Raw genomic sequence first — 57671 nt, forward strand, 5'->3', positions numbered from 1 at the left:
TTGGTCTAGCACTTGGATTTGATTAAAGGTTTCAGTAGAAGTATCTTTTTGTAAATCTCGCTGCCAGCCTTTGTGCGCGTTAATTAGCTGAGATTTCCGAGATGTTGTTAATGGATCATACGTCGATGCGGACTCTGATAAGAACAGAGAATATAAGATTTTTTCGGCGATGGAAATTATTTGTCCAATGCCAGGTATAATTTCTAGGGCTGTTAAGATAGCATGGACAATGCGTCCATCTAAGTTCCCGGTCCAACATTTTTGATAGTGGCCCAGGCAGTTACCCCACAATAAAGCATTAGACCACGTATAATCTTCCGGATTTAAGGTGTAATCATTAAAACTCATAACAACCAAAAAAATAAAAAACTTATTATAATTAACTTACAAAAATAAAACAATAAGAATAAGATTCGATTAAAAAGACAGCATAGTTTTCACATAGTGAATAATCTCTAGATTAATTTTTCTATAGTATGTGGAATCAATATCCCATAAGTGCCAGTAAAGTGGTACAGACCAAAGCTTATCTTTTTCCAGATGTATTAATAGATTGTTTTTTAGCTCGCACTCTATATCAATCCTCGGAATAAGACCGTAGCCATAACCTTGCATAGAGTATTTTTTAAATCCTCTTACTGAAGGGACAACATTAAAACTTAATTCTGCTCCATTAATGCCAAAGAATTTTTCGAGATACCTTTCATGCATTTTATCATTGGAATCGAATTTGATTGCCGGAGCTGAAAGCAGGCTTTTTTGTATTGGATGATTAGAAAAATGTTTTTTTGCAAAGCCGGGTGAACAAACAAGAAAGTAGTCCATATGTCCCAAAAATACAGCTTTGGATCCTGGAAGTTCTTTAGATGATGTAGAAAGGCATGCGGAAACTATCCCCTTCTTAAAATAGTCTAAAGTAAGCTCTTGATCATCAGCAATAATTTCCAGCAATATATTTTCAAAGATATGTTTTTGATCTAAAAAGTCCTGAAACCAGGTTTCCAAGCTATCCCGATTGATTGCTATGGAAATGCGAGGTCTGACTTCTACTGGGTTAAGATCTTGCTGCAGGGTATCTTCTAAGAGCTGAAGCTGTTTAAAGTGACCAATGAGGCGTTCTCCGAGCGGTGTAGGTTTGTAAGGGAGGGTCCTAATTAGGGCAGGTTCTCCGTAGAAAGACTCCAGATTTTTTATGCGTTGAGATACTGCAGATTGAGTGATATGCAATTTTTTTGAGGCTGCTTCAAAACTTTGCAGTTCTTGAACGGTGTAAAGCGCTTCAATCCCTTTATAATCCAGCATAACTGCCTCATAAGTTTTTCTAATGATACATGATTTTTATTAATTTTACTTATGATTATTTATCACTTATTCTGATAGCTACTTTCAGAAGAGGTTTTGTATGGGGATTTTACTGGCATTGATAAAAGGCTTTAGCACTAGTTGCGGTCTAATTATAGCTATAGGAGCTCAAAATGCTTTTGTTATCAAGCAAGGCTTAAAAGGAGAGCACTTGCTACTTACAGCATTGTTGTGTTCAGTAATAGATGCTTTTTTAATCACTTTTGGAGTAGTGGGGTTTGGGCAATATATCCATGACTATCCCTTATTTCTCACTATGACCAAATATTTGGCTGTTGCCTTTCTTGTATTTTATGGGATCGCATCGATGAGATCCGCATTTAAAAAGCATTCACTAGCGTGCGGCTTAGAAGAACACATCCAATCCTCTGTTAAAAGGACTACGGTATCTTTATTGGCATTAAGTTTATTAAATCCGCATGTCTATTTAGACACTGTGATTTTGTTAGGAAGTATTGCCTCTCAGCAGCCCTTGGACGAACAGATATTCTTTGCCTTTGGAGCAATCAGTGCTTCCTTTGTTTGGTTTTTTACTATTACTTTTGGAGCAAGGCTGATTTCGCCCTTATTGCAAAAATCATCTGCTTGGAGGATTATTGATTCTGCAATAGCTTTTATGATGTGGGGAATTGCAGTGACCCTTTTAGTACATTAGACTTCTTTCGAAAGAAGTTTAATATTGCGCAGTAGGATGATTGCCTAAGTTATCGTTTACCTTTACAAAATAAAATCAAATCAATATAGCCAAGGTAAGGCTGCATTTGCACCTTACAACATCCTCGAGGTGAATTTTACAAATTTATCTCAGCACACGTATTTATTCCGCAAAACTCAATTTGGCATTGTAATTTCTCCTCTTCTCACTTTAGGAGGTTTTATGGCATCCAATAAAAAAACGAATAGTTCACAACAATCAAGAACGTCTTCCAGCAATAATACAGGACGTATGAGCAGAGAAGAAGCCGGACGTAAAGGTGCGGAAGCTCGCTGGGGTAAAAGCTATGAAAATCATGCACGTCAAAGCAGCAAATCACCACAAAGTGGAGATCGTTCGCTAGCAAGACGTAGCGAAACAAACACTCTCTGGGATAACTATGGAAACCAGGAGAGCTTTGGCAGAAGAGGTTCTCAAGATGACAGGTTTGCACCAAGAAGCAGAGAAGCACCTGATAGCTTAAGTCGTTACGAAGCTGGCCGTCGCGGAGCTGAGGCGCGCTTAGGCAGCAGGAGTTCACAAGATAATTTAAACCGTTCTGAAGAATATCGACGTGGAACGGAACCTCGTAGAGCACCCAACAAAGACTATAGTAGAGGCGGGCAAACTCCTGCAAGAAGCAATTCTAGACATCAAGAAGCAGAAAGACGTGGTCCGAGTGATCGTGGAAATAGCTATAACGAAAATTATGGCTATGAGCAATTTGGCCGTGAAAGCAATAGATCTTCGCATGTGCGCGGAAATCGTGAAGATATAAGCAGAGGCGCTGACTCACATCGAGGAAGCATTTACTATCCTTATGAAAAAGATCGTTATGACCGCCATGGCAACCATCCTTCCCATAGTCGTGGGCGTGAAGATGCTATGAGAGGAAGAGAATTAAATCGTTATCATCCCAATGATGATGTGAATGATCTTCCACACTATGAAAGCTATAGTGAAAGGTCTCATCCCGGACAAGGATATGGAGAGGCCGCAAAACGAGAGTATGAAGAGCGTTGGGGGATTGACTATGATAACCAACGTGAAATGAGAGGGCGTCCTTTTCATCCAGGCTATGAAATAGAGGATGAGTTTGAATTGGATGAGATAGAAGAAAGAAACGACCCTATCGAGTCTAGATATCATCATGAAGAAGACGATGAAGAAGACGTTGACCTCTATGAAGGATATTCTAGGAATGATGAAGAAGAGTCTGAATCCAGAAGATATTCTAGAAGCCGGCATTAATAGATCTATCACGATAGGGAATTGAACAATTCCCTATCCCTTTACTAAGCCTAATTCCGAGATATTGAATTTTGATGAAGCGACAAGCACCGGTCCATAGGTATATCGATGAACTGCTTTAACAAGAATGAAATTGAGACCGCGTATGCCAAAAAATACCAAACAGAAACCTTTAATCCATATTGGTACTTCGGGGTGGTCTTATGCTCATTGGAAGGAAATCTTTTTTCCTGAGGGTTTAAAGACTGGCGAATGGCTTAACTTTTATGCTGAAGCCTTTCCTACAGTGGAGATCAATTCGACTTTCTATAGGACTCCAAGCATTTCTACTTTTCATAATTGGTATGATCAGGTTCCCGATAACTTTCTTTTCTCGCTTAAAATAAACCGCTACATCACGCATTTGAAAAGGCTTAAAGACTGCAGAGAAAGTTTGGATTACTTTTATAAAAATGTGGAGGTGTTAAAGCCAAAGGTAGGCCCTATCCTTTTCCAATTACCCCCGACATTTCATAAAAATTCTGAGAGGTTTACTGAGTTTTTGAGTTGGCTCCACCCTGATTATAGGTATGTGTTTGAATTCAGGCATGAATCATGGTTTGTGGAAGAGGTGTATGAACTTTTAGCTCAAAAACAGATCGGATTATGCATTACGGATTTAACCGGAAGCTTAACTCCTGAAGTGCTTACTACAGATTTTACTTATTTACGATTGCACGGTCCAAAGAAAGCGTATCAAGGTTCTTATGGAAAAGAGGGCCTTAGGGAGTGGCAAAAAAGGATTATGAATTGGTCGAAAGAGGCATCGGTGTTTTGTTACTTTGATAATGATGAGAAGGGTTATGCCATTCAGGACGCTAGATCCTTAACGGACATGTTTCGTTCCAAATAAGCAAAAAAGTTCTTGAAATCCTTATCCCCAAAATATGTATATAGGTTGGAGATGCGCTTCTGTAGCTACAATTCAATTTATTATTATTTCAAATATTATTTATGTGACATATAATTTGCTTTGATTACAAATATTTAGTAGAATTTATTAATTCTGGACTATTTAAATGTTAAGTAGGAATTAATAATGAACTCTATATTACTTTCTGTTACAGCAGCAGGTTCAGCTTCCTTAGCTAACTTATCCTACCGTAAATATTCTACATCCAACGGGGATGCAACAAGCCCTAATGGATACCTATTGGTTTTTTATTTTTTCTCATTTCTAACCTCCTTAATTTTCTATCCTGAAGTTTTTACCCAGAAACCTAATTATATTGTTTTGGCTATTGGTGCTTTGGTAGGAGTCTTGAATGTCTCGCTCATGCTTTTGACATCCAAAGCACTTACCAAAGGCCCTTCAGGACTCACTTTTGCAATTCAAAATACGAGCGCGGTATTTCCCGGATTATTGTTATTTTTCTTTTTCGGATCGGATTTCGGTTTTTCTTTTTCGTTTATGCAGTGCGCCGGAGTTGCGCTGGTGCTTGCCGGACTTTTTCTAGGCGTACGCGGCGACAATAATGATCAGGAGAAAACTTCTAAAACATGGCTTATTTATGCTTTTGCATGCTTTTTCGTACAGATTGTCGCTTTGACACTGATTCAGGCGCGTTGCGTACTCTTTGAGTGCGAAGGTAAAGATGTCTTCTTCTCATTTTTATCCGTCAATAGAGCTGAGGATATTTGGTTTATGCCAGGATTATTTGGGATGGGTACCTTTTTACAGAGCATTTTCTTTGCTTGTGAGAAGAGAGGCTTTTCAAAAGCTGAGGTATCCTTTGGCCTCTTAGGCGGCCTATTCAATTTTGGATCAACCTGCCTATTGCTTTTAGCAACAAAGTTTGCTGTTCCGTCAGAAAAGGCCATTTTATTTCCTTGTTTTGCTGTATCTACTATTGTTTTTTGTAATGCCTGGGCGAACAGATTGTATCATGAAGATTTCAAGCTTGCATCCACAGCGTTATGCGGACTTGGCATTTTCATAGGGATATTAGCTTAGAAATTTTTCAGAACGGCTTGGGCGGCATGATAGCCGCACATGCCGTGCACTCCTCCACCTGGAGGGGTGGAAGAGGAACAAAGATACAGTCCTTTTACAGGAGTGGAATAGGGATTAAAATAGGAAGTCGGCCTTTTAAAAAGTTGATAGATATCCTGCACACCCCCGTTAATATCCCCCCCCACATAATTTGGATTATAATTTTCCATTTCGGATGCTTTTATCACGTGGCGTGCCAGGATACAGTCACGGAAACCGGGAGCAAACCTTTCGATCTGTCCTTCAATCTGCTGTGTCATATCCCTTTCTGAGCCACGCGGAACATGGCAATACCCCCAGGCGGTATGTTTTCCTTGTGGGGCCCGGGTTAAGTCAAAGAGGCTTTGTTGGGCGATGAGGACATAAGGTTTTTCTGGATGTTTTCCTTCCCAAACTTCCTTTTCAGAAAGGATAATCGATTCGGCTTCTCCCCCTAAATGGATGGTTCCGGCTTTTTGACATTCTTTGGACTTCCACGGAATAGGTGCGTTAAGCGCCCAATCTACTTTACAGACTCCGGGGCCATAGCGGTAGGCTTGAAGTTTCTGTTTATATTTTGAAGGCAGCCGATCTCCGGCAATATCCAGTAATTGTTTGGGGCTAATATCGCATAGAATGGTCTTTGAAGGCGGAAGCTCATCTAAAGATGTAATGAAATGCCCGGTAAAGATCTGCCCCCCCAGAAAGCTGTAGTATGCTGCCAAGGCATTGGCCAGTTTTTGGGATCCACCTTCAGGCGTGGGCCATCCGATGACATGACCCAGAGTTCCAAGGATAAAAGCAAAAGCGGCTGTTATGGATTTATCTAGAGGAAGATTGCAATGGGCGGCTAATCCGATGAAAAGTCCTCGCGCGTATTTAGCCTTGAAATTGCTGTTAATCGTTCCTTGTGCAGAACGAAGTGCTTGCAAGCCAAATTGCGCCAGGGCTATCGGATGTTGTGGAAAATGCAGCGGAGCCAAAAGATCGTTAACTAATATATCCCAATGGTCAATGAGTGGGCCCATGAGTTTTTGATATGCAGTTCCATCTATTCCCAGCGATTGGATGGTGGTTTCTAGAGACCGATCAAGTATTGCTGCTGTTCCGTCATCAAAGGGGTGGGCTAGAGGCGTGACGGGAAATTTCCAGGTAAGGCCGTATTTTTCCAAGGGTAGAGTGCGGAAAAAAGGAGAGCCGATCCCTAAAGGATGGATAGCTGAACAAATATCATGAGTAAATCCGGGCAAAGTCAATTCAGCTGAACGCATTCCTCCGCCGGGAGTGTCTTTTGCTTCAAAAATTGCAGTAGTAAGCCCTGCTTCAGCAAGAGTTATTCCTGCTGCGAGTCCGTTTGGTCCGGATCCAATAATGATGGCGTCATATTTTTTCATACTAGGGAGTTTCTCTTAGGTGAATTTTTTATATACAAAAGAAATTTTGAATTCATTTTTTATTTTGATAAGATGAGATTTATGACTACAAAGGAGTGGTTATGAAATCTATGCTCATCAAATTTTTCTCCGTGTTTTTCTGCATGTTTTCTTTGAGCCTATGTGCACAAGGGACTCTGACTGACTCAGCTACAGGCGAATCCTTCCCAAAGGATATCAGCATTAGCTATAACGGTAAGCAGTACGATTTGACTGCAACCGGAGTGGCAACTAGAAAAAAACTATTCATCAAGGTTTACAGCATAGCCAGCTATCTGCAAAAAGGTGCTGCTCAAACTAAAAGTGACACTCTCAAGGCTATTCTGAATGATAATAATGCTAAGCAAGTGACGATGAAATGGCAGCGCGAGGTGGGTGTGGATAAAATCCAGGAAACTTACCGCGAATCCCTACAAAAATCCTTACCCAATGCACAAGGACAGCTTAAAAATGATGTTGGCCAGTTTCTTTCTTTCTTCAATCAACCTGTAAGAAAGGGCGATACTACAATTATTAAATGGCTGCCCGGTGGATACATTGAAGTCGACTTCAACGGTACCAAAGTAGGCAGCGTTGTCAATAAAGATCTTGCAGCCGGTATATGGAATGTGTGGTTTGGGGAGAAAAGCCCTGTAAACCGCGACAATTTATTACAATAGAGCCGGTAAAATCTTGAAAGGACGAACCTAGGTTCGTCCTTTCACACAAACACTTATCTAAGACAGCTTAATTTGCAGTTGCAGCTTCGATATGTCTGCGGTTTTCTTCTATTGCAGCATTACTTGCATCCACAAGAGCAGCATTGCGATAGATAGCTTGAGTGCTTCTATCGATTGCATAGTTGCTTCTTTCAATAGCTTCTCTGTTTTGCTCGATAGATTCTGTACTTGAATTCACAAGGCAATTCATTTTGCTTACGATCTGACAACTTGAAAGACAGCAAATTGCAATCGGAATCAATAGTAAATATGATTTCATGGGTAATCCTCCAATGGTTAAGTTCTAAGTTGGTTCCTAGGACTCACCCACTTTTTTTAATTCATTATTGATTGCTTCTAACTGGCGTCGGTTTTCTTCAATCTTGACATTAGCAGCTTCAACTGCTTGGATGTTTTGCTCTATGGCTTGGATGTTTTGCTCAATCACCATTGTGCTATAGTCGATAGCTTGACGATTGGATTCCAATGCTCTGAATGTTTCATTGATACCGCTACAACCTGTTAGCGTTGTTCCTGCGAAAATAATAAGCAATAACCTGTACTTCATGGTTCACCTCTTTTCGTTCTATTTCCGCATAACAAAAATCATGAAAATATAAAATCATTTTTTTGAAGTGCTTTCATAGTTTTCGTTATTCATCTTGATGAAAACCTATAACAATGACTTGAAGCTAATTATGGAATATGGCACGAAAGTATTAAAAATAGTTGAATACATCATTTATCTATGAGAATTACATGACGAAAAAACTTAGCGGCAAAGTAGCGATTGTTACCGGAGCATCAAAAGGCATAGGAGCTGAAATTGCTTTACAATTAGCAGCTGAAGGCGCTTCTGTCATTGTTAACTATTCTTCGAGCAAAGAAGGTGCAGACAAGATAGTTAAAGAGATTGTTGGCAAAGGGGGCAAAGCAATTGCCGTACATGCAAATGTCAGTCAACAAAAAGATATTCTACGTCTCTTTAGCGAATCTACTAAAGCCTATGGAAAAGTGGATATTCTGGTGAATAATGCAGGGATATACGAATTTGCGATGCTAGAGGAAGTTACAGAAGATCATTTTTATAAGCTATTTGATTTGAATGTTTTAGGTCTAATACTTACCACTCAGGAAGCAGCCAAGCATTTTGGCGACAAAGGTGGAAGCATTATTAACATCGGTTCTCTAGCAGGTACATCGCCTATTCCGAGTTCCTTAGTCTATTCTGCTACAAAAGCTTCTGTCGATTGCATTACCAAGACCCTGGCGCTAGAGTTAGGCAGCCGAAAGATTCGTGTTAACTCGATAAATCCCGGTTTGGTGGAAACTGAAGGTGTGCACAAGATCGGGTTTACCGAAAGTGACGTGCGTAGGGAAGTTGAATCTAAAACACCGCTGGGTAGAATAGGTCAACCTAGTGATATCGCACCTGCTGTTGTGTTTTTAGCTTCAGACGACTCCACATGGATTACAGGTGAAACGTGGTTCATTTCGGGCGGGTTCAAATAATATTATTGAGATGTTTATGAAAATGTTCATGTCGATAATTCTATTTTGCGAAGCGAAACGTTCTCTAGTATTGGAGCACTGCGACTTGTCGCAGCTTTGTTAGTCCTCAACTTATCGAGGACCCATAGACTTGGTAATATACATTGTGTAAGATGCCCTCGAGTAATCGAGGGCTATGAAAGTGGCGACAAGTATCCGCACTCATATACTTGGGAATGTTTATCCATAATCGCTTAAAACAGCACACTCTCCTTGCTTAGCCGGTAGAACGCTTTGAAAGTATTGGAATACATTATCAGGTCCGAAGGGATAATTACCCTTCCTGTAAGTCCAAAGCATTTTTTCAGCAGTCAATTCTTCCATTTCAGCAGCTTTTTGCTCTGGTTAAGGATGTATATCTCTGATCTGGAGAGCCGGTATCGGACCCTCCATTTGAGTTGTTGGATTTTATCTGCAAAGCCAGTTTTTCATAACGTTTTAGTTATCCTTTGAGGTATCTTGCATCCCTACTTTATTTAAGCAGCGGAGGACTTCAGCTACGCTCCAAGCTTGGGCGAAGCATCCTCTAGCTTTGTAAGGAGCGTCCGCATCAAAGATCTCACCGATTGTGGACATGCAGTTGCTGTCGAGGTAATCCACAAGTCCTTTGAGGGCCTTCCTGGCACTTTCTAAATCATCAGGATTGACTTTGAGCATCACATCGATGTAAGGACCGATAAGCCATGGCCATACCGTTCCTTGGTGATAGGCGGCGTCACGGGCATAAAGATCTCCATCATAATCCCTTTTATAATCCGGGTGGGAGGGTGATAGAGTACGCAGGCCGAAAGGGGTATACAGATGCTCAGTGACAATGTTTAGAACTTGCTTCCATCTTTCTTGCTCCAAAATAGGATTTGAAAGGGAAATAGCAAAAAGCTGGTTGGGCCTTAAAGCGGAATCATTCCCATTTTCGCCTTCAATAACGTCATATAGATAGTTCCCTTCCCCGAACCAAAATTTGGTATTAAAGGATGCACGGCACTGTTCAGCAATATCTTGTTTTTTACCTGACCATTTCTCATACAATTTAAGGGCATTATACCATAAGGCATTGATTTCTACAGCTTTACCTCTACGTGGAGTAACCACCCAATCCCCTACTTTGGCATCCATCCAGGTGAGCTGCACACCTTTTTGGCCTTGGATGAGGAGTCCATCGGTATCCACTTTTATTCCAAAAAGTGTGCCGTTGATATGGTTTTGGATGATGTCTGAAAGTTTAGGCAGTAGAAACTCAAGAATATCTTCATCTTTGGTTATTTGAATATATCTGTCGATGGCATGAAAAAACCAGAGGGTAGCGTCTGCGGTATTATAAATCCCTTGGTTTTCTCCGTCAGGGAACATGTTAGGAATAAGGCCATTTCTAATATAATGGCCGAAAGTATGAAGAATCGAATAGGCTTCACGGCTTCTTCCTGTAGCTAAGGTGAGACCCTCTAGTGAAATCATCGTATCTCGTCCCCAATCTGTAAACCATGGGAATCCAGCTATGACGGTTTTTGACTCTTCCCCCAGTGCTTGCAAGCGTATCATATCCTCATAACGAGTTGTGGGAGTGATAATGAATTGGTCTGCAGCTAATACAAGCTTTGAGATGATAGGATTTTTAGATTCTCCGGACGTTTTTAGGAGGCTTTTCTTTCTAAGTTTTTCTGTCACCCATGCTTCACGCGAAGTCAGCGCAAAGATATTGTTCCACGATTCTGTAGAAACAATAATAGTTTCCCTGTTCTTCGGCTGGACATTTATCAGAAAGTAGCCGGGGCTTTTGAGATTCCCCAGAGACTCATATCCTCTTTGGGCTTCAATTTCATAGAAGACTTCGTCAAGAACTTGAGAATCAAGCGTAAAGGGGGCTTGCGAGCTATTATATATCCTTAAAGGAGGATAGTTGGGACATTCGATCTCGTATTGGAAATCTTTAGCATGGACGGTATAGGATTCATCCGGAATGACCGAGTTAACAGACTGTTCGTTAGTTCTGAAATGGAAATAGGGCTGCCATTTGATCTGAATGGGATCTGCATCTTCAGTGACAAGCTTATAGGAAATATGGAGTGTATTTTGACGGTGTATCAGCAGGAGGCTTTTTTCGATAATGACGCCCTTGCAGTCATATACCCACGTTGGAAGACCATTTTCGAAGCGGACTTCTTTTAAATGGCTTTCATTCAGGTCTTTATTGTCTTTGGTTCTTAGCTGAGTAAGCTGAATTTCCGTCTTATCAGCAAGGATGACAGCGTCAGCAACATAGTTCAGCATATTGGTGCGGCCATAGGGATTAGGCAAAGCTGCAATAAGAAGAGAATGATATTTGCGCATCGGAGCGCCTGAGAGAGAACCGCTAGCAAATCCACCTAGGCCATTGGTAATAAGCCATTCATCAAAGAGAACCTGCTCCGGGCGGCAACTATCTATTTTCGTAACGGCTATCTTCATATTTTACGTTTTCTCTTTCCAATAGGTTTAGTTGCAAGGACGATTGCAGAATGCCCTAGGATCTTCCAATAAGGAATGTTTATGGGAGGAGTTCCTTCGCCCCCATAGCACAAAGACTCGCTGGACCAAAGAACCTCAAATTCTTGTTCTAATCCTGGCACTAAGAGTGGTTCAGGAGAGGGATTTAGATAAAGGTCAGCGCCAAAATTTATGATAAGGACACGGTCTCCTTTTTCCTCTCCGAAATAGCGTATCAGAAAAGCATCAGTACCTAGGACAGCGCCATCTATAGAGAGGTTTTGCATGATACTAAAAATTGGATCCTTCTTTCGAAGCTGTATAAGGTCTTTATAGAGGTTTAATATTTTGGGGTCATTGTCTTTTTCATTGTGGTTGAGCTTGCTTTTAGTGAAGGTCAGAGGGTTGCCGGGATCCGGAAGGACTTTTCTTATTTCGGAGGTACCGAGGCGTGGAAATTGCGCTAAGTCATTTTTTCTTCCTGTCTTAACAAGGGGGCTGATATCCGGCGCATGGTCGGCAAAATAGTAGAAGGGCTGTGATGAATTAAATTCCTGCCCTTGGAAGATAAGTGGTGTGTTAGGACTCAGGAGAAGCAGTGTTGAAAGGGCTTTATAGATACCTGGATCCGCTTTCTGGTGTAGTCGTAAGCCATAACCAGAATTGGCTACCTGGTCATGGTTTTCCAAAAAAATCACCATCGAATGGCGCGGTATTTTCAAGTTGGGAGTTCCGCGCGGCTTTTTTTGCCAATCGTAGTATTGACCTTGGTAAAGAAATCCGTATTTTAGGGAGGAGATAAACTCCTGAGGGCTGCCTAAATAGTCCGTGTAATACGCCTCTCTTTTCCCCGTGAGCCTTACAACAGCGCTATGGTGAAAGTCATCATTCCACAACATATCAAAGCCGTAGCCTCCTTCCTCGTAAGGCTTTAACAGTCTTGTATCCTGCGGTTCATTTTCACCAATAGTAATCGTCTTCCTTTTGCCACCCGCTTTTTTCACTACGCGAGTCAGATCTTGCAATATATGCACAGGAGTAGAGCAAAAAAACCAGGGAGTTGCATCCACTCTTAAGCCATCAAAGTGATATTCTTGAATCCAATATTCGGCATTGGTGAGAAAATAATTACGTGACTCCTGAGAGTCAAAATTGATCGCCTTACCCCAGTCGGTAGAGAATTTATCACTTAGATACTCCTTAGCGAAGCTGATCATTTGGTTGCCTTCAGGGCCTAGATGATTGTAAACAACATCGAGCACAACCCCGATGCCCAGTTGATGGGCTCTATTGATAAAATTTTTTAAGTCTTTTGGTGTCCCATATTGATGTGAAGGAGCAAAGAGGTTGACGCCATCGTATCCCCATCCAAAGTGGCCGGGAAAATCATTTAGCGGCAGGACTTCAACCAAGGTGATCCCCAAGTTAGCAAGGGATGTAAGTTCTTTTGTTGCGGCTGCGAAAGTGCCTTCTTGCGTGAAGGTTCCGATGTGGAGTTCATAGACAATATGTCCCTGGGGGGCGACCCCTTTCCATTCATTATCTGTCCAATGGTAATGAGGATTGACCACACAAGAAAATCCATGCGGCCCTTGTGGTTGGCATCTTGAGGCAGGATCTGAAAAAAAAGTTTGCGAATCGGACAATCGAAAACGGTAATATGTGCCCTCTGCGGCCAGATCTGTGAGGAGATAAAAATATCCTTTTTTCTCTTTCTCCATAGGGAGATAGATGGGCTCGGCTTCAGGTTTCTCGATGACGAGGTCCACCTTCTTATGATCGGGCGCCCAAACTCTAAAGTGGACTCCCTCCGGAAAGATTTCTGCCCCGATAGGGTATTTTCTTTTTACAGTCATTATCCTACTTGTGTGTCAAGCGTCATAGATCCCACGTATAACAAAGAGATTGTTAAATAAATATTTTTAAATTATGCAGTAGCCAAAAGTGGTCATATGGGCCTTGAGCAATTACCATCCCAGATTTTTTATGTTAAAAATTGCTCCTTAGCTTCTATTGCTACAGGGGAACGAGCTAGTTCGCTTCAAGAATTACGTGACAAAATAGCAACAGTGGAGGAGGGCTGCTTATACCACCACTTTTGGGGCGACAGGATGAATACACAGTTTGTGCATACCCAGCATCACAATGACTTTGCGAGCTGGGTATACCATAGGCTGCATGATCAAATATTAGCAGAGAAACTAAGCATCATTGACCCTACGGAATTTGAAAACTTAGAGCTGTTAAGACAAGAATTATTAGAAACAATCGAACAGCGTTTAGACAATTATGAAATTGTATTGTGGACAAGGAAAGAAGATCAATTTCATTTTGTAGGTTCTACCATTGTGGTATTTGACAGCTCGTTAGAGATAAAGACACCCGAAGAATTAGTAAAGATTATTCCCCAACTGTCCCCTAATAGTATTTTCTATCATTTCATTGATTCTAGACTACGGACCGCGGAAAAAACAGACGATTTTACGTTATGGTTGAGGCAATTTGGAACTAAGTATGAGGGTCTTATTGAGGAAATTCAAGTTATTGATCCTTATTTCTTATCGTTGACTCAACTTAAAGATGAATTAGCACGCATTGCAAACGAATACTTCAAGGAGCCCCATGACTAATCTCTTAGATCAATACAGGGAAGTTGTGGGGGATGAGATCATCTCTGAACTTTTGCAGATGGGAGAAATATTAAAAGGGAAAAAAATCCTCCATGTGAATTCGACCAAATCCGGTGGAGGGGTTGCTGAGATTTTGATGACAATGACCCATTTGACTTCAGCTTTAGGCATAGAAACCCAATGGGAAGTCATTACAGGTAATGCGGATTTCTTTGAATGCACAAAACAATTTCATAATGCTATTCAAGGCTATAAGCAGATTATCCCCCATCCCCATTTGCTAAAAGTTTACAAAGAAATCAATGAGGAGAATGCTGAGCGCCTGCGCCCCCATCTTGAAAATGCTGATGTGGTGTTTATTCATGATCCACAACCTGCAGCACTTATTGAAGCATTTCCTAAAAGACAAAATAAATGGATCTGGCGCTGCCATATAGATGCATCCAATCCTAACCGGGCTATATGGAAATTTCTGCGGCAATTTGTAGTTCATTACGATGCCAGCATTTTCTCTTTAGTGGATTATGTACAGCCGCTCCCCCACCCTATTTATTTGATACCGCCGAGTATAGACCCCTTCAACGAGAAAAATATCCCTTTGAGCGAGGATAAGATCAAAGATATTTTCCCTAGATTTGGCATAGATCCTAATAGGAATATGATCTTGCAAGTCTCTCGCTTCGATTATTTCAAAGATCCCATCGGTGTAATAGAAGCTTACCGCCTAGCGAAGAAATTCAATCATGGCCTACAGTTAGTTCTCGCTGGAGGCGGCGCCCCTGATGATCCGGAGGGGGAAATGGTATTGAGGGAGGTTAAAGCAGCAGCTGAAAGCGATCCCGATATCCATATTCTCTATCTTCCCCCGGACTCACACCTCACCATCAATGCCTTGCAAAGGGCTGCCGATATTGTTATTCAAAAATCTGTTAAAGAAGGGTTTGGATTAACTGTCACAGAAGCACTCTGGAAAAATAAGCCGGTCATTGGCGGTAATTGCGGCGGTATTCGACTGCAGGTTCATAATTACCAAACGGGATTCCTGGTTAACACTCCTGAAGGTGCTGCTGAACGCATCCGCTATCTGTTGCAGAACCCCGCGCTAAGGGATGAAATGGGCCGCAAAGGCTACAAATTCGTGCATGATAATTTCCTTATCACAAGGCATCTTAGAGACTATCTCACACTAATACTTTCACTATTAAGACCCTCAAATAATCATAGGATAGAAGTCCATAAAATGGGTTTTCATGAAAGTATTAAACCCGGAATTTAACTTAGAATCCTTCCTTCAATATGAGGCCTTGCTCATCAATCCTTATGATGTGGAAGGTGTTGCTGAAACCATCTTTAAAGGTCTGATGCTACCTCCCGGCGAATGCAAAAAAAGAATGCGTAAGATGAGACGTAATGTACAGCATTATGATGTTTTCTGGTGGGTGCGCAGTTTTCTGCAATCAGCGATTTCAAAAAACTTAGAAGATTTTCCGGTGATCGAGGAGTTCACAACCAGTGAGATTGCCGATGATGAGTAATGCAACGTGGATTTCTAAAAGGAGGATCCGAAGACCCTCCCTTGAATCAATGCTTATGATCTAATCCAGCGATTCAGCCAAAACGGGTTGAACGAGGGTTTTATCTTTAGGTTCAGTAGCATATAGAATCATAAATCCAGCTGAAGCGAGTGCAACAGCGACGGGAATAACGGACACACCATAAGTCAATGCAAGGGAAACTGTTGGGCCACCCATCGCATTAATCACGCTTCCCATAGCTGTATGGAATGCATAACCGAAAATCATGATGATCATATTAGCTACGGCTGTTGTCAATCCTGCAACTCCTTCACGCACATATGTGGACGCTTTATAGATAGCGAGGATCTGATAAGCGCAGCAAACGCCGATGACAGCAAAGCTTATGCTGATAGCGCTAGGAGATACCTGCCAGTAGAGGAATGAAAAGAAGCTAGCGGCCATGACCACACCTGCTACAATGATAGTCATCAAATAGCTGCCGATCTTCTCCGCAATAAAGCTAAGAACCGGGGCTCCAAAGCACATTCCAATAAATATCATGGAAGGGAGGCTAGCGGCAACGGCACCATCGTACCCGTAAACCTGCTTTAAGAAAGCTGTACCCCAAACATCGGCAAACCCTTCTAAAGGGCCGACCATCATACCTGCTAATATACAGGACCAAACAACGCGTTTATTACTGATAACTTCTTTGATGTCGGACATCACAGTTGTTTGAGGAGCACTGGTGACGTTAGGGACAATCCAATACGTAACTGCAGCCAAGACTACACCCACTACGGCGAACAATTCTACGACTGAATGGTATCCGAAAACTTCGCGCATATAGCTAACAGGTCCGCCGCCATAGATTGCGCCGATCAGACCGATCATAACGGAAAAGCTCAACATACGGGGAAATCTTTCTTCACTAAAGGTCATGCGGATGATTTTGAAGACACCTAATATCGCAGCGGAAGAGCCCATTCCAATCATAAGTCTCCCTATGATGGGGTACATCCAATGTTCTGCAAAAATCAAGGGAAGTAAGCCCAAAACGGAGAGGAGGATACAGCCTGTCATGATTTTCTTAGGACCGTAACGGTCAAGCATAATCCCGATAGGTAAGTGCATAAGGGAGTAGCCGATATAATAAACGCCGGAAAATTGGCCGAATGCAGCTGCGCCAATATCGAATTGCAGCATGATGTCATCCAACATGATGTTGGGCATAACTCTTAATATATATTGGTAAGCATAAAATACCGAAGCGATAATCCAAACGGTCCAGGCGATTGCACGGGAATTTGAAAAAGACGAGGTCATTATTTTTTCCTTCTTAAACTAATTTTATTTTTTTCTGATCTATAGAGCTGTAGGAACAAAATATTATTACTGTGCCTTGGGGCACAGGAGGATAAGAGAAAGAAGCGCGGGGAAATAAGCAGGAGCTTTAGCTTCTGAATGGAAGCATTGAAAATTGCTTTTGGAGTTTATGGGGTGCGTTGGCTTTTTCATGCTTTTATTATAGCACGCTGAGGCTAAAGATGCAAGGAAAAAGTTAACACTTCGGGGCTTGACAAAGGACATCTCGCGAAAACCAAATTAAAATTTTTCTTCCACAAATATCTTTCCTTATGGTACGTATTTCTACTCTGTACACGATACTTTACACGTAAGGTAACATAATGCGATTTTTCTCTTTTTTTGCTTTACTCGTCACTGTGATGATGGGCTCACTACACGCGAATGACATGGGTTCTAACTGTCACTGCACAGCCGAAAGCCACTGCGGTTGCATGGACGGAAAACCTTGCAGCTGCAACGGACCTGCCACTGGTTCCAACCAATCTGCTAACTCTCAAATTGCTTGCTCCTCAGAAAGCTCGTACACGGTTGACTTAAGTAATTCCCCTTGCGATGCTTATCTTCCCCGGGGAGAGTATTTTCAAGGAGACAGCTATTATTCACAGGATGCAAACTGGTATTCTGAAGGTTATGACTGCTGCGACACACAATCCCGTTATTGCTGCCCAAACTTCTTATGGGTAGATGATACAGCTAACTGGCCTTGCTGCTTAACAGGCGGATGGATGCCGCAACGTCCTCCCCTTTTCAGACCATTGATCGCCGACCCCCGCCAAATTACTTATTCCGTAGGTTGGAGATATAATGACCAAGCTTTTACAAAAGATGTCATCGACGTTTCCTACTTTGATACCTTCCCTGTCTATGGCTGGTGCAATGCATGGCTATGCGGCGATAAATTACAGATAGATTTAGATGGCTGCTTATGGGCGGTATTTGATCCATGCACCTACTCTTCTCCTCTAATGAATGCCGACTATTATGTAGGTATCCATGTTAACTATGCTTTTGAGAATTGGTCAGCTAGAGGTAGAGTATTCCACATCTCCTCCCACGTGGGCGATGAATTCTTACTCAACCACCCACACTTCGTTCGACGTAACCCCAGCGCTGAATACCTTGACTTTTTCATCTCCTATCAGTGGTTCAACGACCTACGTTTATACGGAGGCTTAGGAGCAGTTTTGGAACAGGACAGCTCATTTGAGACTGGTAGATTCTATTCCGAATGCGGTTTTGAAGCACGTATCACCTCTCTAGGTATTCTTGACATATGTAATGACCTCTACCGCGTGCCTTTTGTTGCAGCGCACTTCAGATTCAATAAGGACTTCAAACGCCACTTTGACGCTACCTATGTGCTTGGTTATGAAATCGGTAAAACAAATTGTTTACAACCGCGTCTGAGATTCTTCTTAGAATATCATGACGGTTACTCTGTGGAAGGACAGTGGTCCTGCACACCGACGAATTATTTCTCCATTCGCGCATCTTACGGTTTCTAAAGGATTATTATGCCTGAGCAAGATGAGTTCGACCACAGACCTTCTCAAGGTGAATTCGACCGCAAACCTTCCTTAGATGAAAGTAAGTTCATTCGGGAGAGTTATAGCAGCGATCCATTTCCTCCTTGGATCTGGCTCGCTGTTATAGCGTGTATTGCAGCCGTTTTGTGGGGCTCAGCTAATTGGTTTCAGCAAGAAAGGACGGAATCTATTGAGAAAAGTCCATTCTTGCAGGTGACCAACCGTCAAATGTCGTTATTTTTATGGCAGTTCTCAGAGTACATGCGCCCCAATGTCCCCGTGAAAGAAGGATATATGCCCGGGTTTAACTATACTGAGGGCAAAGTATCCATTATACCGGGCGAAGCTGAAAACATTGTTGCAGCGCCTCCCGAAGTTATCTTTTTATACCACACTTGGGCTAGGCTCCTAAAACCTGAAACTATAGTACGTACAGTTACATTAGACACGTTTAAAGAATTTCTGCAGGTACTGCCTGAATGGCAGCCTGAAAACTGGAAAGATGCACCCCAAAGTTATAAAGATTTAGTTGCCAATTTGGATACTATTAAAGCAGATCAATTTGCTGCTAAATCCCGTTCACTCCCCTTAGAAGTTGAGATAGCCCTTATTGGCTGGCTTAACTATTTCAAAGAAGGCGGTCAAATTGATTCGACTGTTCCTACGTATGAGGAAATGGAAGATTTTCTTGAACGTCATCCTAATTACAACAGGAACTTTTGGCGCAACATCGTCTATAAGACCCATCCCGATTATCTGATCAAAATTGCGAATGGCAAGTTTGATCCAAAGGCAAAGGTCAATCCTAGGGAAATAGCAGGCTTTTTGCGTGTCGCGTTTTATAACGACAAGGTTGCTGAAAGCCAGAAGTAGTTTGTTCTGTAAGAGGCTATCAGTAGAACTTCTGTGTGCGTTCATAAAAACGCTACAAAAACTTCTCCACAGACAACTTCTTGCCTGCAAGCTTACTTGACGATAACGAAGCCGTCGTCTAGTACCGGACCGGTTTTTCCGATAGGCAGCTCGCCTTTAAAGAAATCTCTGTAAACACTTAAGCCTTGTTTAGCGTTCTGAATACAATAGAAACAATTGGAAAGCCACTCGGAACCTTTTATTGTTCCTGCCGCAAGATTGCACTTGTAGCGTGCTGTTATTTTCTCTTTCCAATACTCCGGAGAACCAAACAATAACACTGGTGTAGCTGCAGTGACGCCGATCTTACGCCTGACTTCTTCTAAGCTATATTCGAAATCGGTTCCAATTCCTCCCGTGAGGAAAATCGGAAAATCTAAATTAAATTCAGCTTGCCTTTCCACCAGCTTATCCAGCCGATAAGTCATTTTTGCATCGATATAGGCATTTTGTCTTTGCTCATTGACAACTGCTCCTGTCTTGACACGGAAGTCCACGATATTAGCACAGGATAAAATCCCGAGTTCTTTTGCGACGCGATTTCCCACTTCCATAGCGCCCGGTCCGCCACCTGTTACTAGCGATAAAGGGACGCCTGGATGTAACATGGGGTGGTTTACTTCATTGCGCATTTCCAATAATCCCTGCATCAGTTCACGTAATTCTTGCTCGAAAATATCTTCCAGAAGATTAGAACCATAAATTCCGAACACTGTGGACTTAATAAACATGTCTACTTGGTGGATAGGGACAAACAGTCCGGAGTCATAACCGGCTTTTTGGGTATATTGGAGGATATTTCTTGTGACGGGATCGACCCAGTAGGTTGGGATTGCGAATTTCTCAAGGTCATGGAGCAATGCCCTATCTTCAGCGGAGAAGAATCCTTCATATGACATCGACGGGTATTGGAAGTAAATTCCTTTCAGATGCCTTTGTACTTGATCGCCTAAAAGCATGCGCTTCATTAAGGGTGAAGGGAAGTATCTTGTAAGAAGGATTCCCTGGCTGGTGATAATGTTATCATCGATAGCTTTTAGAAATGGATAAGAAGGCTGTTGTTGAATATACCGTTCCACCATGAGTGCTTGCCGTGAGCCTTGTGCCAGGCCGGGAAAATCATGGAAGTGTGTTTCCCTAGTGACCCAATCTTCTGTTTTTAGGTTAAGCAGCTGGTCCCCTTTGACAATGAATACAGCTGATCTGGAGTCATGTTCTCCTGATGCAGTGCTGAAGGCAGTGAAGAGGACTTCAGGATCTTCCAATGAGGCTTGCAGTTGATCGCGATCGGAGAAGAAAACGTGTTCGCGGTAGGGTTCGAGCGTGTAAAATTCGAGGGGGATATCAGTGAGTTCTCTTTTCGATTGACCATAAAGTTCATAGATATCGCCTGAAGCCTTTGTGTCGGGCTGTAATATGGATGCTGAAGTATGGTGATAGCCGGGAGATAAATATTCGTCTATCACTCTGCCAAAAACAGTACGGATATGCAGGGGTAGGGTGCGTACAAGGAGTAGTTCGTTTTCCGATTCTATATTGCGGGCGTGAAGGGGTTTCCATTCTTGGTGGAGGCGAAGCAGGTCGCGGGTGGAGATGTTAGTGCTGAGAGCTAGACCGAGTGTAGGGAGAAATCCGCGTACGGTAGGTCCATATTCGACGCGACCATTTTGCAAGGAAAGATAAGCCACAGTCCTTCCATCGACTTTATCAAGGATTAGATCGGAGCTTCCTTGCAATCCCCCTAAGGATAGGAGCGGGGCGCCCCAACGGTCGGATCGTCCGAACATGCGGAAAAGATAGTCAGGATTTCGGACACGCCTTCTTTCATCGGCGGCGAAAAGCTTACCGATCTTAGCACCTACTTTAATATAAGGGAGCATTTCCTTAGCCAGCTCCCCTATCGCATTCAGGTTGACGTGCACTAGGGCAGTGCGGCTGGTTTTATCTAATTCAATATGGGTGCTGATTCCATCCACACCGACTTGTGCAAGTGTACTTTTGATATTAAAAAGGACACGCTGGATATCGATTTGAAAGCCCACAAACAAGGGGGAGATATCTTGAATGAGAATGATTGCTTGCGCATGTTTTTCATTGATAAAGGTGATTTCTTTAACCACACCATCAGGGGTGACGAGGTCGTAATGATAAGAAATCAAAGGATGGAAGGCGTTATTCATGGGAATTCTTCTTTAAAGGGTCTTGTTTTTTTAACTTAAAAGAGAATTTGCCGCAACACTGTACGCCTTTTGTTCAAACAATTTCCTAAATCACTGGAATTTAGCTCTGTTTCCGGTGGGAAAACCGTTGATAAATTGTTCATTTTTTTAATTGTTCACAACCCACAGACCTAACACGCTTAAGGCTTTAAGACAGACTGATATTTATATATATCTAAATATCAAAGACTTAAACTTCACACACTCCTAGCTTTAGTCATTATTTTTTCCCAAGTGCCTTAATCATAAGTGAATAATAAATTGTTCATAAATCGCTTCCTATTTGGGATTTATTAGGGGTTTCTGGCAATATAGACTGTTTTCTAGGGGTTTTGAGCAATGGCAGAATCTAAAATTATTTCACGTTCAGTAGGAACGCATGACGGCTCTTTTCATGCCGATGAGGTGACAGCATGCGCCCTGTTGGTACTTTTTGATTTAGTTGATCGTGAGCATATAGTACGGACGCGTGATCCACAATTACTTGCTTCATGCGATTATGTGTGTGATGTGGGAGGTTTTTATGACCCCAAAAAGCATCTTTTCGATCATCATCAAGCAGAATACCAAGGGCTGATGAGCAGTGCCGGAATGGTATTAGAATACCTTAATGAGACCGGCATTATTGCGAACGATTTATATAAGCACTTTAATAATGTATTGATCAGTGGAGTAGACGATCATGATAATGGCAGGGATCCGCAAATTCCCGGTGTCTGCACATATTCCAATATTATCACCAATTTCAATACCATCCATAATGATGCACCGCCGCTAGAGCAAAATGAAGCATTTTTTAATGCATTAGATTTTGCGTTAGGGCATCTAAAACGGCTTTATGACCGTTATTCCTACATTAAAGAATGTCGCAACCTTGTTGCTGAGTCAATGCACCAAAATGGTGACTTTTTAATTTTTGATAAAAGTATCCCCTGGATAGAGGCATTTTTTGATTTGGGCGGACTAAATCATAAAGCCAAGTTTGTGATTATGCCTGCAGGAGAACACTGGAAACTCCGAGGCATTCCTCCTACTTACCAAAGGAAGATGGAAGTGCGCATCCCCTTACCGAAAGAATGGGCTGGACTTTTAGAAGGTGATTTAAAGCGTGTCTCTAAAATTGAGGGTGCTGTTTTTTGTCATAAAGGACGCTTTATCTCTGTTTGGGAAACCCGTGAAGCAGCTTTTGAGGCGATGGAATATACATTAAAGAATGCGAAGGACTCATAATGTCGACAATATTTGGAAAGATTATCCGTGGAGAGATCCCGTCTGAAAAAGTATTTGAAAACGAACGTTTTATTGTCATCAAGGATCTTTATCCTGTAGCTCCGGTGCATTTATTGATTATACCGAAAAAAGAATTCTCTAATCTGCAGGCCTTGCCTAAAGAGGATCTTCCTCTGATTGCAGAAGCTGTTGAAATTGCGCAGGAAATGGCGCTTGCATTTGACATAGAAGATTCCTACCGTTTTCTTACAAATAATGGGTCTGACTCCGGCCAATCAATTTTCCATCTGCATTTTCATTTGATCGGGGGCCGTCCCTTAGGAGCATTAGGATGAAACAGCGCGTCTCATTTTTGGATAGGGCCCACACGGGCCTATTGGTTATTGACGTGCAGGATTGCTTGGTGGCTGCTGTAGATAGAGGCTGCGAAGTCGTACAAAATATAGCAACAGCCGTACGCGGATGCTCCCTATTGAAATTGCCAATTATCATTTCAGAGCAATACCCTAAAGGATTAGGACCGACGACATTGGGAGTAAAGATGGCTTTTGAAGAAGGTACAGATCTCCAAATCTTTACTAAAACAACTTTCTCGTGTTTGGGCGACTCTAAATTTCGTGAGTATATCCTGTCTTGTCCTGTTAAGCAGTGGATTCTTGTTGGAATGGAAGCGCATGTTTGCGTACTTCAAACGGCTAAAGATTTACTACGGGAGGGGTTGGAGGTCACTGTTTTGAACGACTCTATTACTAGTCGTTCTGTCTTTGATTTTTCCACCGCTATTGCCGAATTGAGAGACTGCGGTGCTAGAGTCACTTGCACTGAAGCTGCTCTATTTGAACTGCTCAAAGATTCGCAAGCGAGTGAATTCAAGGCTATAAGCCAATTGATACGGTAATGAGATCTACTTCTTTCAAGAAGCTGTTTGCTATTATCACGGCCATCCTATTTTGTGCGACAGGCACTATTCACGCCGGGAATAGCCTTATTGACTGGCAGCAGGTTGTGGACTGCCATCTTATTTTAAAAGACTATCAAGAAGCGTGTGAATGTATTGCTGAAGCTATTGCCGAACATCCACATGATCAAGGATTGAGGCGCACCCTCATATTGGTCTATGCTGAATGCGGATTAGAGAGCGAAATGCTAACATCTTTCAGACAATATTTTACATGCTACCCCAACGTGCAAGAAGATACTGCGTTATTAGAAGAAATAGCGTGGTGCATTCTGCAAAATGGCCTTTCCAATCCTGCTCCCGTTACACGCTTAGCATCGCTCGTTGCGGCGGGATCTGCTAGGGATGCGCGGGCTCATGCCTTTATCACTCAGGGCCTATCCGACACTTGCGGAGTGGTCAGAAGCACAGCGTGCAAAGTCGTTGGGCAGATTAGAGCCATAGAGTTCGCTCCTGTACTGGCTAAATTAGCCGTTTCAGATAAATCTATTTTAACCAGGCTGACAGCCCTAGAATCGTTAGTCAGTATGAAGCATCCGCAGGCTAAAGCACTTATCCTAGCCTATTCCACTCGTCCTGAAACGACAAGGGAAGAGCGCCATATTCTAGCCCGGTTTCTGGCTGTGGTCGATGAAGACAATCCTTACAAATGTTTTAAGCAGTTGGCAGAAGGAAAAGATCCTGCTTTAAGAGCTTTAGCGGTAGAATATGCTGTTTTTACCAGATTATTGGAAAGTATCCCTGCCTTATTTAAATTGGTTGATGATCCGCGTTGGGAAGTGCGTGCTGCGTCTTTGCAAGCTTTAGCGGTCTTTTGGCCCCAGTGGGAACCCAATGAAGAAATTATTGCAAATATAAGGACCTGCAGCGAATCCCACGAAGGCATACTTGCAGTGAGTGGAGCGTGGGTTTTGGCCCTTTGCAAACCCCAGGAAGGGATTAATAAGCTTAACTTATTGACTATACATCCGAATCAGAAAGTCAAAGTAGGCGCTGTGTCGGGTTTATGCGCTGTAGGGCTTAAAGCTGTTCCGTATTTGAGGTATTTAGCCTATGCTGAGCAAACAGATCCCTTTATTAAGTTGAATGCAGCTTTGGGATTGCTAAAGCTAAGGACGGAGGTGCTGCCTGCTAGCAGGGTTGTAGAAAAGCTATTGGATGGAAAAATTGAGCGTATGTCCCAAGCTAATTTCGGATTTCTTTCGGGTGTGGTAGCTGCGAAAGATGCTTCTGAAGGAGAGCTGCCACCTGAATTAATGGATATTGCTCAGAGGCTGGAGATTTTACAGTTGTTGGCCATCTTGAAAGTCCCTAGCGCGTATAGCATGTTGGAATCCTTTTTGAGTTCTCGTACATGGGGAGTTTCAGGTATGGCGTCTCTGATACTGCTTTCTGAAAAGAATGAAAGTGCAGTAGAACTTGTGGAGGAATTACTCCGTAAAGCGCGGTTTCCGCAGACGCGTCTGCAAGCGGCGTTAGTATTAGCTATGTGGGGAAGGAGCGATGCTGCTGTTGAGCCATTACATGCTGCTTATGCTGGAGCCGGGAAGGAAACCAAAGAAAGAATATTAAATGCTCTTTCTGAAATTGGCGCTATTGCTTCCATCCCATTTTTAATGGAGGCGATACAGGAGCCTTCATCCAGCATGCGGATCCAGGCGGCGTCGGCTTTATTAAAAGTTGTTTATAAGTAGCTTTATTAAAGGAATTTAAGTTGTTTTTTTGCCATCTTAATATTTCTTTAATATTTTTTGTATAAATTTGTAAAATCGAGCTAAAGATAGGTTTTCTATGAAGTGGATTCTTTTCACAACATTACTTGCTACCATTACCGGATTATTAGGATGGGGTGGGCATACAGGGTATATTAACGATACTGAAAACCGTATGCAGTCGCCGGGGAATGTTAAGTTGATAAAGAATATGGACAATTCCCGTAACCTTCCTCCGAGTTTCCGCCTAACCACTTCGGCCTATCAAAGACACATTGGTCCTACTCCTACACGAAAAGGATTAAATAAGCTGAACGCCTCAGCTAGCGGACAGTTTTCCAAACGTGGATTAAAATCTATTCTCAAATTGATCCCTGCGGATGATGTGATGATTTTAGACCTACGCAGGGAAACCCACGGCTTTCTGGATGGATCCGCTGTCAGCTGGTATGGTTACAGAAACTATGAGAATGTCAATAAGACGCCTTCAGAAATCGAAACTATCCAGAACGAGCGCTTAATCCAGGCTAAGACTGTAGGCAATGTCCGTATTTTTGATGATAAAATTGCTGCCAAGCCCCGCCCTCTCCATGTCAACAAGACCTTCTCGGAAAAAGATTTAGCTGACCACTATGACCTTAGATATGTCAGATTTTATGTCACCGATCACCATCGTCCTGATGATGCTACTGTAGACCAGTTTATAGAACTTGTGCGACAACTGCCCGAAGATATGTGGATACATTTCCATTGTGCTGGAGGTAAAGGAAGGGCGACCACCTTCATCACGATGTATGATATGATCCGTAATTCTCGCGATGTTAGCATAGAAGATATTATCCGCCGCCAGCATTTGCTAGGTGGATCAGACCTCTATCAAATCCGACGTGCGCTGATCTGGAAAAATGAGCCTGCGACGGAAAGGCTAGATTTTGTGAAGCGCTTCTATGAATACACTAAAGCTAATCCTAACTTAGAGATGTCCTGGAGTGAGTTCATTAAGCTTGAACTCCCCAAAACTCAGGCGAGTGTTACGCTCTAATAGAGCTGCTTTACATCTTGATAGAGTTTTTCTTGGATCTTACTATCGGTGTAGAACATATGTCCCCCTTCATAAAGTTGAAGTATGAAACGATTTTGAAGTTGTGCTTGGGATAGATTCAAGTGTGAGAAATCGTTCTGTATAACGCGATAAGGAGTTGCAAGGTCATATATGCCGCTGCCGACAAAGATTTTCATTTCAGGCAGCCGCTCCATCAAGGTACTGACTTTTTTATTCAGACATAAGAAATGTAGCCCATTATTGACATAATGCCAGGATGAGGCTTTCCCTAGAAAAAAGTATTCGGGGGTAGTGGGGACTTCAAAATGAAGTTCATTTTTTAAGTAGTCCTGAAACCCGGCGGCAATGGTGCCCATAACAATGTAGCTGGGATCGGCTTCAACCCCCGCAGTGCGGTTTACATCCGAGTCTATCCCCTTATAGCGTATGTCAAAACGTCCTATTGTCCGGTTCTCTTTTCGTAAAAGTTCTTTGATATAGTAATTAGTATCCAGGCGTAAATTGCGCAATTCAATAAGCTCTTTATCTATACCTACGATAGCACTCATCTCTTGGGCAATGACGGAACGTTCTTCTCTCGAAAGTGAATCTCCCTGCATCAATGCAGGCAAATATTTTTCAGCGGCCCACGCTGTTGCTTTATCCATCCACTCTTTTTCCGTGTAGTTACGTGAATCCCCTATGGAATGGTACCAGGAGGCTACTGCAAAAGTCGGGATAAGGAGCGGGTAAGGGGAATCGTTTTGTTGGTATGCTGCAGTAAGTGATTGGAAATTTAGAAGGGCTGACAGCATAATAAGGCCACTCACCTTATGATGATACGTATTAAGCAGTGCATCAGCGAGTCCAGCAACACGTAATGTACCGTAGCTGCAACCGAGTAGGTATAGGGGTACTTCTCCAAGGTTATGCGTTTGGATAAAAGAGTCGATGAAATTGGATAAGCAATCTATATCCGCGTTATAACTGAAGAAATCTGCAGCGGGCGTAGGGGGTTCCGGACGGCTGAAACCTGTATATACGGCATCGACAAAAACAAGATCTGTTACGGACAACAATGTAAACGGATTATCTGCAACCTGAATAGGAAGCCTAAAGTCCTGTAAAACGGGAGTCTTAACACTGCGCGGACCCACGCCGGCCATATGGATCCATACTGAAGCTGATCCGGGACCGCCATTGAAACAAAATGTGACAGGACGGGGTTTTACAGAGGGAACATGGTAGGCAACATAGAAGACTGCAGCTTTTTTAGAGGGATCTTTTAGATGTACAGGAAGCCAATCAGTCTCGACAATATATTTTAAAGTTCCATCTACATGCTGAATCTCTTTCTCACTTGCATGAAGACAACTTAAACAGAAAAGTAAGAACACCACACAGTTCAGACTTCTTTCGAAATTCCATTTGAATGTTAAAATTGCCATTTTTGGCATCTTTATCGACAATTTCCTCAACCAAAGCGAATTTCGAAAGAAGTCTATTCTATTCATTTGACCGGCTATTGTAAAACTGAATGAGGTCGCTTTTGAGTTGCTTCTGGGTGGAGGGATCTAAAGTCAGAATGTGCCCTGCAGGATAGGCTTTTTCGGTCACGCGCTTTTGCACTACAGGCTCTAGACCTAAATGTGAAAGGCAGTAATGGACCGCGTAATAAGGCGAGACAAGATCGTAGAAACCAGCGCCACTGAAAAGCTTAAGTTGAGTATTTTTATTCAATTCATATTTAAGTTTATCATAGATATTGGGGAACTGGTTCTTATTGTGTCCAAAAGACCAGGGACAAACTTTAGCATGTAATACATACTGTTTATCTGACGTGTATTGAAGGTCTTGGCTGAGATATGTATGGATAGCAGCATAAAAAGCGCCCATAAGATGTTCATAAGGTTCCGAGGGACAAGTAGGATCCGTCATTTCATTTGAGACCATAGACTCATTACGGGAATCGTAGAGGGAAAGGGATTTTTGTTTAGTACTCAATAGTTCGTTGCTGAAAGCAAGCGTCCCTATTTTCAGGTTCCCTTTAAGAATATATTCTTCATTTATTCCTGTGAGACTGGCGATCTCTTGCGCTGTCTTTTTGGCCTTATCTTTTTCCAGACTGTTTCCATGAAACAATGACTGGCTATAACTGTTTTCTGCGAAGGACTCTACCTGCTTTAAACCTTCTAAGGGATTGCTCTTCCCTGAATAATAACTCCATGCGGCAGCAAGGCTAGGCAGAGCTAAAGCATAAGGAAGGTCGTTGCCTTCTTCAGGATCGTAAATAGCCTGATAGTTAATTATAGAAGAAAGCAGTATTAGTCCATTTAGAAATATAAAATTTTCATCATGGAGATAGTAGGCTAGATCACAGATGCGAAACCCGCCAAAGCCCTGACCTAATAGATATTTGGGTACATCCCATAAGCCATTCTGGGTGAGATAAACACGAATAAAAGCTGCAAGTAATTTTGTGTCTTCCTTGGAGTTATAGTAGGATTTTGCTTCTATCCCTTGTGCAACGTTACTATAGCCCGTGGAAAGAGCGTCCACGAAAACGAGATCGGTGATATCTAGTAATGAATAGGGATTATCGGAATATGTGTAGGGCGGAACTGGTGTGCGGCCATCTTGTGGTAGATTCACTTTTTTTGGGCCGATGCCGCCCATATGAAGCCAAGCGGTAGCATTTCCCGTACCCCCCCCAAAGCAAAATGTGATAGGCCGCGCAGGGTCTTTGATATTTTGTTCTTTGTGGTAAGCGACATAAAATAATTCGGCAATAGGTTTGCCTTCATCATTATGCATCATCAGTGTGCCTGTTTTGGCTCTATAATGGAGTACCTTGCCCTCTAGGGTCATAGAGTGGCGAGTGACGCTTACGTGGGAGACGTCTTCAGCATTAAGTCCGGACAGAAGAAGGATAAAAACTAAAAGCACGCTGCTAAATAGGTCTTTCATTTGGCCTTAGAGATATGGATATGTAATTTTTCTTTTACCTCTTCTATCGACATTCCTTCAATACGAAGAACTTTTTCTTTAGAGGTTTCTCCCCGCACAAATGAAATCCGCGACTTAGGAAGGTCAAGTACTGAAGCTAGGAGTGCCATAATAGCAGCATTAGCTTTGCCTTTTTCGGGTACAACAGCAACACGGACGCGAAGGGTGTTTTCCTCCCATCGTACAATTTCACTGCGACTCGCATTAGGTATGACATGCAAACTGAGTTGACAATTCTTTACCGCCACAGGGATCCATTGGGCTTAATGGGCTGTAACACTAAGAGTCCAGACTCACGAAGGATTTCCATGGCGAAGGGGAAGGCATCCACAGCTAAGGCTGCATCTAAGTCTGACATGGGGTAATCGCCATGCGGAGCTCTGGCGTGCATTCCTGCCGGAGAGTTGGTAACTTTCTTTAGATAAGGCCCCATATGTCCTTGATACTGGTTCTCTAAACGTGCTTGGATATATTCGGCTAAGGAAAGATCTTCACTGCCATCCTGCGTTCCCGTGACAAGAAGTGTTACTTCTGCAGGTTCTAGGGCGTGAAGACGGGCGATTGTTGCTTCTGCAACGACAAAACTTGAGACCAGGATTTTCTCTGCATGAGCACACAGGAGTACGCCTTGTGTTCCGGAGGATGTGCGTTGGATAAGTATTTTGCCGTGGAGATCTACTCCGAAGAAAGACCAGGGGGAATTGTCGAATGTAAAGCCCGGAATATAACGTCCCCCTTCTTCTCCCATTGTTAAAGCATCTGGTATTGCTTTCGCAAGTGATTTAGCCTCATCGACTTTTGACACAATAATTACTTTATCTGCGCCGCTGGCAAAAGCATAAGCTGCCGTGGTAAATGCACGTAAAACGTCTATTACGACAACGACTCCCGTCGCATCGCAGCTTTGATCTCTACGCAAGATGTTAATTTTGGGAATTTTTCGATTTTCGATGAGCATTATTTCTCCAATTTAAGAATGGGCAATGCAAAAAACAACTACAGATTATCAAGCAAATTCTTTGACGTCAAACGCTCTATACAAAATTCCTATCTTCCCCTACGATTACCCAGATAGCTCTATAGAGGTTTAATAATGGATTTGCTTGCTGTTGGCCAAAAATACAAAGGATTTATCGTTACACGTTCAGTGCCGATTCCTGAATTACAGGTGACTTTGCTGGAGATAGAACATACTGCTTCCGGCGCACAAATTATGCATATCATTGCAGACGATGACGAAAATGCCTTTTCACTTTCCTTTCAGACCCGTCCTTCTAGTTCCAATGGCGTTGCGCATATTTTAGAACATACTGTCTTGTGCGGATCAGAAAAATACCCTGTAAGGGATCCATTCTTCTCCATGACCCGCAGGAGTTTGAACACCTATATGAATGCTTTAACCGGCAACGACTTCACCTGCTATCCTGCTGCATCGCAAGTAGAAAAAGATTTTTATAACCTTCTGGATATCTACATAGACGCTGTATTCCATCCCAAACTGCATGAATATAGCTTCAAACAAGAAGGTCACCGTTTAGAGCTTAATGATGAAGATAAACTGGAAGTTAAAGGCATCGTATATAATGAGATGAAAGGAAGCATGGCTTCCGCCAATGCACGCCTAGCGGAAAAAATCAACGAACTGCTTTATCCTGATGTAACTTATGGCAAGAATTCTGGCGGAACACCCCCTGAGATCCTTAATTTAACGCATGAAGAACTGCGTGCCTTTCATGATACATATTACCATCCTAGCCGCTGCCTATTTTATTTTTATGGCAATATCCCTACAGAAAAGCATTTGGACTTTATCGGTGAGGCTTTATTAGATAAAGTCACCAAGGTTGACCCACTGCCGCCTGTTCCTAAGCAGCCTCGCTTTACTAAGCCGGTACGTGCTGTAGACTATTTCCCTGCTGAAGCACGTGATACCCCTGAAAACAACTCCATTATCACCGTCGCCTGGTTGACTTGCGATGTACTGCATCAAGAAGATTTATTAGCTTTATGCTTGATCGACTCTTGCATGATGGACACGGATGCATCCCCGTTAAAAAGAGCTTTATTGGATTCTAAGCTTTGCAAACAAGTTTTCATGACTATAGATCCGGATAACGCAGAAGTTCCCATCGCAGTGTCTTTTAGAGGCTGCGACGCTAAAAATGCGGAGGCTCTAGAAAAGCTCCTCCTAGACCAGATCACATTAATATCCAAAGAGGGAATTGATCCTGAAAATCTTGAAAGTGCCTTGCACCAACTAGAGCTGCACCGATCAGAGATAACCGGTGATGGCTTCCCTTTCGGGCTTACGCTTTTCACGCGTGCAGCCTTGCTCAGACAGCACGGAGCATTACCTGAGAATGGATTGATGATCCATACACTCTTCGATGAGATACGCAAGAACATCGAGACCAATCCAAAATATCTTTCAGGCCTAATCGATAAGTACTTTGTTAACAACACCCACCGCGTGACATTGACAATGGCCCCGGACCATTCCCTTGCAGCGGATGAAAGTAAAAAAGAAGAAGAATATCTGAACAAGGTACAGGCTAATCTCAATGAGAAAGATAAAATCTTCTTAAGGGAAGAAGCTGCGAAACTGCAAGTCTTTCAAGAAAATTTGGAAGAGCAGGATGAGGATACATTGCCTATCGTCTCCATCCATGATATTCCAAAAAAGACTAAGGATATCCATCTAGATATTCTAGCTGACCGTAACTTACAAGTTTTTTTCCATGAAGGGTTTACAAACCAGATAGCCTATATTGACTATGCTGTCCCCCTCACTCATTTAGACGAGCAAGACTTGCCTTACATGAGGCTGTTGGTTTCTTTATTTGGACAGATGGGCTGCGGCGATCGCTCCTTTATGGATGTCCTTTCCTTTATGCATGCACATACAGGCGGTGCCGGTGCTTCTACGCCCCTTTATTATCATACGAGCAATCTAGACTCCCCTACATTACAATTTTGCGTCCGAGGCAAAGCCCTGAACCGCAACGTAGGTAAACTGTGCGAACTTTTGTATGACATGGCCCAAGGTGTTGACTTCAAGGACAAGGTACGCTTGAAAGAGATCATTTTGAAGCAGTGGACCTCTTTGCAAAGCTCGCTTACACAGAGCAGTATGCGCTATGCCAGCAACCTGGCTGCAAGCGGGCTGCATCCGGCCGGCAAGATAAGCTACGAATGGTATGGATTGGGGTATTACCACTTCATTAAAAACATTGCAGAGGACATAGATAAGCATTTAGATCTTGTCATCAGCAAGCTGGAGGAACTGCAAACCCACTTGCTGCACGGTAACTATGCCGATTTGACTGTCGCTTGCGATGACACAACTTTTAAAGAGCTGCAAGCCAACGACTACTTTGGGCTGAATTCTATGCCTAAAAGACCTTTTTATCCTTGGTTAAATAATGTAAAACCAACCAAGATCCCTTCCCAGGGCAGGGTCGTTGCCTCACCCGTCGCTTTCACATCTGTGGCATTGCCCAGCATTCCTTACGCACATCCGGACGCTCCTGCTTTACGCCTTGCAGCATATATCATGGACAACGTCCACTTGCACACCGCAATACGGGAGCAAGGGGGCGCTTACGGCGGAGGAGCCAACTGCAACACGATGGCAGGTATTTTTTCATTTTATGGATATCGCGATCCTAATATCCAAAACACCTTAAATGCATTTCAAACAGCCATCCATACCATTGCTGCCGGGGATTTCACTGATGACGATATCTTTGAAGCAAAACTGGAAATCATTCAGGGAATGGACTCCCCTATCGCTCCTGGCAGCCGTTCCGATGTAGCCTATACTTGGTGGAGAGAATCTAAAACCTATGCTATGCGGCAGAAGGTACGTGAAATCACGCTAGGCCTAAATAGAGAACAGATCGCCCTAGCAGTACAGCAGCATATAGTTCCAGGTTTTGATGTGGCAACAACTGTTGTGTTTGCAAATAATGAGCTGCTTGAAAGTGAAAATGCCCTTTTAAAGGCGCAAGGAAAAGCTGAATTGAAAATTTTGCCGGTTTAGGACATGCATAAAATTCATTTTTACAAACAAGGTCTATAGGGCAGAATGAAGTATTCCATTCCTTTATTACCCCTTTCAATCGAGATTGAGACTAGGAGTGTCTTAAAAAAACTAACTAAGGCGCATCAAGCTCTTGCGGAATTGAAAGGCGTAAGTGGAATTTTTCCTAACCAAAGTATTTTAATTAACACTCTTTCGCTGCAAGAGGCTAAGGATAGTTCTGCTATTGAAAATATCATCACTACACATGATGAGTTATTTCAAAGCGACATCATAAAAAAAGATTTCACTAGCTATGCCGCTAAAGAAGTTTATAGCTACGCTTCTGCATTAAAAAACGGCTATGAAAAGGTAAAGAAAACGGGATTGCTCATTAATAACAATATTTTGGAGATTCATGAGACATTAGAAGCTAGCAGTATTGGATTTCGTAAAACGCCAGGTACCGTTCTAAAAAATGATCTGACGGATGAAATTGTTTATACTCCTCCTCAAGAGGAAAATGAAATCCGTTTATTCATGGATAACTTAGAAAAGTTTATTAATGATGATTCTCTCAGTGATGTAGATCCTTTGATCAAAATGGCAATCATTCATCATCAGTTTGAAAGTATCCACCCCTTTTACGATGGGAATGGAAGGACAGGACGTATCATCAATATACTTTATCTTGTAAAGCAAAACCTTTTGGATTTCCCCATCCTTTATCTTTCTCGTTATATTAATAAAAGTAAGAACGAATATTATCGTTTACTACAGGCCGTTCGTGAAACCCAGGCATGGGAAGAGTGGGTTTTGTATATTCTTAGTGGTGTTGAGCAAACTTCTAACCAAACTGTAATACTCATTCAAAATATGCGTAAGCTCATGCTTCAATATAAGAATACATTACGTGAAAAATTACCAAAAATTTATAGTCAGGATTTATTAAACAACCTTTTCAGACATCCCTATACTAAAGTTGATTTTGTTACATCGGAATTAGGCATTCATCGGAATACTGCTCTAAAATATCTTGATGAGATAGTTAATATTGGTTTACTTACTAAGCATAAGATTAAAAACGAAAATTTTTATCTTAATACAGCTCTTTTCGACTTATTAGCGAATTCTTCCATTTAATACCTGCACAAGAAATGCGTTTTTTTGTGCACAGGTCGATTATTTTTCCAACCAAATCGATCTTATTCTTTTTGGTTTTCGTTATTGACAGGTTCTCCTAATTTAGGGATATAGGTATATTCCTAACCGTTAGCGCAGGAGATAAAACTTGAAACGCTTTACATATTTTTTCCTATTAATTTTAAATTTATTATTTATACCTATGCATAGTGCCGACAGACTTAGTTATTTAGCACCGGGATATGAGGCGTACCGTACGACCGTATTCCCGATGTATGAGAAAGAATTCATGAGATTAGCCCAGGAAGGGCAAACGCCAAAATCCTTATTTATCGGCTGCAGCGACTCCCGCCTTATTCCTGAACTCATCACCAATTCAAGTGCGGGGCAATTATTCGTTGTTCGTACTGCGGGAAATTTCGTACCGGTAGCCGGATCCCAACAATGCCTTAATGGCGTAGGAGCATCCATCCAATACGCAGTGGAAGTCCTAGGCGTAAAAGAGATTATTATTTGCGGCCATTCGAAATGTGGAGCAATTGAAGCTCTATTTGCCGATCAGGTAACGCTGTCCCAGAAAATGCCTATGGTAGCTGACTGGATAAGCTTGGGATTAAATGCGAAAATAGCCGCTGTAAAACAGGCCAAACCCAATGCTACCACAGCGGAGTTGGTTAGAATCTGCGAACATTTATCTATTGTGGAGCAGCTTAATCACTTAATGACCTATGATTTTATCAAATCAAAAGTTGATGCAGAAGAGATCCACTTACATGGTTGGTATTTTGATATCGCTAACGGATCAATAGAATACTTTGATCCAAATCAAAAAGGTTTTGTGGAGTTAAAAAAGAATGGATGAAGAACATAAGCGCCTGGTTGAAGAGCTCCTATTCTCAGAGGAAAAAGCCCCCTCCTTTGCTAAGCGGCTTTATTTTGGCTCATTCTATGCAGACGCTGTTCTTCCTTATCCAGAAGTAAGTCCGCAAGATAAAAATGAGGTCGACGAGTATGTTGCTCGCGTGGAAGCTTTTGCAAATGAACATATCAACGCCTCCTCAATAGATAGAAACTCCAATATTCCCGCCGATGTCATAAAAGGTTTAGGGGATCTGGGTGTCTTAGGAATGACTATTCCTAAAAGATATGGTGGTTTAGGCATGTCACAATATGCTTATTGCCGTGTGTGCGAGGTGTTAGCACGCCGTTGCGGCGCCACAGCACTCTTCGTTAATGCCCATCAAAGTGTAGGTTTGAAAGCTTTGCTGCTCTTTGGCAATGAAGAGCAGAAAGAACGCTGGCTGCCCCCCCTAGCACGGGGAGAGGCCATTGCTGCATTTTCCCTAACAGAGCCTAATGCCGGATCTGATGCTGCAGGGATAGAAACTAAAGCAGAATGGATTGCAGATAAAGGTGTGTGGAGAATCACAGGCCGCAAACAGTGGACGACCAATGGGAGTATAGCAGCTATGCTGACTGTGATGGCCAAAACAAAGATCATCACACCGGATGGACCGCGAGATAAGATCACTGCATTTATTGTCACTCCCGATATGCCCGGTTTCTCTGTGACGGCCCATGCCTTGGAAAAAGTAGGCATGCGCGGCAGCAAGACAGCCAATTTAGCCTTTGACGGCGTGGAAGTCCCGAAAGAAAACGTTTTAGGTCCAATGGGCGGAGGTTTAAGAGTTTGCCTGACTGTTTTGGATTATGGCAGAACAACCTTTGGAGCTACTTGTACAGGCAGTGCGTACACAGCATCTAACCTAGCCTTAGAGCATGCTAAAACGCGTTATCAATTCAATAAACCTTTGGCTGCATTTCCTCTGGTTAAAAAGAAAATTGCCCAGAATGCCGCACTGCTGTTTGCCATGGATGCCACAACCTATTTGACAGCTTCCTTAGTAGACAAAGGGATTGAAGATATCATGTTGGAATCATCCCTATTGAAAGTCTTTGCTAGCGAAGCCTCGTGGAAGATCATTTACGAAAGTATGCAGATTTTCGGGGGACGATCCTTCTTTACAGATCTTCCCTTAGAAAGAATGATGAGAGATGCGCGCTTGAATATGATAGGCGAAGGTGCGAATGAGGTTTTAAGGGCTTTCATAGGCGCTGTCGGCATGCGGGATGTTGGAATGGACCTTCAAAAAGCCGTCAAGTGTCTAGGTTCCCCTATCGAAAACAGAAATATCTTATTCGGTGCCTTCAAACAGCTATTAAAGCGCGCATCAACCCCTTTTGTTAATATTAAAGCACCTGAACTCCAGGATGAAAAGAACGCATTATCCAAAGCTGTCCGTTCCTTTGGATGGAAAGTTTTGGGATTGCTTAAGAAATATCGGGAAGAGATCGTCGACAAACAGTTCGAATTAGACCGCGTCGCCACCCAAGCTATAGCCATCTACACTACGACGGCGGCTTTAGGTAAGGCCGACAAGACCAGAAAACCAAAAGATATTGCTCTAGCTAAATACTACGCATCCTACGCCTTAGAACTAGGTGCGGGCAGTGGAGACGAGGCCACAGAAAAGCTATCCGACATGCTGACAGGGATCAAGCAGTGAAAACACTGATAGATAAGATCAAGGAAGGGGAAAAACTGCTCCAGCAAGGCGGAGGAGAGGCAGGTTTAGAGCGGCAGAAACGATTACAGCGGATGTCTGCACGAGAAAGAGTTGCAGCGCTGATCGACAAAAAAAGCACCTTTTTAGAACTAGGTCTTTGGGCTGCTTATGAAATGTACCAAGAATGGGGTGGTCTTCCTGCTGCAGGGGCAATTACAGGTATTGGTACAGTTCAAGGCCGCTCGTGTATGATCATCGCCAATGACGCAACAGTCAAAGCGGGAGCGATGTTTCCGCAATCCGTCAAAAAGGTTCTCAGAGCGCAACGGATTGCTTATCAATGCAGGCTCCCCATTTTATATTTAGTAGATTCATCCGGTGTATTTCTTCCTTTGCAGGATGAGATCTTTCCTGATGAAGACGATTTCGGACGCATCTTCCGCAACAATTCCGTTTTGTCCGCCTGCGGCATCCCCCAGTTTGCAGCCATTATGGGTAACTGTATTGCAGGTGGAGGCTATCTACCGGTCCTTTGTGATAAACTCTTGATGACGAAAGGAAGTGGTCTTTATTTAGCAGGTCCGGCCTTAGTGAAAGCTGCAATAGGACAAGTAATTGATACAGAAGAGCTTGGTGGAGCTGAAATGCATGCTTCCATCAGCGGCACTGTCGATTTTCTGGAAGAAAATGATATTGCCTGCCTCGAAAGACTTAGAAGCTTGGTAGATTTGCTTCCCTCTGAGGAAAGTTCCGCGATAAAAAATAAACCACAGCCGGAAATCTACAAAATCGTCAGCGCAGATAACAGCAAACCGTACGATATCCATTCCCTGCTGGATATCCTTGTAGATAAAGGTTCACTACAGGAATACAAACGAGAGTACGGTAAATCCTTAGTCACTGCGTTTGCTACTATTGAAGGGGAAAAGGTAGGAATTTTAGCTAATCAGCGCATCCCTGTAAAAACAGGTCGAGGAGAAATTGAAATCGGCGGAGTGATCTATGCAGAAAGTGCCGATAAAGCGGCCCGCTTTGTGATGGACTGCAATCAGATGAAGCTACCCCTACTATTTCTGCAAGATGTGGTGGGTTTCATGGTGGGACGTGAAGCAGAACAATCCGGCATCATCCGTAGCGGGGCAAAGCTCGTCAACGCCATCAGCAATAGCATCGTCCCTAAAATCACTGTGATCATCGGTAATTCCTTCGGCGCGGGCAACTATGCCCTGTGCGGAAAAGCTTATGATCCGGCTTTTGTTTTTGCTTGGCCTAATGCTAAATATGCTGTCATGGGTGCTGAACAGGCTAGCGACACTTTATTAGATATAAAAGTCAAAACTGCAGAAAGAAATGGCAAGCCTTTAACTGAAGCAGAGAGAAAAGCCTTGAAGGATGATATTGTCGGACGATATCAAACCCAGACAGACATACGCTATGCTGCTGCTAGAGGCTGGATCGATGCAATTATAGATCCTGCAGAAACACGCACAATTATCGGACAAGCATTGCGTCTTGTCAAACGGGCTCCTTTGCCTGAAAAAGCTTCCTTCCACACCGGTGTTATACAGGTTTAAGATTTATGCCTTTAAAAATTGGAAATGCACAGGCCTTTTGGGGGGATGACCCCGCTGCTGCAGAAAATTTGGTGCGCGCATTCCCTGATTTAGATTTCCTAACGATGGACTACCTTTCAGAAGTTTCCCTTTCCATCCTAGCGATTCAAAAAGAACATGACCCCAAAAGCGGATATGCCAAAGACTTTATAGATATCATATCCATGTTAATCCCCTTTTGGGAGAAAGGTTCCAAAGTCAGGGTTGTGACCAATGCGGGAGGATTGAATCCTTTCGGATGTGCTGAGGCATGTTTTGAAGTTCTCAAGAAGATATGCCGCAAAAGAAAATACACCATCGGCGTAGTCATGGGAGATGACGTGCTGGCCTTGCTTAAAAACGGCGAGAGTGCCCAATACAAAAATCTAGATAATAATGCCTTTATCAGTACGGTTAAAGATAAACTCGTCACTGCCAATGCCTATTTGGGTGCGATGTCGATAACAGATGCATTGAATAGCGGCGCCGACATTGTGATTACAGGAAGGGTTGCTGATCCCAGTCTAACCGTAGGACCCTGCATGCACCATTATAAATGGAAATGGGATGATTATGACCGTATTGCAGGTGCGACTATAGCAGGTCATTTGATTGAATGCGGCACGCAAGTTACCGGAGGGATCTCTACTGATTGGCTTGATCTAGTCGACTACTTCAATATCGGTTTCCCTGTGGCAGAAGTAGAGAATGACGGAAGCTGCACCATCACAAAAGATCCTATGAGCGGAGGTGCCGTCACTGTTGAAACGGTCAAAGAACAACTTCTATATGAAATCGGAGATCCCGGAAATTACATCAGCCCGGATGTGAGAGCCTCTTTTCTGAACCTTAAGGTACAGCAAGAAGGGGTAAACCGCGTTAAAGTCGCAGGAGCCAAAGGAGTAGAACCACCTTTTACACTTAAAGTCAGCGCCACATACCGTGCCGGATTCAAGGCGGAAGGGTACCTGACCATTTTTGGCGCTGAAGCTATTAAGAAGGCACGCCGCTGCGGCGAGGTAATTTTAGCTAAACTGAATAAGGGCGGCTATGCCCCAGAAAAATTCCAGGCCGAATGCTTAGGTACAGGAGAATGCGCTCCCGGTACTGCCCCTAAAACAGAGAACAGCATGTATGAATGTGTCCTTAGAGTGGCCGCTGCAGATCCTGACAATGCAAAAATCGAGAAATTTACGAAAGAGATCGCCTCCCTAGTCACCTGCGGACCCCCGGGCGTCACAGGTTACACATCCGGAAGGCCGCATGTACGCCCTGTATTTGGATACTGGCCTTGCCTAGTTGAAACAGACCAAATCAGGGAAGAAATAAAGATTTTGGAGATTATGCCATGCGCTTAGTTACCGTACCCCTGTCTAAAATAGCAAAAGCGCGCAGCGGAGATAAAGGTGGTCATGTCAATATTGGTCTTATCGCTAATAACAAAGCAATTTATGACTATCTGAAAACATACTTGAAGAGTGACAAAGTAGCAGCTCACTTTGCTGCTGTTAATCCACAAAAAGTCATCCGCTATGATCTTGATAATTTAGAAGCTTTCAACTTCATGTTGTACAACGTCCTGGAAGGTGGAGGTAGTCTTTCATTGCGTATAGACTCCCAAGGAAAGACCTTCGGGCAAGCGCTGCTATTATTAAATGTCGAGGTTCCTGATATCTTAGTTGGAGAATAGCCATGCCCTCTCATATTCAAGTCAGCTCTCCGCACCCCTTGATAGTAAAAATACTATTAACCCGTCCCGATAAACGGAACGCCCTGAATGTAGAACTCTTAGAGCAGCTATTAGAAGTTTTAGACAACCTACCTGTACATGCAAGGGCAATTCTACTAGCCGGAGAAGGAGCAGCCTTTTGCACCGGTATGGATTTGAATGAAAGCAGTGATGAGAAATTAGCAGAGAAAAGCGCATTCCTCTTAGCCAAAACATTCACAAGATTATACGACAGCCCTCTAATCACCTTAGCTGCTGTCCACGGTACAACGTATGCAGGGGGAGCAGGCTTGATGCTATCTTGCGATGTGGCTATAGGCACCCCCGAATTACAAATAGCGTTTCCGGAAACACGCCGCGGCCTGGTGGCAGTGCAAGTATTCACCTTGATGCAACGTAAGCTCCCCGGCAACACTATACGTAAACTTCTGTTGCTAGGCGAAACGATCGACGCCTCAGAAGCACATCAACTGGATTTAATCTCTTCGGTTTATCCATTGCAAGACCTTGAAAATCAATCCATTAGAATACTCCTTCATGCATTGCAAGGCGGTCCTGAAGCCCTCAGAAAAACCAAACAGCTACTCAACGGCGATTCCATTGAGGAAGAGCTGCAGAAGGCTGCGAAATATCAGCTCGAAGTTAGGGGGACAAGCGAAGCACATGAAGGGGCAAAGGCCTTCTTAGAGAAAAGAGCCCCTAATTGGATCGCTGCAGAACCCGTGGAGTAATACAATGAAGTTGTCTATTGTAGAAAGCAACAGTCTGCGTCTTGATGGCGGTGCAATGTTCGGACATGTTCCTAAAACCGTATGGGAAAAATGGGAGGCGCCGGATTCTTTCAATCGTATCCATCTAACTACACGTTGTTTACTCGTCCAGACATCAGAAGGACGAAATATTTTATTTGAAGCAGGAATAGGAAACTTCTTCGAACCTAAGCTCATGGAGCGTTATGGAGTGGAGCCGCAAGAAAATAAACTCCTGAGCTCTCTAGCGAAGATAGGACTTTCTGAAAATGATATCGATAGCGTTGTTCTCTCCCATCTACACTTTGACCATGCAGGAGGCATCCTATCCGCTTTTGGCGAAGATGTTCCGAAGCTCTTTTTTCCGAAAGCACAGTTTTTTGTCGGGGCAAAACAGTGGGAAAATGCACTTTCGCCACATCCTAGAGAAAAAGCATCCTTCATTCCACATCTGCAAGGGCTATTGAAAGAGTCGGGAAGGCTAAAGCTTATCGAAAAAGACAGTCATTTGGATTTGGGAAAGGATATCCATTTTGAATTCTCCGACGGACATACCCTAGGATTGATGCTGTCTTGGATCGAGACTGCGGAGGGCCCTGTCATATTTGTTTCCGATTTGATTCCGGGCCGGCATTGGATCCACATACCCGTCGTCATGGGTTATGACAGATTTGGGGAACTTAAGGTCGACGAAAAGAGAAGTTTCTTAGAACGGCTAATTCAAAGAAAAAATGCGCGCTTGTTTTTCACTCATGACCTGGATGTTCCTTACGTTAGTGTCGCAAAAGATGACAAAGGGAACTTCATCTGGAGAGAGTCCTAATCGTTAAGTTGTCTGTAGCACAGTTTGTGTGGCTTTTTTATTGAACGCAAAGAACGCAGAGAAGCTCCGCCCTACATTAGCCTGTCACTAGGACGATTGTTTCGTACCGATTTCGCATCGCCGCGGTCCCCCGCGGGCCCGCGTCGCCGACGTTGACATGCTCGCTGACGCGATCACGTCAAGCATGATTAGACACTCCATATAATAAATGAAAATCGCGGCTTTCGCAGCAGAAACAGGTTTGTTAACTTAATGGATAATAGCATAACGGGAACGAGCTGTTTCCAATTGGGTTTATCTTGCAAAAATCCAGAGTATTTTCGGTGTATAGTTAATTCTTGACATGATCGCGTCAGCGAGCATGTCAACGTCGGCGACGCGGGCCCGCGGGGGACCGCGGCGATGTGAGGTCGGTACGAAACAATCGTCTTAGTGACAGCCTAATGTGGGGCGAAGCTTCTCTGCGATCTTTGCGTCTTTGCGTTCAAATAAAACGCTACACAATAGTGCTACAAACAACTTCTCTGCAGTTTTAGCGTTTTAGCGTTTTAGCGTTTTAGCGTTTTAGCGTTTAATAAATATTATTAAATCTAACAGAAAAGCATGTGTTAGCTAAAATAATTAGCTAACATCCCTTAAAAAATCTAAAACTAGCACACATCCTATTAATTCTACTTCGACGCCTAGACTTTAATATTACATAGGTTTAAAACTTAAATATAGGACAAGGAGGTAATTATGTCAGAAGATCACATCTGGGTTCTAGTTGCAGATAAATGCCATGCAAAGATCTATCAAATAGTAAAATTCCCCAAGCTGGAAGAAATTGCCGATCTAGCTCATCCTGAAGGACGCCTTCGCGACCAAGATCTTATCTCTACCAAGCCGGGCCGGAACTTTCAAAGTTTCAGTACGGCAAGGTCCGCTTATGAACCGGAGACAGATCCTAAAGCTGTAGAAGCGCTAAAGTTTGCCAATGAAGTCTCAGACTTTCTGACCGCTTCTATACGTAAAGGAAGGTTTAACCGTTTATACCTAATAGCTGATCCGGCTTTCTTAGGACTAATGCGCAAAATCATCAATCCTGAAGTCAAAAAGACTATCCTCAGCGAAATTCCTAAGGATCTGACAACTCAGGATCTTAAAGTCATCGAACAGCATATTGCTCAAGTCTAACGACTACGGGTTCCTATGTCTCCTATTTTGCGGGCCACCAGACTAGTGCGATAGTTTGGACGGAAATATCGCTTTTCTTAGGGGCTATAGGGATCTTTTTTATGTCTAATGCTGTGGGATCCACGTTTTGCTGAATTGCTGACAGCTCCGTTTGCATTGAGTCTTCTAATTCTTGCTGCTGCTGTTTTAGTTTTTCTAACGAACCTTCTGCATAGGTGACTTCCTCTCTGGATTGGCCAATTTTCCCTGCGCGACGCATAGCTGTGCCAGCCTGGTTAAGAGTCCCCTTCGTCATCCCCCTTCCCATAAATGCTCCTAAAAGAGTGGATAAGAAAGAGATGATGGAGCTGAAAATATTTTGCCATGACTGTGTCTGCTGTTTATCAACTTTTGTCTGGGCTTTATCTATTTTATCTTTAAGTGTGTCGATTTTGGCTCGATATTTTTCACGGATGGATGTTACTTCCACATCGCGTTGTTCGCGTAGTTTAAGCGCTACAGCTGCTCTAAAATCTCCTTCTGTCTGGTCGGAAGAGGCATTCATCTTCAGTTCGGGATAAGAGAGAAGGTCTAGTGTTTTAAATTCATAGAGGTATTGTTGGAAATCTTTCTGTATATCTTTGAAATTCTTCAAGATGGAAGGAATTTCCCTGAAAGAGGCATCTTGAGGCTGTTCTTTGGAAACAAGGGAGAAGATGTCAGGCATCGACTCTCCCTTACCCCAGTCTACTTCTCTATTATCTGCTGAAAAGGGTGCTACAAGAGAAATATTAGACCATTGGTCGATATTGTTTTTTGAACTGGTGTAGTGGATCTTAGCAATTCCAATTAACAGCGGCATGTATTCTACATCGCCTCTAGCATTCTTTTTAGCCACAAAATATTCTTCATAATCTTGGATTACGATGGGCTTTTGTGTTCTTGCAGGTGCTGACGGTGCCTGAGGTATCTGGTTAACAGCGGCCGTGATCTTGTCTATCTGTGGAGTCAGAGACGCTATCTGAGGCAAGGTCAAAGGCCCACGGAGATAAGATAAGGTCCAGCGTGTTTCAAAGAGGATAGGTTCCTGTTCATAGATGCTGTGAAGAAGAAAAATGCGGCTTCCACATTTTTTTAGTTTTTCGGCTAATGTAGAATTTGTCCCTGATTGTAGCCCTTCTATCACACGTGAGCGGTCCCTATCGGTTTGAAGTTTACCAATAAACCATAGGCCGCAGTTAGCCAATCCTTTATAATCTAAGTCTACAGGGTTTTGCGTAGCCAAAATCACACCAAAGCCATAAGCACGGGCTTGTTTAAGTAGTGTAAGCATCGGCATTTTTGAGGGGGGCATGCTACTTGGAGGAAAATAGCCGAAGATCTCGTCCATATAAAGAAGCGCTCTTAATGAGGTAGTACCCGGCTGGCGCCTTAGCCATGTGACGATCTCATTAAGCAGAAGGGTGACAAAGAACATGCGTTCATTGTCCTGTAAATGAGCTATGGAGAGGATACTGTGGCGCGGTTTTCCTTCATCAGTATAGAGGAGGCGCTGTATATCTAAAGGCTCGCCTTCCATCCAAGCGCTGAAGCCGGGAGCTGCCAGAAGATTATTCAGCGTCATGGACAATTCCAAACGGTCTTTCGCGGGATAAAAGGTATCAACATCCATCACACCTACCTTGTCAAAGGAAGGTTTTTGGATAGCATTGATGATATCGGGAAGGGAGAGGTTTTTTCCTGATTTCCAAGCATCTTCTAAGATGCGTGAAAGGAGGATATGCTCGCGGCTTTTTAAAGGATCGGCATTAATGCCGACAAGAGTCAGTAGCCCTGAGGAAGCAGTCATTACCCTATCACGGAGGGCGGCTTCATCTTTAATTAAATCCGGAGAAGGCGCCGAGAAAGATGATAGGATGGAAATGGGGCGTCCTGAAGAATTCGCAGGAGTATAAATGGCATATTCGACGGAAGATTTAAGGTTTGCTATGCGGGAGCTGTCTTCACCCCAGGAAGCTAAGCCGTCTTTCCATTTCTTTGCGGTTTTTTCGGCAAATTGTTCCGGCGTGAGATTAGCCCTCTCAGCCTCTTGAGGATCAATCCAGGGCAGGAATTCTTCTTTTGAAAGATGGGGAAATGTGAGCAATAAGTTGCCCATATCGCCTTTTGGATCAATAATAAGCGCAGGAATCTTATCTATTGCAGCGTCTTCTAATATGTCAATGCCTAGGCCTGTTTTACCGCTTCCTGTCATGCCTAATATGACCGCATGCGTGGTCAATTGGCTTGAATTCAATAATAGAGGCGCATCTTTAGATTCTTCCACCTTTTTTCCAATGTAGAAGACACCTAGCTTTTCATATGTGGCGCTGCTAAACATGGGTATTCCGTTGGTGTTTGATGAGTATTCCCTTCAATTTTTCGGTCAGGGCCATTTTTTGGCGTGTATTCCTATCGATGCATACGTGCACGGTTTTTACTGTCCCCACTAATTCATTTTTTTTGCGGTAAATATTGTAATGCAAACTGAAGGAGCTATTACCTAATTCTCCGACGACGACATGGATTTCAAGCACATCTCCAACATGTAACTGCGCGAGGTAGTCGCCTTCGACGTGGCGGATGACAAAGACAAAAGGCTCGTGGTCGAACATATGCCGCAGATCCAATTTCTCGCTTTCAAAAAAATCTTCCAATGCATCGTGGGCAAAGCGGAAAAGACGTGCAAAGTAAAGGATGCCGGCCATATCTGTATCGTGCATGCGCACTTGATTTTTAGCGATATACATGAAATTTGTTCCAATTTTTTTTATATGTTTTAGCTCACAATACCACTTTTAAAATTCGGGGGGTAGATCATTCCCTCTTCTCTAAAACCCTAGAATGTTCTATCTCTATAGAAAATATTTTACGTTATTTCAAATGGAAATTATTAGTTATCTCGACGACAGTGGGACTTTAAAGAAAGGGGCGCCTTCGATTCCGAAGGATGTTCTATTGAAAGCCTATGAGATCATGCTGCAAACGCGGATGGTCGACGACCGTATGGTGACTTTACAGCGCCAGGGAACGATCTCTTTTGCTATGCTTTCCCTTGGGGAAGAGGCATGCGCCGTAGGCAGCGCCGCTGCATTGGAACTTGCGGATTGGCTCTATCCCCAATATAGAGAAGCCGGCATTATTTTCTGGCGAGGATTCACCATTAGGGAATATGTGGACCACATGTTCTGCAATTGCAATGATATTATCCTAGGGCGCCAAATGCCAAACCACTTCGGTTCACGCAAACTCAATGTGGTGACAGTCTCCTCCCCTATCGGCACAAAGATCCCGCATGCTGCGGGCTGCGCTTACGCCATGAAAGTGCAGAAAGAAAAATCCGTAGCAGTATGTTATTTTGGCGAGGGAGCTTCCTCTGAAGGAGATTTCCATGCCGGGATCAATTTCGCTGCCGTGCGCAAAGCTCCTGCAATCTTCTTTTGCCGCAACAATGGCTATGCTATCTCCACGCCGGCTTCGGCACAATTTGCCAGCGACGGCATCGTCCCAAAAGCCATCGGCTATGGCATTGAAGGAGTTAGAGTGGATGGAAACGATTTTTTTGCCGTTTACGATGTAGTACAAAAAGCACGTCAGCACTGCCTGGATGTAGGGCCCGTGCTCATCGAAGCTATGACTTACCGTATGGGCGCGCATTCTACGTCGGACGACCCCTCAAAGTATCGTACTGAGGAGGAAGTGGAAAAATGGCGCATCAAAGACCCTATTGCACGGCTAGGGAAATATTTGGAGAAAAAGAAGTTATGGTCAAAAGCTAAGGATGAAGAGCTAAAGAAGAAAATCGCCCACGAAATAGACCAAGCTATCGAAAATTCCAAAGGAGCCTGCAGCCCGCCTATCCATAGTTTATTTGAGCATGTTTATTTTGAGCTGACCCCGACATTGGAACGTGAACAAGACAGCGTCGTTCATAGGAGCGAATCATGCCAGAAATGAACATCATCCAAGCGCTGAACCATACGTTGATGCAGGAATTTGAAAAGGACAGCCGTTTAGTTACTTTTGGTGAGGACGCCGGGGCTTTTGGAGGTGTTTTCCGTGTTACAACAGATCTGCAAAAACGTTTCGGACCGGAACGTGTTTTTGATACACCCCTCTGCGAACAAGGGATTATTGGTTTTGGCATCGGCATGGCGCAGAAGGGTCTGAAGCCCATTTGCGAGATCCAATTTGCTGATTATATCTTCCCCGCATATGACCAGATAGTGAACGAATTGGCCAAGATGCGCTATAGAACCGGCAACCAATATACTGCTCCGTTAGTTATCCGCACTCCTTATGGCGGGGGCATTCATGGCGGCCATTACCATTCGCAATCGCCTGAAGCACAGTTTCTGCATACACCGGGATTATTGGTTGTATTTGTTTCTTCCCCCTACGACGCAAAAGGATTATTAAAAACCGCTATAGCCTCTAACGATCCTGTTTTATTTTTCGAGCCTAAGCGTATTTACCGGGCCATAAAAGAAGAAGTACCGGAAGAGTCTTACAGCATACCTTTCGGACAGGCACATGTTGCACGTACAGGCAACGACATTACCTTATTAGGGTGGGGTGCACAGCATCACCAAAATATGTTAGCTGCCAACCAGCTCGAAGCAGAAAATAATATTCATGTAGAGGTTTTGAACTTGCGTACCCTGAATCCCTTGGATCTCGATGCCATTGTACGTTCCGTCTATAAGACAGGACGTTGCGTCATAGCGCATGAGGCGCCATTTACTATGGGATTTGGCGCTGAGCTTATCGCATTGATACAGCAAGAATGTTTCCTGCGTTTACATGCCCCTGTGGCACGCTGCTGCGGTTATGATACACCCTTTCCCAACACATTAGAGTCCCTTTATCTGCCTGATGCACCCCGTGTTAAAGAAACCCTTTTAGAAACAATGGCGTATTGATATGTCACAAATCCATACCGTACAGTTGCCCGACATTGGGGAAGGCGTGGTTGAGGGTGAGGTTATCGAGTGGTTAAAAAAAGAAGGTGCAGAAGTAGCTAAAGATGAGCCTGTGGTTGTCGTGATGACAGATAAAGCCACGGTTGAACTTCCTGCGCCTGTAGCGGGAAAAATAAAGCAGCATTATTACAAGGCTGGCCAGATCGCCCTTGTAGGCAAGCCGTTGTATTCTATTGAACATGGAAGCGGAGAAGAAGCCATTGTTGCTCCTGCCCCTGCTCCTGAAAAAAGGGCGCCGCAACCTCAGAAGCCTGTTGTTTCGCAAGCGGATGCTGTCCGAGAACACGTACATACGGCAGCCGGAGAGAAGCTGGCACTGCCCAGCACCCGTCGTTTAGCCCGAGAGCTAGGGGTGGATATCAATACCCTTCAGGGATCCGGAAAAGAGGGGCGTATTGAACCGCAGGACTTACATGCTGCTATTATCCTTGATGGTGAAGAAGAGACGGATCGGCTTGAGCCTATCGTAGGGATTCGCCGCTTGATGTTAAAAAAAATGGCAGAATCAAAACGGACGATTCCCCACTTTTCTTATTTTGAAAGGGTGGACGCCAGCAGACTTATCCAGTTGCGTTTGAAGGTGGGTGAAAAAGCTTTAGAAGAAGGGATCCAGCTTAGTTTTATGCCTTTCTTTATCAGAGCGCTTTCGTTGACTATTAAGAATTACCCCAAAATCAATGCTTCGGTTGACGCCGAAAAAACAGAGCTTATCCTGCATAACCACCATAATGTGGGGATTGCTGTTTCATCGGAACAGGGCCTTATTGTGCCTGTATTAAAACATGTCGAGGCAATGGACCTTACGACATTGATTCATGAGTATGAGAAACTTAAACAGAATGCCTTAGCGAATGCCTTATCTCCGCAAGAAATGCGGGGCGGAACAATCACTGTTTCAAATTTTGGTGTTCTAGGTGGTGATGGTGTATGGGCTACGCCGATTATTAATCCACCGGAGGTAGCGATCCTTGCCCTTGCAAAGATCGCCCCGATGCCGGTAGCAGTCAATGGCCAGATTGTCATCAAAAACATGGTCAATCTATCGTGGAGTTTTGACCATCGCATTATCGATGGTCATTTAGCCGCTTTAGTCTCGCACCATTATGCGCAATTGATCAACAATCCCGGTTCATTACTTTAATTACTTTTTATTTATCCATTGCCAAGCAAAGTCAGCCAACGCGATGCCGCAGGCAAAAGTGAAGCCTGTGGCAAGAGTGATAGGATTGCGCAGCAGACCGGCAGTAGCCAAACCTGAAATACTTAAAGTAGATACGGCACAAGTTCCAACGAAACGGATACACTGGCGCGCAGCCGGATTTTTTATCTTTTGTTCTGCAAGAGCTTTAGTACATTGCGAAAAAATTTCAGAAATCATACCGAAAGCTGCACCTGCTACCACTGCATGACCTGTGACGAATGCAACCCCTGCACCTGCAGCAGTATATAGTAACATGTTAGGGAAAGAAGCATCCTTAAAAAATTCTGTATAAGCGGTCATTATTATCTCCTTAGGATTAAGTTTATTAATTAAATCTTTACTATTATAATAAACAAATTAACTAAAGTCAAATTAAATTTACGATTTCACTTAAAAATTAACAATCTATTATAATTATTTCATCGGATAGATGTAGTAATTAACTATTTTATGGCGAGGTTTCTATGGAAACTAATGTATTTGAATCTTTGAAAACCAACCCTGAGATCTACGAGAGTAAAATTTTTATTATTTCAAACAAAGGCCTTATGAATCTGCGATCTAAAGATGGGATAAGCGAGAAACGACTTGTATTTAAGCAAGTGAATTTTAAAGACTTACTACAAAAAAATAAGGGAGCCGAGAAAATAGAACAATATTTTCAGGAATGCCGTATCGGTTATATCAATGCTGATGGGAAGAGGCTTATTAATAATAAAATTCTCACCGAAGTCAATAAATTATTAAAAGATCAAAAAGTTGAGCACCTAACACGATCAGAAAGCTCCACAGCGAATAATGAGAAAGACGATGTGTCAGTAGAAGATGAAGAGGAGTTTAAGGCGATGAACGATGCGGAATATAAGCAGTTTGAAACGCTTGTTTCATCCATGGTCGCCACAGCAGTAGAAATGAAAAAAGCTAAGAAAACAGAGACTGATAGTACTCAAGCTGATAGGAAAGGTTCGCCTAAGTCGAGTGAAGATACAAAAGATAATTTTGTGCGCAAAGCAGAACGAAAATTTGATGAAACTGCATCAAAAATTCTGAATAAATTTTCAGAAGATGCTAAGGTTGAACAACAAAGAAAAGAGGAAGCCTTTAAAAAAGATCAGCTCAAAGATGACCAGCTAAGACAGGATATAAAGACAGAGGGTATAAAAAAATGGGATCGTTTGGTAGATACGATCAAACATGACCTCTTGGATGCTATAGGGCAATAGTTTAGCACCCGTTTTAAGCCCGCATTAGCTAGAACGATGTGGGCGTTTTCTATCTAATCAGCAGCTTGATAAAATCTTTCAAGAGCATATCATCCTTTAATGGAAATTGGGTCAGCAGGTCTTGGGCGTTAATGGCTTTTAACCCTTCTGCCAGTTTTTGTCGGAGAAAAGGTGCTGCTTCAGATCTGCGGCGCCTATGCCCTAATGGGTATTCTACTGCAATCGGTCCTAGAACTTCGCCATTATCCAAGTGGATTGTAACGGCATTTGCAATCGAACGCTTGTCCGGATCGTAGTAATCTTGGGTGTATTGTGCATTCTCTTCTACGACAAACTTTTCACGTAACCGGTCGATTTCTGGATGTGCAGCGGCGAAGGCATCAGAATAATGTTCCGCTTTTAATTCGCCAAAAAGCAATGGGACGGCGGTCATATACTGCAGGCAGTGGTCACGGTCTGCGAAATTGTGGAGCGGACCCGTTTTTGAGATGATCCGCAGGGCAGATTGATGTGTCTGGATAGAAATCCTGCTAATAGCCTCTATATTATCTTTGACTAAAGGGTGCAGATGTAATGCTGCCTCCACTGCTGTTTGGGCATGGAATTCAGCCGGAAATCTAACTTTAAAGAGAATATTCTCCATCACATAGCTATCTAACGGCCTATCCAGCACAAGGGGGTGGCCTCCTAGAATGACATCATTGAATCCCCACCGCGGAGTAGTCAAAGCTGAGGGATATCCCGGCTCCCCTTTGGATGTGACAAAGGCAAGGAAGGCTCCTCTGCTTGAGGCATCTCCTGCAGCCCATGACTTACGGGGCCCTGTATTGGGAGCATGACGATATGCACGAAGAGGACCGGTATCGATGAAAGCATGGGAAAGTGTCGCAGCGATACCAGCTTCATCCTGCCCTAATAGATAGGCAGAAATTGCGGCTGAAGCTACTTTAACAAAAAGGACGTGATCGAAGCCGCGGGCATTTAGGCTATTTTTCAATGCTAGGACGCCCTGGATTTCATAGGCTTTGATCATAGCATTGAGGACATCCTTGATTGTGACATGTCTGTGGTTGGCAACGTATTGCCCTACAGCAAGGATAGCAGCGATATTGTCAGATGGATGTCCCCATTCCGCTGCCAGCCAGGTGTCGTTGTAGTCCAGCCAACGATTCATCACGCCCATATTGTATGCAGCTTGAATAGGATCGAGGATGAATTTTGTTCCCGGCACATGGATGCCATTAGTGAGTATTACCTCTGGAACGATAGGCCCTAAGTGCTTTCGGCAATGAGGGTCTTGCAGGGCTAGAAAGCCGCAAGCTAAGGTATCTTGAAGGCAAAGTTTTGCCGTAGAATAAGCATCGGAGCTAAACGTTTGCTCTTTGGCGACATAGGCAGCCATTTCGCTTAGGACTGTATCATAAGGATGCTTCAAGAGCGGCTCTCCATGGGTATATAAAAGCGATGTTTAGGCCCTATGTAGTTGCTTAGCGGACGTATCAATTTGTTATGGTTATGCTGCTCTAAGAAGTGTGCAGACCACCCGGCAGTGCGCGACATCACAAAAAGTGGAGTAAAAAGAACTGTCGGGATATTTAAGCAGTGGAAAACTACAGCGCTATAGAAATCTAAGTTAGGAAAAAGTTTCTTTTCGCGCAGCATGACGGTTTCAATCCTTTCGGCAGCTTCAAAGAGATTCATTTTATTGGTAGTTTCCGCAAGTTTCTTTGCCCATTTTTTGATAATGGCGGATCGTGGATCCCCTTTTTTATACACACGATGGCCGAAGCCCATGATCAGCTTTTTCTCTGCAAGCATCTCAAGGATTTTCTTCTCCGCCTTATCAGGTGTGCCGCTGCTTTGGATAAGTTCCATCGCCCATTCGTTAGCTCCCCCATGCAAAGGACCTCTTAAGGCGCCGATACCGCCAACGATTGCGGAAAAATAATCCGATAACGTACTGGCTATTGTTCTGACGGTGAAAGTAGAGGCATTGAATTCGTGTTCTGCGTAAAGGATAAGGGCAACATCTAAAGCGCGTCGCATTTGTTCATTGGGAGGGGTACCGTGCAGGAGGCTAAGAAACTGTTCAGCAATCGAATTAGAAGGTATGTTTGTTTGTAATTTTCTTTTATTTTTGTGAAAGTTCCACCAATAGGTCAGTAAGGTAGGCAGGGCGGAAAGCAGTCTTTCAGAGGAAGCTACCGGATCTGTTAATATTGTGTCTTGCTCTTCATTCCCTAAAAAAGAAACAGCGGTACGCAGCATATCCATGGGGTGGGCATATTTGGAAACCATTTCTAAAAGGTGCTTTTCCGGCCCGTTAATATCTTTTAGGGTAGCCAAACGCTTGCGATAGTTCTGAAGTTCAGCCTTTTGTGGTAGTTCTCCGTGCAGAAGCAGCCAAGAGACTTCTTCAAAAGTACTGTTTGCCGCCAGGTCCTCTATCGAATATCCTCGATAGAGCAGGGATTCATCTTCTGCCCCGCATAAACAAATGGAAGAATCACCGGCAATAACACCTGCAAGACCTTGAGGGTTTTCGGCAGTTTTAAATAAACTCATGGAGAACTCCTGTATTTTTCTAACCACGCATCCATCTGTTTTTCATATTTTTCGTAATTTAGTACAGAATAAAGTTCTGCGCGATTTTGCATTTGGGGTAAAAGTTCCTTTGTTGAACCTTGATTTTTCAACAATTCGTAAGCATTTTGCGCTGCGAAGCTCATAGCACGGAATATGGAAAGAGGAAATAACGCGATATCTGCTCCATGCGCTGAAACTTCTTGAGCTGTCCAGGAGGGAGTCTTCCCAAATTCGGTCAAGTTAGCAATGAGGGGCACGGGGCAATGGTCTTTCACTTGGCGATATTGTCCTATTTCTGTCACTGCCTCGAGGAAAATAGCATCCGCTCCAGCTTCAATATATTGTTTGACTCGAGAAATAACATCATTAAGTCCTTCAACAGCAAGAGCATCAGTGCGTGCAATCAATAAAAAAGAATCATCCTCTTTCGCATTGGCGGCGGCACTTATACGTTCAATCATCTCCTTGGGTGGAATGACTACTTTACCTTGACGATGGCCGCATCTTTTTTCGAAGGGTTGGTCTTCAATGTGAATCCCTGCTGCCCCAGCTTTGGAAAGAATTTTCACTGTACGGGCAGCATTCAAAGGACTCCCCCATCCCGTATCGGCATCGACAATAAGGGGTGTAGAGGTAACATAAGTTATCCGCCGCACTTCTTCGGCTACATCATCCAGCGATGTTAATCCCAGATCCGGAAGGCCGAAACAGGCGTTAGCTACCCCGGCACCTGAAAGATATAAAGCAGGTATCCCTGCTTTATCGGCCAATAGTGCACAATAGGCATTAACCACCCCTGCAAGGATTAAGGGCTTATGGACTGTAATTGCTTTACGCAAACGTATACCCGGGCGATCTAACATAATGACTGGGCCACACTTTTTATTTCCTTTATGATATATACATAAATTAATTTAAAACTTAGGAAATATGCATGTCCCTTGACCAAAACTTTAGAGATTGCGCAGTACTAGGAGCAGCAGGAAAGATGGGAAGGGGGATAACTCTTCTTGTTTTACAGGAGATGGCCCGTCTTGAGGCGTTAAGCCAAGGAAAAATGCGTTCCGGCCTATTTAGACTTGTACTTGTGGATCAGGATAGCAGCGCTTTTCCTTCCTTGATAGAATATCTGCGGGAGCAGCTCAGCAAATATGCCGAAAAGCTCATTATTCCTCTACGTACAGCTTTCAATCAAAATGCAGCTTTAGTCAGCAATGCCGACATGGTCAACGAATTTGTTAACGGCGCTCTGGACAATGTAAGTACCGGAACGCGTTTAGAAGAGGCGATACATGCCAAATTAGTCTTTGAGGCCCTTCCTGAAGAAATTGTCCTTAAAGTGCAAACGCTGCAAAAGCTTGCCCAGCTCGCTCCTGAACTTCAATATTATTTCTCCAATACCTCCTCTATCCCGATCAACATCTTAGAACAGCAGGCAAACCTCCAAAATCGTATTGTAGGGCTGCATTTCTACAATCCTCCCCCAGTGCAAAAACTTATGGAGATAAGTTTTCCAGATAAAGTCACTGAAGATACAAAACAATTTGCCCTAGAGATTGCCAAAAGATTTAACAAGACGATTGTCATCACGAAAGACTTTCCCGGTTTCATCGGCAATAACTATTTCATGCGCGAGCTTGCCTTTGCTAACTCCATTACGGAGAAACTAGCCGGTCTACTCCCCGCCCCTGCCGCCATCTTTGCAGTGGATATGATCTCCAAAGATTACCTTCTCCACCCGATGGGGATATTCCAGCTCGCAGACTATGTGGGTATCGGCATTTGTTATCATATTGCACAAACCATATCCAGTTTGGTGGGAACAACAGACGTCATATCCCCTCTCATCAGTACCCTCTTTGAAAAGAACATCCTTGGCGGCGTCACTCCCGAAGGCTACCAAAAAGATGGTATCTTCAAATATAACAATAAGGGTTTAATCAGCGCAGTTTACGATACAACCACTTCTTCTTATATCAATATCCAAGATCCTATGATCCTGCGGGCAGTGCAACTTCTTGGCAGTCTACCAGAGGGGCATCAGCCCTGGAAAGTACTCATCAAAAAGAATAGTCCTCAAGAATTCTTAAGATCATATTTCGAGAAAATAGTTGCCAGCGAAGCCGTAGGCAGTAAGCTTGCTTTAGAATATCTAAAAGCCTGCAGGCTTAACGCTGAACTACTTGTGAATAGTGAAATAGCAAGCTCTCCTGAAGATATCAACACAGTCGTCAAACTAGGCTTTCATCAAGTCTACGGACCGATGGAGAGCTTTTTAGATTCTTTACTGGTCACTAAGGTGGAAACATGAGACCTCTACGCAAACGTGTCTTTGCCGCTGCCGGTTATACGACCATTTTTATGGGTTCCGGCAGGCCGGAATTCAAACCCGGTACAACAGTTCCAATGGAAGTCTATCTACTTGAAGCTGCCCAGGGAAGCTTATCACAACTTCAATCCGGCACTGAAATCGATGAAGGCGTCATAGGCAGCTTCATGTCGGGCCGCTTTCTCAACCAAGCTAACTTGCCGGGTTTTTTACCCTTCGTTGTTCCATCCCTGCTCAATAAACCTTGCGTCGGTGTAGAAGGCGCATGCGGAACAGGAGGAAAAGCTATTCTGACCGGAGTTAAAACTATCCTGGCCGAAACATCCGACCTGACGTTTGTCACTGCATTCGAAATTCAAAATACGATGAAAGCCCTCTATGGAGCGGATGTTCTTGCGGGAGCAGGACATTACAGCCGCCAGCGGAAAAACGGCCACGCCTATTTTTTTCCTGGACTATTCTCCGACCGTGCAGGTGCTTATCTAGAAAAATATGACGCTGAAAAAGCGCGCAATGCGATGGCCAAATGGTACGAACTCAGTATCCTTAATGCCCGTCGCAGTCCTAAAGCTCAAGAATACCACAATGCTTCCCAAGATCTCTTTTCCTTAGGAATGACTCCTCCGGACCCCTCACGTTTTGTACCGCATCTAAACTTTTATGACTGTTCCAAAGTATCGGACGGTGCGGCCTCCCTTATTATTTCCTCTGAAGAAGGCCTTACAAAAGCAGGGCTGTCTATTAAGGACGCTGTCGAAATCATAGGCTTTGGTGAAGCGGAAGGCGACATCACGCAAGACCCCGAAGACCTTACCACCCTAGCCACCACTGCAGCAGCATGTAAAGCCGCTCTCAAACAAGCTAACCTCAGCATTTCAGATATCAGCCTGCTTGAACTCCATGACTGCTTCTCCATCACTGCACTTCTTGCTCTCGAAGCGATTGGATTGGCTAAACCCGGCGAAGCCCCCGACCTGATACTATCCAATGCGACTTCAGCTCAAGGTATTATCCCGACTAACCTATCCGGCGGCCTCATAGGCTTCGGTCATCCCACCGGCGCAACAGGTGTGCGGCAACTCGTCGATCTCCTCCATCAATTCACAGTACGTTCACCCAATCAAGTAAAGCCCAAATCTCCTTACGGAATGCTTATCAGCATGGGCGGCAACGACAAAACCGTCAGCTGCATCATTGTCAAGCACAACGGTTAAAAACAATTGCTTCCATACTAGGACAAGGTTTAAAACAGCTCCTAACGGAGGGCTACATCAAGAGCTTCCATAGCGGGAAGTTCTTGGCCGTTGGAAGCACCGAGATCATTGAGTTTACGTGCTGAGACCATAACGCGGCTTTCGTAGGAACCGATGGCGAGGTTGTAGGACTTGACGGATTGATCGATCCCTTTCTTAATTCCTGCTAGGTGATCTGTGAAGGTGCAAAGTCTTTCATAGAGTTGTTTGCCCGCTGTGAAAATTTGTTGGGCGTTCTCTGCCAGCCTCTCTTGGCGCCAACCGTAGGACACAGCGCGGAGAAGGGCAATTAGAGTTGTGGGAGTGGCCAGAATAACCTTTTGTTCTACCCCTCTTTCGATGAGGGAAGGATCTTGTTCTAGTGCAGCGCTGAAGAATGTCTCGCCAGGAAGGAAGAGGACAACGAACTCGGGAACATGTTCGAACTGATCCCAGTAGCTTTTCTTGGAAAGTTCATCGATATGGTGTCGAACTTGTTTAGCATGTTCTTTCAGTTTCAGGATGCGCTCGCCTTCATCTTGGATTTCGTAGGCTTCGAGATAAGCATGCAGGGGTGTTTTAGCATCGACAATGACATTCTTTCCGCCGGGCAGGCGGACAATCATATCCGGGCGGCGGCGTGTTTCATTGAGCGAGGTTGTTTCCTGGAGGTTAAAGTCGCAATATTCCAACATACCTGCCATTTCCACGACGCGT

The 57671-nt window shown here is 43.5% G+C and carries 52 protein-coding genes (2 of these 52 cut by a window edge); 32 read left to right on the forward strand and 20 right to left on the reverse strand.

All coding sequences use genetic code 11. From position 1 onward, the window contains the following. Together WC222_10905 and WC222_10910 are read right to left on the reverse strand one after the other, a co-directional pair. A protein-coding gene (locus WC222_10905) for a hypothetical protein (protein ID MFA6916896.1) crosses the window boundary here: on the reverse strand, positions 1–348 show its start. The gene continues 1791 nt to the left of window position 1, outside the view; 348 of the gene's 2139 nt are visible here — the first part of the coding sequence; it begins with the start codon at positions 346–348; its stop codon lies off the left edge, out of view. Between the two features lie 69 nt (positions 349–417). Further along, positions 418–1302, reverse strand: a complete 885-nt coding sequence (locus WC222_10910) for an ArgP/LysG family DNA-binding transcriptional regulator (protein MFA6916897.1) — start codon at positions 1300–1302, stop codon at positions 418–420. 100 nt (positions 1303–1402) lie between these two features. Here WC222_10910 and WC222_10915 point away from each other — a divergent pair, with 100 nt between their 5' ends. The 4 genes from WC222_10915 (at position 1403) to WC222_10930 (ending at position 5300) form a co-directional block, all read left to right on the forward strand. Beyond that, on the forward strand, positions 1403–2017 hold the full coding sequence (locus tag WC222_10915) for a LysE/ArgO family amino acid transporter (protein ID MFA6916898.1): 615 nt from the start codon (positions 1403–1405) through the stop codon (positions 2015–2017). Positions 2018–2239: 222 nt separating this feature from the next. Next, entirely contained in the window at positions 2240–3307 is a 1068-nt protein-coding gene (locus WC222_10920; GenBank protein ID MFA6916899.1) for a hypothetical protein, read from the forward strand. A gap of 145 nt (positions 3308–3452) precedes the next feature. Further along, the gene (locus tag WC222_10925) at positions 3453–4199 is read left to right on the forward strand and encodes a DUF72 domain-containing protein (protein MFA6916900.1); all 747 of its coding nucleotides are present in this window, start codon (positions 3453–3455) and stop codon (positions 4197–4199) included. Positions 4200–4385: 186 nt separating this feature from the next. Beyond that, positions 4386–5300, forward strand: a complete 915-nt coding sequence (locus WC222_10930) for a hypothetical protein (protein MFA6916901.1) — start codon at positions 4386–4388, stop codon at positions 5298–5300. Here the strand turns inward: WC222_10930 and WC222_10935 are convergent. Next, the gene (locus WC222_10935; protein ID MFA6916902.1) at positions 5297–6712 is read right to left on the reverse strand and encodes an NAD(P)/FAD-dependent oxidoreductase; all 1416 of its coding nucleotides are present in this window, start codon (positions 6710–6712) and stop codon (positions 5297–5299) included. The genes WC222_10930 and WC222_10935 overlap by 4 nt on opposite strands. A 101-nt stretch (positions 6713–6813) precedes the next feature. Here WC222_10935 and WC222_10940 point away from each other — a divergent pair, with 101 nt between their 5' ends. After that, a complete protein-coding gene (locus WC222_10940) occupies positions 6814–7410 on the forward strand; it encodes a chalcone isomerase family protein (GenBank protein MFA6916903.1) in 597 nt (198 codons plus the stop codon). A 67-nt stretch (positions 7411–7477) separates the two neighbouring features. On the opposite strand, the gene WC222_10945 is transcribed toward WC222_10940, so the two are convergent. Together WC222_10945 and WC222_10950 are read right to left on the reverse strand one after the other, a co-directional pair. Beyond that, positions 7478–7729, reverse strand: coding sequence for a hypothetical protein (locus tag WC222_10945; protein MFA6916904.1), 252 nt, complete (start codon positions 7727–7729; stop codon positions 7478–7480). A 36-nt stretch (positions 7730–7765) separates the two neighbouring features. Next, the gene (locus WC222_10950) at positions 7766–8017 is read right to left on the reverse strand and encodes a hypothetical protein (GenBank protein ID MFA6916905.1); all 252 of its coding nucleotides are present in this window, start codon (positions 8015–8017) and stop codon (positions 7766–7768) included. 191 nt (positions 8018–8208) lie between these two features. Between WC222_10950 and WC222_10955 the strand changes: the two genes are divergently transcribed. Continuing rightward, complete coding sequence (locus WC222_10955) at positions 8209–8961, forward strand: glucose 1-dehydrogenase (protein ID MFA6916906.1); 753 nt, start codon at positions 8209–8211, stop codon at positions 8959–8961. 477 nt (positions 8962–9438) lie between these two features. Here the strand turns inward: WC222_10955 and WC222_10960 are convergent, their stop codons facing one another. Together WC222_10960 and treZ are read right to left on the reverse strand one after the other, a co-directional pair. Then, positions 9439–11445 (reverse strand): amylo-alpha-1,6-glucosidase, encoded by a 2007-nt coding sequence (locus WC222_10960; protein ID MFA6916907.1) that lies wholly within the window; start codon positions 11443–11445, stop codon positions 9439–9441. Next, entirely contained in the window at positions 11442–13319 is a 1878-nt protein-coding gene (treZ, locus tag WC222_10965; GenBank protein ID MFA6916908.1) for a malto-oligosyltrehalose trehalohydrolase, read from the reverse strand. Before treZ ends, WC222_10960 begins: the two co-directional genes overlap by 4 nt. Positions 13320–13415: 96 nt before the next feature. On the opposite strand from treZ, the gene WC222_10970 reads away from it, so the two are divergent. From WC222_10970 to WC222_10980, 3 genes are read left to right on the forward strand one after another with little or no spacing between them, the layout of a single operon-like run. Further along, entirely contained in the window at positions 13416–14093 is a 678-nt protein-coding gene (locus WC222_10970) for a DUF5752 family protein (GenBank protein ID MFA6916909.1), read from the forward strand. Next, positions 14086–15369, forward strand: a complete 1284-nt coding sequence (locus tag WC222_10975; GenBank protein ID MFA6916910.1) for a glycosyltransferase — start codon at positions 14086–14088, stop codon at positions 15367–15369. Before WC222_10970 ends, WC222_10975 begins: the two co-directional genes overlap by 8 nt. Then, a complete protein-coding gene (locus tag WC222_10980; protein ID MFA6916911.1) occupies positions 15344–15628 on the forward strand; it encodes a trehalose-6-phosphate synthase in 285 nt (94 codons plus the stop codon). Before WC222_10975 ends, WC222_10980 begins: the two co-directional genes overlap by 26 nt. A 60-nt stretch (positions 15629–15688) precedes the next feature. Here the strand turns inward: WC222_10980 and WC222_10985 are convergent, their stop codons facing one another. Next, positions 15689–16936, reverse strand: a complete 1248-nt coding sequence (locus tag WC222_10985) for an MFS transporter (protein MFA6916912.1) — start codon at positions 16934–16936, stop codon at positions 15689–15691. A gap of 362 nt (positions 16937–17298) precedes the next feature. On the opposite strand from WC222_10985, the gene WC222_10990 reads away from it, so the two are divergent. Further along, a complete protein-coding gene (locus WC222_10990) occupies positions 17299–18483 on the forward strand; it encodes a DUF1207 domain-containing protein (GenBank protein MFA6916913.1) in 1185 nt (394 codons plus the stop codon). 9 nt (positions 18484–18492) lie between these two features. Continuing rightward, entirely contained in the window at positions 18493–19377 is an 885-nt protein-coding gene (locus WC222_10995; protein MFA6916914.1) for a hypothetical protein, read from the forward strand. Between the two features lie 92 nt (positions 19378–19469). On the opposite strand, the gene WC222_11000 is transcribed toward WC222_10995, so the two are convergent. Beyond that, a complete protein-coding gene (locus WC222_11000) occupies positions 19470–21596 on the reverse strand; it encodes a hypothetical protein (protein MFA6916915.1) in 2127 nt (708 codons plus the stop codon). Positions 21597–21974: 378 nt separating this feature from the next. Here WC222_11000 and WC222_11005 point away from each other — a divergent pair, with 378 nt between their 5' ends. The 5 genes from WC222_11005 (at position 21975) to WC222_11025 (ending at position 26577) form a co-directional block, all read left to right on the forward strand. Then, positions 21975–22865, forward strand: coding sequence for an MYG1 family protein (locus WC222_11005; protein MFA6916916.1), 891 nt, complete (start codon positions 21975–21977; stop codon positions 22863–22865). After that, positions 22865–23200: a histidine triad nucleotide-binding protein gene (locus WC222_11010; protein MFA6916917.1), complete on the forward strand. Its 336-nt coding sequence runs from the start codon at positions 22865–22867 to the stop codon at positions 23198–23200. Before WC222_11005 ends, WC222_11010 begins: the two co-directional genes overlap by 1 nt. After that, complete coding sequence (locus WC222_11015) at positions 23197–23763, forward strand: isochorismatase family protein (protein MFA6916918.1); 567 nt, start codon at positions 23197–23199, stop codon at positions 23761–23763. Before WC222_11010 ends, WC222_11015 begins: the two co-directional genes overlap by 4 nt. After that, positions 23763–25517: a HEAT repeat domain-containing protein gene (locus tag WC222_11020; protein MFA6916919.1), complete on the forward strand. Its 1755-nt coding sequence runs from the start codon at positions 23763–23765 to the stop codon at positions 25515–25517. Before WC222_11015 ends, WC222_11020 begins: the two co-directional genes overlap by 1 nt. A gap of 97 nt (positions 25518–25614) precedes the next feature. Then, positions 25615–26577, forward strand: a complete 963-nt coding sequence (locus WC222_11025) for a hypothetical protein (GenBank protein ID MFA6916920.1) — start codon at positions 25615–25617, stop codon at positions 26575–26577. Here WC222_11025 and WC222_11030 read toward each other — a convergent pair. From WC222_11030 to WC222_11045, 4 genes are read right to left on the reverse strand one after another with little or no spacing between them, the layout of a single operon-like run. After that, positions 26574–28025, reverse strand: a complete 1452-nt coding sequence (locus WC222_11030) for a hypothetical protein (GenBank protein MFA6916921.1) — start codon at positions 28023–28025, stop codon at positions 26574–26576. The two genes, WC222_11025 and WC222_11030, sit on opposite strands and share 4 nt — an antisense overlap. Positions 28026–28083: 58 nt before the next feature. Beyond that, complete coding sequence (locus WC222_11035) at positions 28084–29544, reverse strand: hypothetical protein (GenBank protein MFA6916922.1); 1461 nt, start codon at positions 29542–29544, stop codon at positions 28084–28086. Continuing rightward, positions 29541–29831: a DUF167 domain-containing protein gene (locus WC222_11040; GenBank protein MFA6916923.1), complete on the reverse strand. Its 291-nt coding sequence runs from the start codon at positions 29829–29831 to the stop codon at positions 29541–29543. Before WC222_11040 ends, WC222_11035 begins: the two co-directional genes overlap by 4 nt. Beyond that, the gene (locus tag WC222_11045; protein MFA6916924.1) at positions 29822–30541 is read right to left on the reverse strand and encodes a 2-phosphosulfolactate phosphatase; all 720 of its coding nucleotides are present in this window, start codon (positions 30539–30541) and stop codon (positions 29822–29824) included. The genes WC222_11040 and WC222_11045 overlap by 10 nt, the downstream gene beginning before the upstream one ends. Before the next feature lie 135 nt (positions 30542–30676). Here WC222_11045 and WC222_11050 point away from each other — a divergent pair, with 135 nt between their 5' ends. From WC222_11050 to WC222_11095, 10 genes are all read left to right on the forward strand, one after another. Next, entirely contained in the window at positions 30677–33625 is a 2949-nt protein-coding gene (locus tag WC222_11050) for an insulinase family protein (protein MFA6916925.1), read from the forward strand. 45 nt (positions 33626–33670) lie between these two features. Further along, a complete protein-coding gene (locus tag WC222_11055) occupies positions 33671–34747 on the forward strand; it encodes a Fic family protein (protein MFA6916926.1) in 1077 nt (358 codons plus the stop codon). Positions 34748–34895: 148 nt separating this feature from the next. Beyond that, on the forward strand, positions 34896–35609 hold the full coding sequence (locus WC222_11060) for a carbonic anhydrase (GenBank protein ID MFA6916927.1): 714 nt from the start codon (positions 34896–34898) through the stop codon (positions 35607–35609). Beyond that, positions 35602–37314: an acyl-CoA dehydrogenase family protein gene (locus tag WC222_11065; protein ID MFA6916928.1), complete on the forward strand. Its 1713-nt coding sequence runs from the start codon at positions 35602–35604 to the stop codon at positions 37312–37314. The genes WC222_11060 and WC222_11065 overlap by 8 nt, the downstream gene beginning before the upstream one ends. Next, the gene (locus WC222_11070; protein MFA6916929.1) at positions 37311–38888 is read left to right on the forward strand and encodes an acyl-CoA carboxylase subunit beta; all 1578 of its coding nucleotides are present in this window, start codon (positions 37311–37313) and stop codon (positions 38886–38888) included. The genes WC222_11065 and WC222_11070 overlap by 4 nt, the downstream gene beginning before the upstream one ends. 5 nt (positions 38889–38893) lie before the next feature. Continuing rightward, entirely contained in the window at positions 38894–40264 is a 1371-nt protein-coding gene (locus WC222_11075; protein ID MFA6916930.1) for an acyclic terpene utilization AtuA family protein, read from the forward strand. Beyond that, a complete protein-coding gene (locus WC222_11080; GenBank protein ID MFA6916931.1) occupies positions 40255–40596 on the forward strand; it encodes a hypothetical protein in 342 nt (113 codons plus the stop codon). Before WC222_11075 ends, WC222_11080 begins: the two co-directional genes overlap by 10 nt. Positions 40597–40598: 2 nt before the next feature. After that, on the forward strand, positions 40599–41366 hold the full coding sequence (locus WC222_11085) for an enoyl-CoA hydratase-related protein (GenBank protein MFA6916932.1): 768 nt from the start codon (positions 40599–40601) through the stop codon (positions 41364–41366). Positions 41367–41370: 4 nt separating this feature from the next. Then, positions 41371–42207 carry an MBL fold metallo-hydrolase gene (locus WC222_11090; protein ID MFA6916933.1) on the forward strand — a complete coding sequence of 279 codons (837 nt, stop codon included), beginning with the start codon at positions 41371–41373 and terminating at the stop codon, positions 42205–42207. 738 nt (positions 42208–42945) lie between these two features. Next, the gene (locus tag WC222_11095; protein ID MFA6916934.1) at positions 42946–43383 is read left to right on the forward strand and encodes a host attachment protein; all 438 of its coding nucleotides are present in this window, start codon (positions 42946–42948) and stop codon (positions 43381–43383) included. A 22-nt stretch (positions 43384–43405) separates the two neighbouring features. Here WC222_11095 and WC222_11100 read toward each other — a convergent pair whose 3' ends face one another. Both WC222_11100 and WC222_11105 read right to left on the reverse strand, forming a co-directional pair. Further along, positions 43406–45742, reverse strand: a complete 2337-nt coding sequence (locus WC222_11100) for a DUF87 domain-containing protein (GenBank protein ID MFA6916935.1) — start codon at positions 45740–45742, stop codon at positions 43406–43408. Continuing rightward, positions 45735–46151 carry a thioesterase family protein gene (locus tag WC222_11105; GenBank protein MFA6916936.1) on the reverse strand — a complete coding sequence of 139 codons (417 nt, stop codon included), beginning with the start codon at positions 46149–46151 and terminating at the stop codon, positions 45735–45737. Before WC222_11105 ends, WC222_11100 begins: the two co-directional genes overlap by 8 nt. A gap of 133 nt (positions 46152–46284) precedes the next feature. On the opposite strand from WC222_11105, the gene WC222_11110 reads away from it, so the two are divergent. From WC222_11110 to WC222_11120, 3 genes are read left to right on the forward strand one after another with little or no spacing between them, the layout of a single operon-like run. Next, positions 46285–47358, forward strand: a complete 1074-nt coding sequence (locus tag WC222_11110; GenBank protein ID MFA6916937.1) for a thiamine pyrophosphate-dependent enzyme — start codon at positions 46285–46287, stop codon at positions 47356–47358. Next, positions 47346–48323 (forward strand): alpha-ketoacid dehydrogenase subunit beta, encoded by a 978-nt coding sequence (locus WC222_11115; GenBank protein MFA6916938.1) that lies wholly within the window; start codon positions 47346–47348, stop codon positions 48321–48323. Before WC222_11110 ends, WC222_11115 begins: the two co-directional genes overlap by 13 nt. 1 nt (position 48324) lies before the next feature. Further along, the gene (locus tag WC222_11120; protein MFA6916939.1) at positions 48325–49524 is read left to right on the forward strand and encodes a dihydrolipoamide acetyltransferase family protein; all 1200 of its coding nucleotides are present in this window, start codon (positions 48325–48327) and stop codon (positions 49522–49524) included. On the opposite strand, the gene WC222_11125 is transcribed toward WC222_11120, so the two are convergent. Then, positions 49525–49884 carry a hypothetical protein gene (locus WC222_11125; GenBank protein MFA6916940.1) on the reverse strand — a complete coding sequence of 120 codons (360 nt, stop codon included), beginning with the start codon at positions 49882–49884 and terminating at the stop codon, positions 49525–49527. Between the two features lie 164 nt (positions 49885–50048). Between WC222_11125 and WC222_11130 the strand changes: the two genes are divergently transcribed. Then, the gene (locus tag WC222_11130; GenBank protein ID MFA6916941.1) at positions 50049–50807 is read left to right on the forward strand and encodes a hypothetical protein; all 759 of its coding nucleotides are present in this window, start codon (positions 50049–50051) and stop codon (positions 50805–50807) included. A 49-nt stretch (positions 50808–50856) separates the two neighbouring features. On the opposite strand, the gene WC222_11135 is transcribed toward WC222_11130, so the two are convergent. Genes WC222_11135 through prpB form a run of 3 tightly spaced genes read right to left on the reverse strand, consistent with a single transcriptional unit; the run spans position 50857 to position 54256 of the window. Beyond that, on the reverse strand, positions 50857–52242 hold the full coding sequence (locus WC222_11135) for a bifunctional 2-methylcitrate dehydratase/aconitate hydratase (protein ID MFA6916942.1): 1386 nt from the start codon (positions 52240–52242) through the stop codon (positions 50857–50859). Continuing rightward, positions 52239–53372, reverse strand: coding sequence for a citrate/2-methylcitrate synthase (locus tag WC222_11140; GenBank protein MFA6916943.1), 1134 nt, complete (start codon positions 53370–53372; stop codon positions 52239–52241). The genes WC222_11135 and WC222_11140 overlap by 4 nt, the downstream gene beginning before the upstream one ends. Next, the gene (prpB, locus tag WC222_11145; protein MFA6916944.1) at positions 53369–54256 is read right to left on the reverse strand and encodes a methylisocitrate lyase; all 888 of its coding nucleotides are present in this window, start codon (positions 54254–54256) and stop codon (positions 53369–53371) included. Before prpB ends, WC222_11140 begins: the two co-directional genes overlap by 4 nt. A gap of 71 nt (positions 54257–54327) precedes the next feature. Here prpB and WC222_11150 point away from each other — a divergent pair, with 71 nt between their 5' ends. Then, complete coding sequence (locus WC222_11150; protein MFA6916945.1) at positions 54328–55704, forward strand: 3-hydroxyacyl-CoA dehydrogenase family protein; 1377 nt, start codon at positions 54328–54330, stop codon at positions 55702–55704. After that, entirely contained in the window at positions 55701–56936 is a 1236-nt protein-coding gene (locus tag WC222_11155; protein ID MFA6916946.1) for a 3-ketoacyl-CoA thiolase, read from the forward strand. Before WC222_11150 ends, WC222_11155 begins: the two co-directional genes overlap by 4 nt. Before the next feature lie 41 nt (positions 56937–56977). Here WC222_11155 and WC222_11160 read toward each other — a convergent pair whose 3' ends face one another. Further along, positions 56978–57671 carry the 3' portion of a DNA recombination protein RmuC gene (locus tag WC222_11160; GenBank protein MFA6916947.1) on the reverse strand. Its footprint extends 539 nt past the window's final position, so the window shows 694 of its 1233 coding nt (coding positions 540–1233); its start codon lies beyond the right edge, outside the window; it ends in the stop codon at positions 56978–56980.

The organism is Parachlamydiales bacterium, assembly GCA_041671045.1.
Taxonomy (GTDB): Bacteria; Chlamydiota; Chlamydiia; order Chlamydiales; family JABDDJ01; genus JABDDJ01.

What these genes read in the sequence shown, in the direction of transcription:
- WC222_10910 (MFA6916897.1), bottom strand. Translation starts at nt 1,302, where the DNA reads ATGCTGGATTATAAAGGGATTGAAGCGCTTTACACCGTTCAAGAACTG.
- WC222_10915 (MFA6916898.1), top strand. Translation starts at nt 1,403, where the DNA reads ATGGGGATTTTACTGGCATTGATAAAAGGCTTTAGCACTAGTTGCGGT.
- WC222_10920 (MFA6916899.1), top strand. Translation starts at nt 2,240, where the DNA reads ATGGCATCCAATAAAAAAACGAATAGTTCACAACAATCAAGAACGTCT.
- WC222_10925 (MFA6916900.1), top strand. Translation starts at nt 3,453, where the DNA reads ATGCCAAAAAATACCAAACAGAAACCTTTAATCCATATTGGTACTTCG.
- WC222_10930 (MFA6916901.1), top strand. Translation starts at nt 4,386, where the DNA reads ATGAACTCTATATTACTTTCTGTTACAGCAGCAGGTTCAGCTTCCTTA.
- WC222_10935 (MFA6916902.1), bottom strand. Translation starts at nt 6,712, where the DNA reads ATGAAAAAATATGACGCCATCATTATTGGATCCGGACCAAACGGACTC.
- WC222_10940 (MFA6916903.1), top strand. Translation starts at nt 6,814, where the DNA reads ATGAAATCTATGCTCATCAAATTTTTCTCCGTGTTTTTCTGCATGTTT.
- WC222_10945 (MFA6916904.1), bottom strand. Translation starts at nt 7,729, where the DNA reads ATGAAATCATATTTACTATTGATTCCGATTGCAATTTGCTGTCTTTCA.
- WC222_10950 (MFA6916905.1), bottom strand. Translation starts at nt 8,017, where the DNA reads ATGAAGTACAGGTTATTGCTTATTATTTTCGCAGGAACAACGCTAACA.
- WC222_10955 (MFA6916906.1), top strand. Translation starts at nt 8,209, where the DNA reads ATGACGAAAAAACTTAGCGGCAAAGTAGCGATTGTTACCGGAGCATCA.
- WC222_10960 (MFA6916907.1), bottom strand. Translation starts at nt 11,445, where the DNA reads ATGAAGATAGCCGTTACGAAAATAGATAGTTGCCGCCCGGAGCAGGTT.
- treZ (MFA6916908.1), bottom strand. Translation starts at nt 13,319, where the DNA reads ATGACTGTAAAAAGAAAATACCCTATCGGGGCAGAAATCTTTCCGGAG.
- WC222_10970 (MFA6916909.1), top strand. Translation starts at nt 13,416, where the DNA reads ATGGGCCTTGAGCAATTACCATCCCAGATTTTTTATGTTAAAAATTGC.
- WC222_10975 (MFA6916910.1), top strand. Translation starts at nt 14,086, where the DNA reads ATGACTAATCTCTTAGATCAATACAGGGAAGTTGTGGGGGATGAGATC.
- WC222_10980 (MFA6916911.1), top strand. Translation starts at nt 15,344, where the DNA reads ATGAAAGTATTAAACCCGGAATTTAACTTAGAATCCTTCCTTCAATAT.
- WC222_10985 (MFA6916912.1), bottom strand. Translation starts at nt 16,936, where the DNA reads ATGACCTCGTCTTTTTCAAATTCCCGTGCAATCGCCTGGACCGTTTGG.
- WC222_10990 (MFA6916913.1), top strand. Translation starts at nt 17,299, where the DNA reads ATGCGATTTTTCTCTTTTTTTGCTTTACTCGTCACTGTGATGATGGGC.
- WC222_10995 (MFA6916914.1), top strand. Translation starts at nt 18,493, where the DNA reads ATGCCTGAGCAAGATGAGTTCGACCACAGACCTTCTCAAGGTGAATTC.
- WC222_11000 (MFA6916915.1), bottom strand. Translation starts at nt 21,596, where the DNA reads ATGAATAACGCCTTCCATCCTTTGATTTCTTATCATTACGACCTCGTC.
- WC222_11005 (MFA6916916.1), top strand. Translation starts at nt 21,975, where the DNA reads ATGGCAGAATCTAAAATTATTTCACGTTCAGTAGGAACGCATGACGGC.
- WC222_11010 (MFA6916917.1), top strand. Translation starts at nt 22,865, where the DNA reads ATGTCGACAATATTTGGAAAGATTATCCGTGGAGAGATCCCGTCTGAA.
- WC222_11015 (MFA6916918.1), top strand. Translation starts at nt 23,197, where the DNA reads ATGAAACAGCGCGTCTCATTTTTGGATAGGGCCCACACGGGCCTATTG.
- WC222_11020 (MFA6916919.1), top strand. Translation starts at nt 23,763, where the DNA reads ATGAGATCTACTTCTTTCAAGAAGCTGTTTGCTATTATCACGGCCATC.
- WC222_11025 (MFA6916920.1), top strand. Translation starts at nt 25,615, where the DNA reads ATGAAGTGGATTCTTTTCACAACATTACTTGCTACCATTACCGGATTA.
- WC222_11030 (MFA6916921.1), bottom strand. Translation starts at nt 28,025, where the DNA reads ATGGCAATTTTAACATTCAAATGGAATTTCGAAAGAAGTCTGAACTGT.
- WC222_11035 (MFA6916922.1), bottom strand. Translation starts at nt 29,544, where the DNA reads ATGAAAGACCTATTTAGCAGCGTGCTTTTAGTTTTTATCCTTCTTCTG.
- WC222_11045 (MFA6916924.1), bottom strand. Translation starts at nt 30,541, where the DNA reads ATGCTCATCGAAAATCGAAAAATTCCCAAAATTAACATCTTGCGTAGA.
- WC222_11050 (MFA6916925.1), top strand. Translation starts at nt 30,677, where the DNA reads ATGGATTTGCTTGCTGTTGGCCAAAAATACAAAGGATTTATCGTTACA.
- WC222_11055 (MFA6916926.1), top strand. Translation starts at nt 33,671, where the DNA reads ATGAAGTATTCCATTCCTTTATTACCCCTTTCAATCGAGATTGAGACT.
- WC222_11065 (MFA6916928.1), top strand. Translation starts at nt 35,602, where the DNA reads ATGGATGAAGAACATAAGCGCCTGGTTGAAGAGCTCCTATTCTCAGAG.
- WC222_11075 (MFA6916930.1), top strand. Translation starts at nt 38,894, where the DNA reads ATGCCTTTAAAAATTGGAAATGCACAGGCCTTTTGGGGGGATGACCCC.
- WC222_11080 (MFA6916931.1), top strand. Translation starts at nt 40,255, where the DNA reads ATGCGCTTAGTTACCGTACCCCTGTCTAAAATAGCAAAAGCGCGCAGC.
- WC222_11085 (MFA6916932.1), top strand. Translation starts at nt 40,599, where the DNA reads ATGCCCTCTCATATTCAAGTCAGCTCTCCGCACCCCTTGATAGTAAAA.
- WC222_11090 (MFA6916933.1), top strand. Translation starts at nt 41,371, where the DNA reads ATGAAGTTGTCTATTGTAGAAAGCAACAGTCTGCGTCTTGATGGCGGT.
- WC222_11095 (MFA6916934.1), top strand. Translation starts at nt 42,946, where the DNA reads ATGTCAGAAGATCACATCTGGGTTCTAGTTGCAGATAAATGCCATGCA.
- WC222_11100 (MFA6916935.1), bottom strand. Translation starts at nt 45,742, where the DNA reads ATGTTTAGCAGCGCCACATATGAAAAGCTAGGTGTCTTCTACATTGGA.
- WC222_11105 (MFA6916936.1), bottom strand. Translation starts at nt 46,151, where the DNA reads ATGTATATCGCTAAAAATCAAGTGCGCATGCACGATACAGATATGGCC.
- WC222_11110 (MFA6916937.1), top strand. Translation starts at nt 46,285, where the DNA reads ATGGAAATTATTAGTTATCTCGACGACAGTGGGACTTTAAAGAAAGGG.
- WC222_11115 (MFA6916938.1), top strand. Translation starts at nt 47,346, where the DNA reads ATGCCAGAAATGAACATCATCCAAGCGCTGAACCATACGTTGATGCAG.
- WC222_11120 (MFA6916939.1), top strand. Translation starts at nt 48,325, where the DNA reads ATGTCACAAATCCATACCGTACAGTTGCCCGACATTGGGGAAGGCGTG.
- WC222_11125 (MFA6916940.1), bottom strand. Translation starts at nt 49,884, where the DNA reads ATGACCGCTTATACAGAATTTTTTAAGGATGCTTCTTTCCCTAACATG.
- WC222_11130 (MFA6916941.1), top strand. Translation starts at nt 50,049, where the DNA reads ATGGAAACTAATGTATTTGAATCTTTGAAAACCAACCCTGAGATCTAC.
- WC222_11140 (MFA6916943.1), bottom strand. Translation starts at nt 53,372, where the DNA reads ATGAGTTTATTTAAAACTGCCGAAAACCCTCAAGGTCTTGCAGGTGTT.
- prpB (MFA6916944.1), bottom strand. Translation starts at nt 54,256, where the DNA reads ATGTTAGATCGCCCGGGTATACGTTTGCGTAAAGCAATTACAGTCCAT.
- WC222_11150 (MFA6916945.1), top strand. Translation starts at nt 54,328, where the DNA reads ATGTCCCTTGACCAAAACTTTAGAGATTGCGCAGTACTAGGAGCAGCA.
- WC222_11155 (MFA6916946.1), top strand. Translation starts at nt 55,701, where the DNA reads ATGAGACCTCTACGCAAACGTGTCTTTGCCGCTGCCGGTTATACGACC.